Source organism: Nanhaiella sioensis (assembly GCF_046557775.1).
GTDB lineage: Bacteria > Bacillota > Bacilli > Bacillales > SM2101 > Nanhaiella > Nanhaiella sioensis.
This window is the reverse complement of sequence record NZ_JBKAEG010000001.1, coordinates 4,832,888-4,890,558: the sequence shown is the minus strand read 5'-3', so window position 1 is coordinate 4,890,558 and position 57,671 is coordinate 4,832,888. Positions and strand designations below refer to the sequence as shown.

The following is a 57,671-nucleotide window of genomic DNA, read 5'->3' as shown; positions in this document are numbered from 1 at the left end:
ATCGATGATGATGCCAAAAAGGTTATGTTGTCATACGATTGGCCTGGAAATATACGTGAACTTCGCAATGTAATAGAAAGAGGTATGGTTTTTGCAGAGCATGGGAAAATTGAAGCTCATGATTTACCTGATTATTTACTAAATAAAGTAAAGATACATTCTACAAAAATGGAAAATTCCATGAACAAACAAGCATTATTGGATGAAGCAGAAATGAGAGTTATTAAAGAAATGATGGAAAAAGTAGAAGGTAATAAAACAAAAGCTGCAAAAATGCTAGGTATAAGTCGCTCTCTACTATATAAAAAACTTGTAAAATATCAGCTTATGTAAAAAGTGGTTCCTTAATATTGGTTATGTTTGTCTTAATTTAAGACAGTCAATCTAAACAATTGTATTAATAATATACATAAGCATTGTAAATACCTAGCTGTAATAATCAATGTTGTTTGAATTTGCAAATGAGTATTCATGTGTATACGTATAAAGTTACTAAATAACTATATAATTAATAACTATTTGGCACAGAACTTGCTTCTTAAATTACGAAAGAGTATTTGTTTCATGAGAGTGCAGAAGGAGGGAGTTAAAACAACTTAATAAGCTGTGCTATTTTTTAAAAAGTAATCAGAGGAACCCACATGTTATGTAATTAGCTTATTGTGAACTTTGACTAACGCTGTTTTCGCATTGGTGGTTGCATATTGTACTAAGAACTAGATACTATCTTTTCTCATTTATAATGAGGTCAATTAGCATAAAATTATTAATAGCCGTTCTAAATTAGTCTCAATATCAACATAGGTTACGAGTAGAGCCGTAATTAATGAACAATTTCTGTATTGAATGTTATATGTGGAAAGGAATGAATTTTTAGCGCTGTGTCTGACCACTCACATTGAAAGATTGTAATACTAAAAGACTTAAAGTTCGTTTAATAGTTGTTCTCAGAGATATTGTACACGATATTGGTCACTTAAAATAATATAGGGGGGATCAATTTGAATATTGGAAGTTGTCTCGCGATCAATGCAAGAAGGCATCCAGAAAAATGGGCTGTGATATTTGAGGACAGAGAGTATACGTACAAACAGTTAAACCAAGTTGTAAATCAACTTGCGCACGGTCTTCTAAAACTAGGAGTAAAAAAGGGTGAAAAAGTCGCTCTATTACTTAAGAATTCAGATTATTTCGTAATTAGCTATTTTGCTGCTGCGAAAATAGGTGCTGTAGTCGTTCCGCTTAATTTTCGTCTCATGGCACGTGAATTAAATTATATTTTGCACCAATCAGATAGTGTTGTTGTGATATATGATCAAGAGTTTGATGACATTATTTATGAAGCAAAACAAGACGTTCATTCAATAAGGCAAGTAATAGCAGTAACTCGTCCAAACAGACCTGAACATCTTTCAATCAAGGAGGTAGTATCTGAAAACATTTCGGAACCAGAGGTAGAAGTTATAGAAGAGGATGATTTGCATATTTTATATACGTCTGGAACGACAGGCTACCCAAAAGGTGCTTTATTTGATCATAAACGAGTATTAAACCTCGTCATTGCATCAATCGGGACAACTGGTTTAGCTTCATTTGAAAAACTATTACATGTTGCACCTCTTTTTCATAGTGCTCAATTAGGTTTATTTCTCATTCCTGGTATTAGTGTGGGTGCATCACATGTCATTCATAAAGAATTTAATCCTATCGAAGTACTGAAAGCAATTGAAAAATATGAAATTACGCAATATTTTGGAGTACCAACGATGTATAACTTTTTATTGCACGTACCAAATGCAAAGGAATACAATTTGAGTTCTATTAAAAAGTGCTCATACGGTGCAGCACCAATGGCACCAGAACTCGTGAAAAAAAGTATGGAATTATTTCAAACTGATCAATTTTATAATTTATGTGGATTGTCTGAAGGAGGACCGGCTGGAATTTTTCTAACACCGGAAGATCATAAAGAGAATTTGGGTGCTTCAGGGAAGGATCCAACATTGTTAACTGAAGCAAGGGTTGTCAACGAACAAGGTAAGGACGTAGTACCTGGTGAAGTAGGTGAATTTATTCTTCGCGGTGAAACGATTATGAAAGAATATTACCGAAAGGAAAAGGAAACTCAAGATGCATTACGTGAAGGCTGGTTATTTACCGGGGATTTAGCAGTGAAGGATGAACATGGTTTTATTAAACTAGTAGACCGTAAGAAAGATATGATTATATCAGGCGGTGAAAATGTCTATTCAATTGAAGTAGAAAATTGTTTATACCAACATCCTGATGTTATGGAAGCCGCAATTATTGGTATTCCTGATACGACTTGGGGAGAAATTGTAACCGCTGTCGTCGTTTTACACCAACAAAAAGCTGATGAAGAAGAACTAATAAATTTTCTTCGGCAACATCTAGCTGGGTATAAAGTACCGAGAAAGGTACTATTTGTCGATCAACTCCCTCGAAATGCTTCAGGGAAAATAATGAAATATAAACTTCGCGAACAATTTAATAAAGTGAAATAATGTGAAAGAGCGGTGAATTCATATGTCTCTTTTATCTTCGCTAAATATTCTTGATTTTTCTGGGCTGCTACCAGGACCATATGCGACGATGTTTTTAGCAGATTTAGGTGCAAATATTTTAAGAGTTGAATCTCCATCAAGGCCAGATTTGTTACGCATGACACCACCTATCGATGGCGAAGATTCAGTAGCACATCAATACTTGAATCGTTCAAAGCGTGCTATTGCTCTAGACTTAAAGAGAGAAGAATCAATAGATATAGTAAAAAAGTTAATTCATAAATACGACATAGTGTTAGAACAATTTCGACCAGGTGTCATGGATAGATTGGGCCTTGGTTATAATGAGCTAAAACAAATTAACCCCGAGTTAATATATTGCTCATTAACAGGGTACGGGCAAACAGGGCCGTATCGTAATAGAGCAGGACACGATAATAACTATTTGTCCATATCAGGAGTTACTAGCTATTCAGCTAGAAAGGGGTCCGTTCCAACCCCTTATGGGATTCAAATAGCAGACGTAGCAGGAGGATCCCATCATACTGTTATTGCTATATTAGCTGCAGCATATCACCGACAATTAACAGGTCAAGGGCAGTCAATTGATGTAAGCATGACAGATGCAGCATTTGCTTTGAATGGGATTTCTGGTGCTGGGTACCTAGCAAGTGAAGTAGAGCCAGAAGCAGAAGCATTAATGCTAAATGGTGGAACTTTCTACGATTACTACGAGACTAAAGATGGACGTTACTTTTCTGTTGGAAGCCTTGAACCGAACTTTAGAAAGCAACTTTGCGAAGCTGTCGGAGCTGAGGAATTGTTATCTCTTAGTTTAAGCATGAGTAAAGAGGATATGGAATTGTTTAAAGACAAATTAAAGTATATATTTCGATTAAAAACCTACGAAGAGTGGATATCAATATTTAATAAATTCGATGCTTGTATAGAGCCTGTTCTTCATTTTTCTGAAGCCGTTCATCATCCACAAATAAAAGCGCGTAATATGATAGCTGACGTACCGAAGGATGAAGGAGGAAGTCAAAAGCAACTTGCTTGTCCTATTAAGTTTTCTTCATTTCAACCATCATACAGTCATGTAGGTAGCCAGTTAGGTTATCATACTGATGAAGTCTTGGAAGAATTAGGATTGAAGAAAGGTCAAATAAGCTCTTATAAGAAAGATGGAATTATCGGGTGAATTAAACATTAACAGGAATTCATGGGAGGTTATGGTATTATGAGCAAAGCAAGAATAATTGGAGCTGATATGGTGAAGTTCGCTAAACCAGGTAAAAATGATCCGTATGAGGATATGGCTGCAAAAGCGATTAGTGGGGCATTAATGGATGCTGGAATAGGCATTGACGAAGTACAACAAGCTTTTGCAAGTTATGTTTATGGCGAAAGCACTTCTGGTCAAGCTGCAATCTATAAAGTAGGAATGACTGGTATTCCAGTCGTAAATGTAAATAACAATTGTTCAAGTGGATCAACAGCGCTTTTTTTAGCACGTCAAGCTGTTGAGTCAGGGTCAGCTGAGTGTGTTCTTGCATTCGGTTTTGAAGAAATGAAACCTGGTGCATTGCAATCTGTATGGAATGATCGTACATCACCCCTTGATCTGTTTCAAGATAAATTAGATGAATTAACTCCACAAACTAAAGGGTTCCCGTTAACTTTGCGCATTTTTGGTGAGGCTGGAAACGAATACTTACGTAGATACGGTGCTAACCCAGATATTTTTGCTAAGGTCGCTGTAAAGACAAGAAGTCATGCTGTCAATAATCCTTATTCCATTTTTGATACCAAACTAACAGTTGATGAAGTATTAAACTCCCCAGTCGTTTATCCAGAGCATTTAACAAGATTATGTGCTTGTCCACCATCTTGTGGTGCAGCCGCTGTCATTGTTTGTACTGAGAATTTTGCGAGGAAAAAAGGAATTGGTAATGCTGTTGAAATCGTGTCACAAACGATGGCAACAGATACAATTTCAACCTTTCAAGACCCAATCAATCTAGTTGGAGCAGACATGACAAAGCGTGCGGCAAAACAATTATATGAACAAGCTGGAATTGGACCAGAGGAAGTCCATGTAGTTGAATTGCATGATTGTTTTACACCTAATGAAATACTTACTTACGAAGGTCTGGGGCTTTGTCAAGAAGGTGAAGCAGAAAAGTTCATTAACGATGAGGATAACACATATGGTGGGAAATTTGTTATTAATCCTTCTGGAGGACTAATGTCAAAGGGGCATCCACTTGGTGCAACAGGTCTTGCGCAATGTACGGAGCTCGTATGGCAACTAAGGGGTCAAGCAGACAAAAGACAAGTTGAAGGTGCTAATATTGCTTTACAGCATAATCTTGGATTAGGTGGTGCTGTTGTAGTAACGATGTATAAAGCTTCGTAAAAGTATATCTTTGTACATTCCAGTTTAATAAAATGTCACGATCTTATAGTTACCAATATTACTAGTTTACTAGTAAATGATAAAGGAGTGATGAGTTTTGCTAAAAGACATATCTACAAAAGTTGGAATGAAGTTTGAACCATACACATTTTCTGTCGAACAAGGAAAAGTGAAAGAATTTGTTTTAGCAATTGGGGATAATAATCCGATTTATTATTCAACTGAAGAAGCAAGAAAGCAGGGCTATGTTAAAATACCAGTTCCTCCAACATTTTCAACAGTTATTGATATGTGGGGTGGTGCTGACTTTGATTCATTAGTAAACGCACTTGATTTAGACGCTTTGAAAGTGTTACACGGTGAACAATCATATGAATATGTCAGCATGATTTTTGTTGGGGATGTAGTAACAGCAGTAAGTCAAGTTGTTCATGCTACGACAAAGAGAAATATGAATTTTATTACGATAGAAACAACATATTCTAACGCTGATAAAGAAATAGTATTAATTGGAAAATCGGTTATTATTGAGCGGCATTAATACGCTACTTTTACTCTGATCCACTTGAGTGGATTAATGTAAGCTCACCGTTGGTCTAGTATCTAATATGACATAAAAACTAAAATGATTATAGAGGAGAGGATTCAATTTATGAATGATCTTCAAGTGATAGAGAAAGACAATATTTCTCACACGCAAATCGTGAAATATGCTGGAGCATCAGGTGACTTTAATCCGATTCACACAGTTGTACCAATTGCAAAAAGTGTAGGTTTACCAGATGTTATAGCCCACGGTATGCTCGTTATGGGACTGGCTGGTGATGCACTTACACAATGGTTTCCAAGAAAAGATTTACGAAAATTTAAAGTAAGATTTTCCAAAATGACTTTCCCAGGAGAGAAGCTGTCAATTTCCGGAAAGATTGTAGAAGAAAAAAACGAAGATGGAGAAACCATAATGTGCGGAAAAATATTGGTACAAAATGAAAATGAGGAATTGAAGCTTAAAGGTGACTTTGAAGTTTTGAAAAATTAGACACAGTAAAGATATTAAATAAATCTGAGGAAATTTAATCTTGAATAACTGTGTTAGTCTTGTTTGTCCCTTTCTAGCACATTAAAAAAATTGTGGTACTCGGAGTTATCCATCCATATTCTTTTACGTCTTTTTTCCTCTTTTTGAACACGCCCATAGTAGACTTTGCTGCTATTGAGACTAGTTTGAGACAGTGACAGAAAGTTGATGCATTTGACTTTATAAAAAATGAGAAAATGATGTTACGATAATTTTTTAGAACAAAATCAAAGATCAAAGTGAAAACAGCCTAAACGAAAATAGAGACAAGGAAGGGAGATAAGGTAATGAAAATGTTAGAAAATCAAGTTGCAATTATTACAGGATCTGGACGAGGAGTTGGAAGGCAAGTTGCTGAATTGCTGGCTGAACATGGGGCTCGTGTTGTTGTGTCAGATAAAGATCAAGAACCTGCCGAAGAAGTCGTTAGTGCAATTAAAGAAAAAGGTGGAGATGCTATTTCAGTTAATGGAGATGTCACTTCTTCAGAGTTTCCAAAACAGATTATGGATGAAACGATTCAAGCTTATGGCAAGCTGGATATTTTGGTGAACAATGCTGGCTACACATGGGATGGGATGATCCATAAAATGACAGATGAGCAATTTCAAGCCATGGTCGATATTCATTTATTTGCTCCATTTCGACTTATCCGTGAAGCAACACCATATTTAAGAAATGCTCATAAAGATGACGTGGCAAAAGGTGTTGATCATTATCGGAAGATAGTAAATGTCACATCAGTAGCTGGAGTGATGGGCAATGTGGGGCAAGCGAATTATTCATCTGCCAAAGCTGGCTTAATCGGCTTAACGAAAACAGTTGCTCGAGAATGGGCACCTTATCATGTGAATTGTAATGCAGTCGCATTTGGTATGGTTGAAACGAGGCTAACACAACCAAAAGAAAAGGGTGAATCTATTAATGGTGTTGCAATTGGCATTCCAGAAAATATGAGGCAGATGATTCAAATGTCTATTCCTCAACAAAGAGCAGGAACAGCTTTAGAAGCTGCACAAAGTATCTTCTATCTAGCATCGCCATTATCTAATTATGTAAATGGTCAGGTGTTAAATGTGAACGGTGGCTTTTATTCTTAACAATATTCTCAATTATTAAGTTTTCTTAGATAAAATAATATATGTATATAAGGCTAAAAAGCTAGTTATCTCTTAATTGAGTAACTAGCTTTTCTGTATTCAACTAAAGCGTTTTGGCTTCACAGTATACTCTTGAGTCATACACCATTTTTTTACTATTATAAAATTAAGAAAATTAATTATTTTATGAAAAATAGGAGGTTTATGTGAATGAAAGAACAATTGTTAGAAACTGTTGAGAAGCAAGAGGAATTTTTTCCAGTAAGAGATGTAGACTATATTGAGTTTTATGTTGGGAATGCGAAGCAGGCATGTCACTATTTTTGTAGAACATTTGGCTTTAAACCAATAGCTTATTCTGGTTTAGAAACAGGGAATAGAGAAACTATCTCGTACGTTATTCAACAAAATAATATTCGATATATTTTAACAGGTACATTAGAATCGGAAAGTCGAGTATCTTCTTTTGTTAAAAAACATGGCGATGGTGTACGGGATGTAGCATTAGTTGTAGACGATGTAGATAAAGCATACAGTGAAGCAGTAAGCCGTGGAGCCATTGAACTTTTACCGCCAACTATATTATCGGATGAAAACGGATCAGTTAAAAAGGCGGTCATCGGTACATACGGTGACACAATTCATAGTTTAATCGAACGTACAAATTATAACGGAACTTTTTTACCAGGTTTCGAAAAAATTAATATGAATATACCATATGATGATGCTGGTTTAATTGCAGTTGATCATGTTGTAGGAAACGTTGAAGAGATGGAGCAATGGGTTACTTATTACGAAGAAGTAATGGGCTTTAAGCAATTAATTCATTTTGATGATGATGATATAAGCACAGAATACTCCGCGCTAATGTCAAAAGTGATGACCAATGGTGGTAGAATTAAATTCCCGATAAATGAGCCTGCAGAAGGGAAGCGTAAATCTCAAATTCAAGAATATCTAGAGTTTAATAACGGAGCGGGTGTGCAGCATATCGCTTTATTAACGGAAGATATTATAAAAACTGTTTCATCGTTAAAAGAAAATGGAATTGAGTTTCTTGAGACACCAGATTCGTATTATGTAATGTTATCTGAACGTGTTGGGGAAATTGATGAAGAAATTGAGAAGCTGAAACAGTTAAAAATCTTAGTAGATCGTGATGATGAAGGTTATTTATTACAAATCTTCACAAAACCAATAGTCGATCGTCCAACATTATTTATTGAAATTATTCAAAGAAAAGGTGCCAAGGGCTTTGGTGAAGGCAATTTCAAGGCGTTGTTTGAGTCAATTGAACGCGAACAAGAAAGACGCGGGAATTTGTAAGGAATAATTTTCACAATGATGCATTGTTGTTTTTTGTACCAGGAAATTACCGTATATTCAGCTAGTAAACGTGATCACTTTACTTTATAAAAACGGTGAAATCCCATAAGTCTTATCTAACATATGTATTTAATATAGAAAAACATAAAATTTCGAGTCTTATTATACTAATAGTAACTTGAGGAGTTGAGTGCATTTGCAGATCGAGCCAAGCGATATTTCATGGCAGGACGCTTATAAGTTGTTAGTTGGGTCTGTTTTGCCACGTCCAATTGCATTTGTTTCTACAGTTGATGAAGAGGGACGGGCAAATCTTGCCCCCTTCAGTTTTTTTACATGTATTAGTGCTAATCCTATGCTTATATGTTTTGCTCCTATGGTTAGAGGAAGTGACGGTGGGAAAAAGGACACCTTGAGGAATATTGAAAAGACTAAGGAGTTTATCATTAATATTGTAAGCGAGGACATTATTTCACAAGTTAATGAATGTGCAACAGAGTATTCACCTGGGGTTGATGAGTTTACAATAGCGGGACTTGGCAAAGAAGCTGGTCAAAAAATACAAATACCAAGAGTTCAAGAGTGTAAGATACATTTGGAATGTAAACTGCATGAATTACATCATTACGGTTCTCACCCAGGGTCAGGCAGCTTAGTTGTTGGAAAAGTTGTATTAGTTTCTGTTGCAGACAATTTGTACGAGGATGGAAAAATTAATACTAGTAAGTTAAATCCAGTCGGTAGATTAGCAGGGCATGCGTACACTCGTGCAAATAGCGACACATTTATTTTAACAAGAAACAATATAAGTAAAGAGAAATAGTCTTGATTAATAGTGGAAATTCGTTATTAACAGTAATAATAAAAAGCTAATATAACTTAATGACTAAGGAGGGACAAAAGTGAAATATGTCACCTTCAAGACGGAAGCAGGTATTGAGAGAGCCGGATGGTTACATGAAGAAAAAATAGTCGACATGCATGCTGTTAGTGGTGGCAAGCTTCCACATAACTTATTACATTTTATTGAAAACTATGATTCATATATCAATCTACTGAATAATGTACATCTGTGTAATGATGCTATTTACGCACTAGAAGAAGTTAATATTTGTGCTCCACTACCAAAGCCACCAAGTGTTCGAGATTTTTATGCCTTTGAAGATCACGTGAAAACAGCAAGAAGTAGGAGGGGGCTTCAAGTTATTCCTGAATGGTATGAGATGCCAGTTTTTTACTTTTCAAACCATCAAGCGATCACTGGACCTGATGAGCTTATTAAAAAACCAAAGAATTGTAATCGTCTTGATTATGAACTTGAAATTGCATGTGTTATCGGTAAGCAAGGAACGAATATCTCGCGAATAGAAGCGGAAGATTATATTTTCGGGTACACAATAATGAATGATTGGAGTGCTCGGGATATACAAGCGAAAGAAATGAAGGTAGGTTTAGGTCCTGCAAAAGGAAAGGACTTTGCTACATCAATAGGCCCTTATATTGTTACGAAAGATGAACTTGAAAAATATAAAATAGGAGATCTTTATGATTTACAGATGGTGGCTAAGGTTAATGGCAGCACGACATCTGTTGGCAATTTTAATACTATTTATTATTCATTCGCACAAATGATAGAAAGAGCATCGAAGGATGTAACACTATATCCTGGTGATATTATAGGATCAGGCACGGTAGGAACTGGTTGTATTTTAGAGCTTGGACCTGAAAAACAACGATGGTTGGAGCCTGGTGATTTAGTTGAACTAGAGATCACTGGCTTAGGGATCTTAAAAAATACAATTGTAGAGTAAAGGGGGATCTTTGTGTACTACAGGCAAATGGGCTCAATTCCAAAGAAACGCCATATACAATTTAAAAAAGAAGATGGTACATTATATCGTGAACAAGTAATGGGCACAAAAGGGTTTTCTGGAACACAATCAATATTATATCATCACAACATGCCAACGAAAGTTTTAGAAACGAAACATTTTTCAAATCCTGAAATAAAATTTGAAGAAAATTCGTCATTAATGCATCGGCATTTAAGAACTGAAAAATGTACTGCGACAAGTGATGCTTTATTCGGTCGCGAATATTTGTTAGGTAATGAAGACTTGCTTATCGGAGTCGTAAAGCCAAAAATAGCAATGAAGCATTATTACCGTAATGGAGATGGTGATGAACTGTTTTACATTCATTATGGTTCAGGGAAAATTGAAACAATATTCGGTAGTATTTATTATGAAGAAGGAGATTATATAGTTATTCCAATTGGTACCATTTATCGGATTGTACCGAATACAGAAGTGATGCAAACATTTCTCTTCGTTGAAACGAATAGTCAAATTACATCTCCACGTAGATATCGTAACGAATACGGCCAACTTCTTGAACATAGTCCATTTTGTGAACGGGATATACATGGACCAGCTCAATTAGAAACGTATGATCAAACAGGTGCTTTTTCAGTATTAACTAAAGCTAGAGGAAGTATGACTGAGCATATTTTCCAACATCATCCGCTAGATGTTATTGGTTGGGACGGGTATTTATATCCGTGGAAGTTTAGCATACATGATTTTGAACCAATTACGGGTCGTATCCATCAACCGCCACCAGTCCATCAAACGTTTGAAGGACATAACTTTGTCATCTGTTCTTTTGTGCCAAGATTATATGATTATCATCCAGATGCGATTCCTGCACCATACTATCATAGCAATGTTAACAGCGATGAAGTAATATATTATGTTGATGGAAATTTTATGAGTAGAAAAGGGATTGATGAAGGTTCAATTACGCTTCATCCAAGTGGTATTCCTCACGGTCCACACCCTGGGAAAACAGAAGCAAGTATAGGTAAAAAGGAAACAGCGGAGCTCGCAGTTATGATTGATACATTTAAACCACTAAAGGTTGTCAGCAATGCGCTAGAAATAGAAGATCGTGCATATATGTCTAGTTGGAATAAATGATAATTGTGAACTATTCATCCAGCACACTAAAAATAGGGAGAAATTAGCCTGAATTTATGATGTTTGCATAAGTATATTGCTTATGCTTTTTTGCATATAGTCAGTTTGTATTATTGAGATATATGTTAATTAGGCTGAACTAGTGTTTTGCCCTTTCATTTGTAGATGGACTTGTTTATTTACATCAATTCTTTGGTGTAAGTTAGTGAATATTTTTACTAATAACGGAAATGGCATCGGGTGGCTCTATTCGTAAACGTTATTACGATAGTTTACGAATAAAATGGTAAGAAGATGTGACTCTATCCAAGGAGAAAAAATATCGCTATATATACATATTAAGCATCATCCTGTGTTGAAACAATTTAAGTTAGTTGTTCCTCTGACGATTCAAATCTTTGTGTAAAATGTTAACACAAATATTGTGTCATACAATAAGAAAAAATAATATATGTGTACGATGAGTGTACATGCTCTTCTTCAAATTAATAAGGCTTTTTTCGTTAATGCTGTTGGTTAGAACAATCCGGAAAAAGTTAATTTTGAAGAGAAGGGGGATAACTGTTATGAACAATATGCGTTGGATGTCAACGATGTTTAACGTAGGTAAAAGGTCTGGACGACTGGTGAATCGCTTTAGAAAGCGAAGAAGGAACAATTGGGTTGCAATGAGTGCATCGGTAGTAGCATTATCCGTTCCTGCTTTACTCGGAATGGTAAGGATGAGAAATAACAAGACGATGACACAGCTAGGTGATGAGATGAAACGCATGGCTGAAAGAATGACTAATAATGCAAATGTTAAGTCACCATTGCCAAATTTCGAATTTGCAGAGGAGCTTGCACCTAACAACCCTAATAACAAAGTAAACAACAAACAACATCAAAATACTACACAGCCGGCAAAAACGAAATGACTAAAGTATTGACCACCTTGAATAAGGTGGTCAATGATCATCGTCTTCCTGCTATGCCATAGAAAAATAAATTAGTAAGATCTTCGATAAATTGCTCTTCACTTGAATATGAAGTTGACAACTGGAGCATTTCCTCACTCTTTTCACTAAACATGTTCAAATAAAAAATTACTAAAGATGGTGCAATATCATTAGCTATTTCACCGTTTCTTTTCGCCTTTTCAATCATTTCTAAGAAAAGGGGAAACACTTTAGTTGAATAAATTTCTTTTACAAACTTATTCATTTCAGGGTCTTGCAGCAATAATTCATTTAATTTTTTTGCAGAGAATTTTTGTATGGTCCCTCTTTTTTGAAATAGAATGAAACTTATTGTTTCCTTAAATGACTTCGATCCTTCTGAAATTAGTTTTTCGTATTCCTCTAGATGTTGAAAGTAGAACGATTTTAGCGCCTCTCTGATTAGCTCCTCTTTACTGCCAAAATGATTATAAATTGAGACTTGTGATACGTCGGCTTTATTAGCTATATCAGTAATCCGAATAGCTCTTGGCTCCATACTACTCAATAATTCCAAAGTGGCATTCTTAATACTGTCTTTGATTCGTTGTGCTCGTTTTTCAAACCCATTCATTAAACTATCACCTTTTTATCTCACGTAATATTATGAAATATTTCAATTAATATATTTCATTATACCATTGACTTTAACATTTTAAAAATTTAAAATTAATGTAATGAAACATATCATATATTTCATAAAATTTAAGGAGGAGTGCAAAGTGATTCAAGTCAACGGCCTGACTCAACAATTTTCCAATGACAAAGGGATATTTGATGTATCATTTGAAGTCCATAAAGGAGAGGTTTTCGGTTTCTTAGGCCCGAATGGTGCTGGTAAATCTACTACTATACGGCATTTAATGGGGTTTATGAAACCACAACGAGGCTTTTCCTCAATAAATGGCGTAAATTGCTGGGAAGATCAAGGCAAGGCACGTAGCTACGTAGGTTATTTACCTGGAGAAATTTCATTTTTAGAAGGTATGAGTGGGATGGAATTTATTAATATGATGGCGGGAATGCAAGAAATTAAAGACTTTAGAAAGCGTGATGAGTTAATTGAGCGACTACAATTTGATCCTAAAACACCTATTAGAAAAATGTCAAAAGGAATGAAACAAAAGATAGGTATTGTTGTCACATTTATGCATGATCCAGAAATCTTAATTCTAGATGAACCGACATCAGGTTTAGACCCTTTAATGCAAAAAATATTTATTGATATTGTGCTAGAAGAAAAGGCAAAGGGGAAAACGTTTTTAATGTCTTCACATAGCTTTGCAGAAATCGAAAGGACTTGTGATCGAGCAGCAATCATTAAGGATGGTCGAATCATTACAGTAAAAGATATACATCAACTCCAATCTATGCAAAGAAAAATCTTTGAAATTACTTTTGTAAATGAAAATGATATTGAAAGATTAACAGCTTCCGGGCTTACGGTAGAAGTAATAAAAAATGGAGTAGCTCGGGTTGTCATTCAAGGGAATTATAATGATTTAATTAAAGAATTAGGTAATTACGATATTACCAATATGAGTGTAAGCAACCAAAGCCTTGAGGAAATTTTTATGAATTACTATGATTCAAAGGAGGGGATAAAGTGAATGCACCACTATATAAACAAATGATCAAATCGAATGTTAAGGGGTTTTTAAGCTTCGGAGTAGGGTCAGCTCTCTATGTTATTCTAATGACTTCCTTATATCCATTTATTGCTGACAACGCTGAGCAAATAAATGATATGTTAGAAATATATCCAGATGCTCTAAAACAAGCATTTGGACTTGAGTCTTTCGGGACTTATAGCGAATTTATTTCTGTAGAGTATTTTGGTTTGTTTTTTCCTATTATTTTAGGAGTATTTAGTGTGATGACAGCTGTGCAACTAATTGCAAAACTAGTTGACAGAGGCTCAATGGCGTATTTACTTTCAACCAAAGTCACACGTAGTTCAGTCGTAATTACACAAATAGCAGTATTAGTTAGTGGATTAATAATCATTGTTTTTTTAACATTCATCGGTGGTGTTATTGGAGGAGAATGGCTTATTGATGACCAATATGCAATTGGAACCAACGTATTTTTTAAGATCAATATAGTTGGATTATTATTGTTTTTCGCAGTTGGAGGCTACTCTTTCCTTATTTCTGCCCTGCTGAACGATGAGAAACTAGCATTTGGTCTTGCCGGTGGATTGACTTTTCTCTTTTATGGGTTAGATATGGCAGGGAAAATAAGCACTGACTTAGACTGGTTGAGAAATATCACTTTGTTCTCGCTGTATGAACCGAGTCAGATTGCTATTGGTGAAGGAGATGTATTCTCTTCATCTCTTATTCTATTGAGTATTGGCGTAATCATGTTTATTTTAGCAGTATTCGTTTTTAAACGTCGAAATTTACCTTTATAGTCATTGAATGTTATATCTAGGAGGGCCTTTCTAAAATTTTGTTCTTGTTAACAAATTATTTATATATATCATTGATTACAGTAGAATAGATGTCAAATAGATGTCCCCAACTCTAGTTGCGAATGTGTTTATTTCTTAATTCGAAAAAAAGACCAATGCGAAAACAGCAATAAGAAAAAATTAAGCTAGCCTATCCCAAAGGCTAGCTTTAATTAGTATAAGGAAAAAATGATTGTTTGATTTTTATTATATATTATTAATAACGTAGTTAACCTTTGCAACCACTGAGATTTACATGAATTAGTATCATCTGTTTCCTTCAAACCAGCATTTAGTAAACAAAAATTAACATTGTCAATTACTATACTGACTATTCTTATTTTTTTGGAAGGATGGATGATGTGAAGCTTTCCTGTTATGGATTCCAACGTATTCATGCCACCTACTCATTCTTGGAACATTGAAGCAGTTAAATTGCTCCCATTTATACACTTTGCCTTTTACTAGCATTCCTTCTTGCAATACTGCAAATATACTTCTGTCACCCGTCTAAGTAACGAGAATAGTTATTAAAAAGAGGTTCGGGAAAGTCTCAATCATACTTTTATTGTTTATATAACCCAAAACCAAAACAGTAGTTAGTATTAGTGTCATGCTAAAAGTAGTTCATTTGATTATTTTCTATTGTTTGGATGCAAAGGAGTGATTTGTAATGATCATGCCGTCGACTAACATGCCGTGTTGTTGCAGGTCTTTTGGCGTAGGATATACTAATGTATCAGAGATTTGGATCAGTTTTTTTGTTTTATTATAATGAAATATGGTTAAGCCAATAAGTAATATTAATAAAATAGTGAACTTGAGTCAATATCTTGGACACAAAAAGATTAAGTTTTATGCAGAGTCTTTGAATAGTTCTTCTATTGCTTGAGGTGTTTTATAAGCAATGCTCCTATGCTTTCTTTTTCTGTTATACCAAGCTTCGATAAATTCAAAGATGGCGATATTGGCAGTATTATAGTCTAGATATTGAACATGATTTACTTCTTCTTTCTTCAATATAGCATGGAATGATTCAATACAGGCATTATCATAAGGGCATCCTTTTTGACTAAAGGAGTGTGTTATACCATAAGATTTAATACGATCAGTAAATGCTTGGCTTGTATATTGTGAACCTAGGTCAGTATGTAGAATTAACCCTTCGGGTGGTAATTGAGTTACGTAAGCGTTTTCTAGAGCTTTTATTACGACATCTGTTGTCATTTCATCTGAAAAGGAATAGCCGACAATTTTTCGCGAATGTAAATCCATCACCGATGCTAAATAGCACCATCCGTCTTTCACCGTATGCACATAAGTTATATCAGCTACCCACTTTTCATTAATTGATGAAGTTGAAAAATCCCTTTTCAAGATGTTTTCTCGATTTACAACTTTCTCATTTGAACTATATGGACGGAATTTCTTTTTAACAATAGAGTGGATATCAGCTTTTTTCATTAAACGTTGGACACGTTTCAAACTGATATGTATTCCTTCTTCTGTTAGTTGATGGTGAATTTTTGGAGCCCCATAACGTCCTTTACTCTCTTTATGGATGGCTATCATTCGCTCAGTGATTTGTCTATTTTCTTTTTCACGTTTTGTTTCAACCTTATTTAATGATTGATAATATGTACTGCGAGGTATATTCAATACCTCACACATAAGTGACACTGGATGTTCTGTCGTTTTCTCTTGGATGAAGCCAGTTAGCTCGTCTGGATTTACTTTTTCGCGAATATGGCCATAGCCTTCTTTAAGATTTCATTCTCCTCTTGAAGACGAAGCATCTGCTTTTGCATCTTAGAAATATCATCAGCCGTAAGGCTTGAACCATCTTCTGTTTTAATAGGAGAGTACTTCTTATTCCAATTATAAATAGTTACTTCCGATACGCCATATTCATTACTAAGTTCTTTGACAGAGCTACCAGAACGGTAGAGTTCAACGATCATCTTCTTGAAATCTTGAGTATATTTTTTGCCTGTATTTTTGTTTCCCATCCGGACACAACCTTTCTAAGTACATTTTAAGTACTTAACGTTTTTGTGTCCATAAAACTATACTAACTCCATAGTATCTAGTACTAACATCATGCATGCAAAGCACTTTTACCTAACACAAATATAAGTAACAATAATGTATAGTAATTGTAGTTAAATAAGTAAATTCGTCAATATAACCTAGATTCCTCAGTATCTTCCTTATATACTTGCAGATAATTATTTATCAATGAGCACACATCTTGCCAATTTACTATTATTCTTTATACAATACATTAAGTAATATTTTTTTAAAAGTAGGCTGAATGAGCATATACTTTTCAATTTAACGCACAAATAGAATTTCAAAGAATCTCTTCCTCTATAAACTTTACCTTGCTATTTTTCATTCCATTAGCAACAAAGTTATCGAAAAGAGCCATAAAAATTATAGAAGGGTTTGTAACTACAGCATGACAGCTAACATAAATACGATACAATTGCCTAATCAAATAAGTAATATACTGAAAAGTAGAACCAATAATAAGTATCAACAAGAGGACAGTTTTCTAATTGGAAAAGGTGGTTATACGAGCGACAATACAAATATTTTATTTGATGCCATCGTTGCACTATCTTTAGGAAAAAATGTGTTGCTTAAAGGACCAACAGGATCAGGTAAAACGAAACTAGCTGACACGTTATCTAGCTTATTTCAGCAGCCGATGCATAGCGTTAACTGTTCGGTTGATTTAGATGCCGAAGCTTTACTTGGATATAAAACGATTAGTGACGTCAATGATCGACCGACAATCGATTTTATTCCGGGTCCAGTAATAAACGCGATGCAAAAAGGGCACCTCTTATATATAGATGAAATTAACATGGCAAAGCCAGAAACATTACCTATTTTAAATGGTGTCTTAGATTATAGAAAGATGATTACAAATCCATTTACTAGTGAAGTAGTTCAAGCTGAAGAAGGATTTGGAGTCATTGCTGCAATTAATGAAGGCTATGTAGGGACAGTTCCTTTAAATGAGGCATTAAAAAATAGGTTTATTGTTATTGAGGTACCGTATATTCAAGGTAATAGTTTAGAGAATGTTCTTAAAGAGCAATCAATGTTATCAGATGAAAAGCTAATTAAATCGTTTGTCACTCTATCTGCTGATTTAATTACACATGTGAAACAAGGGAACATATCTGAAGAGGCTGCTTCAATACGTGCACTTATTGATACATGTGACTTAGCAGTTCACTTACCTCCTGAAAGGGCTGTTCAACGAGGTATTATTGATAAGCTCGAAGATGAAAGAGAAAAGTCTGCGGTAAAAAATATAGTCGAAACTCTATTTGAATGAGGAACTATTAATGAAGCCGATACAATTTAACGATAAAAAGATTGATTCTTTCTTATTTATGGAGTTATCTGACCTTGCTAAAGCACTCACAAAAAACGAAGAGGTCGAGGTAGAGTTTGGCTTTCGTTCTTATTACGATGTCATTCAACAAAAAGCATATGTTAGTCATTTTTGGGATCTTCGAGAGCGTAAAGAAATGATAGCTGGGTTAAAGAGTGAAGTATATTTACGTTGTATTGGTAATATAAACCATACTAATATGCTGGCATATAAAGCTTTTGTCAGGAAGATAAAATCTGCAAATCTTACAAGTTTTGCAAAGCAATTATTTATGCTTCTTGAGGATATTCGTTTAGAAGGAATTTGTATCCGACAAAGACCAGGTACGAAAAAGGCATTTGTCAAACGAAGAGAAGTTTATAGAAAGTACTTTGAAGATCAACTTAAAGTCAATATAGTAAAAAGCGTATATACAGATGCACTATTTAATGCAATTTATTTACTCATTACATCCGAGTCACCGTTAGAAGAAATTCCAACTATTAATCAGAGCGTGGATTTAATCATTCCGTTTCTTCAAAGAGAGCTTCCAAAAATATATGAAGCAGAAAATACTGAAGATACTAGAAAAATATGTTGGACAATCATAGAAGTTTTGGATGAAGTTTTAATAGCTGATATGTTAAACATTTACTTCTTGTTGCCAGAAACGGTGTTGCTAGAAATTGATAAAGGGCAAACATTCAGTGACTTAAAACGTAAAGATAAATTGAAGAATGACGACATGTTGACAAAAAATCACGATGATGAAGACAAGCATGAAGATGTACTCCCGACCTGGCATCGAGAAACAGAAACGACAACAAAGAGCTTTTTGCAATTTGATCTAGAGCAAGGAACAAAGACGGATCTTATCGGTCAAGGTGTAAGGAAAGGTGAAAGTGGAGACCAAGCGATGGGTATCGTGCAAGGAAGCTCGCAGCAAAGCTCTCAAAGTGATTTTTCGCAAATGGAATTATTGGAAGGGGATCACGAGGAGAAAAACGTTGGAGGGGATTCCCCGTATGGTAAAGAAAATAAGTATGCTGTCGCTCATCAAGTGGATATTCTGAGTCCTTCAGCAAATGATATAGCTTTATATAGAGACTATAAAACTTTAGTAACACCCTACCAAAAAAAGCTAACACAAACAATTAAAAAAACTGTTGAAGCAAAAAAGATTTTGCCAAAAAATGATTTGCATTTTGGCCGCTTGAATCGAAAACTAACTAAGCTATTAACTGATGATCGTCCACGAATGTTTTATAAAAAAACGAATCCTTCTACACAATTGGACGCTGTTTTTTCATTATTAGTTGATTGTTCCGCATCAATGTTTGATAAGATGGATCACACAAAGAGTGGGATAACATTGTTTCATGAAACGTTGAAGACTCTTTTCATTCCACACCAAATTGTAGGTTTTTGGGAAGACACAGCGGACGCTACAGAAACTAATCAGCCGAACTATTTTCAAACAGTCATCGACTTTCAATCTTCTTTAAGAAAAACGAGTGGTTTTGAAATAATGCAGCTTCAAGCGCAAGAAGACAATCGTGACGGCTTTGCCATACGGTATCTTACTAAGCAGCTACTACAAAGAATAGAAAATCAAAAGTTTTTACTTGTTTTTTCAGATGGTGAGCCAGCGGCCTTTGGCTACGATCAAAATGGTATAGTTGACACGCATGAAGCTGTTCTATACGCAAGAAAAAACAATATAGAAGTGATTAACATTTTTCTGGCAAATGGAGAAATTAGTGAAGGTCAAAGGAGTACCTTTGAGAATATATATGGGAAGTTCAGTATAGTTGTAGAAAATCTTGAAGAGTTATCTGATGTACTATTCCCATTATTAAAGAAGCTATTACTAAAAACGATTCATACTGATTGATAATATGGAATCAGGTGAGATTAACTTACCTGGTTCTTTCCACCTAAATCATGTGTAGATTTACGTAGGTTAGTAGTATGTTTAGTCAATGTAAAGTGAATGTGAAAAAATAAAGGGCTTTTCGTAAGTTTTGTTACTATTTAGAATAGTAAGTATATTAGAGGTGTTGACGCTGTTACAAAATTTTTGAAAGTAGAAATCTAGTTACAATAAACAGCAAACAATGCGATAACAGCCAATTAAAAGGAATTGATAAGAATGTATCTCACAATAAAAGAACTTGCGGATTATTTATCCATACCTAAAGCATCTATTGAAGATTTAATACTACATAAAAAAATTCGAGCTGTATTTGATGGTGAGCAGTATTTAGTTAATAAAGATCAGTTTACGACACATATGGAACAATTAGAAAAATATAAGAAACTAATAGATGAGATACTTCAAGAACCTATCCCAGAGGATATAGATGTGAAGGATGAAGATTGATTGACTATGCTGAACTTCTCACGGCTTAGCTAACGCATGGGATGAAGCCTCTAAGTTCGACGATGGAGCTAGCCTTTTGTATCCCTAAATGTGACTTACCGTCGTACCTCTTGTAGATGTCAGGTAAAGGGAGTTTAGTCTGTATGGTAACTATATTACAAGCAGAAGGGAATATTGGCTTTCGCATAGGTTTGTGCGCTCAACTCTATATAATAAGTTGCCGGAGAATGAGTCATAAGGATTTTATTACATATTTTTGCTATCGTTAAACCGAATTCACTTATTCCTTACCATTGAGCTACGCCATTAACATGGTTAATTTAGTAATGCTTTATGTATTGTAAGGTTTCAATTCACCACTTAAGTGGTGTGCTGACCTCAACTAAAATCTTTGAACAACATCAAAGATTTTACATCCTCATTTATGTTAATTACTAAAGAGGAATTGTTTTCTACTCAAAAATAAGATACGATAAATGCAAAAAATAACAGTTAAAATCTATATATTAGTATAAATAAAGGCGTTTTCGCATAAAAGGGCCTAAATAAAAGGAATAACAATTTGTACTTAAACTGTAGCTCTACGGAATGAAGGTGAACTTCATGGGAAGAAAGAAAAGAATAGAAAAAAAAGATCTTTTTGAATCAACTCGTAAATTACTTATTGAAAAAGGGTACGAAGGTTTTCATTTTAAAGCACTTGCTGAACAACTTAGTGTAGGTAGAAGTACCATTTATGAATACTATGCTAATAAAGATGAGCTTATTTTTCATTACATAAAGCACGTTTCAGATAAAATTTATGGTGAATGTAAAAAGATGTTAGAGCATACTGATCCTTTAGTACAGCTTCAAGAATTGCTTACTATTTTTCTTAAGCACGGGGAAACGATTCACGAAATGATCCAAGTATATAAACATATGAAGGCGTCATCAAATCATCATGATGAAAAAATGGATGTACTTGAAAAAGAAAATGAGCGTTTCTTTGAGATATTAGTTGATGTGATAAAATGTGGGCAACGAGGGTTTGTTATCCGCAATGATTTGCAAGCGCATAGCATAGCCAGTGTCTTTTTTAGTTCTATTTTGATCCCAAATACTTTAAATATGGATATTGACCAATGGAGTGAAACATTATTTACTTTATTTTTTGATGGTATTAAGGCCAAATAGTTGACACTTCTGTCGGGAATGTGTGATAATAACTCTGATTAAGGAGTTTTTTTGGACGTATTCGACACATGTGTCGAAAAAAGGGGAGTGATGGACCGAAAAGTTATTTTTACTATATAACTAAGCTATGATTTAAGAGATTAATAATTTTTTAGTCAAACAGTTTGAAAACTTATAACCGATGCAAACCGTGATTATGATAAAACATAACTTCTGACATTACATTATGCATGCTTACTGCTTATGGAAAAAAGAGTGTTAAAAAATATAATATTAAACGAACAGAAAGGAAATGACGATGACTTTTTTAACAAAATTTAGCTTAAAAAATGCCGTTGCCGTTTTTATTATATCTTTTCTTTTATTATTTACAGGTGCATATTCTTTTACTACGTTAAAGCTTGATTTGTTGCCTGATATTGAATTTCCACAAATATCTGTTGAAGTAATATATCCTGGTGCTTCGCCTGAGGATATGGATGAGTTAGTGACAAGTAAACTGGAAGATAAATTTAAAACGATCGAAGGTGTGAAAAGAGTCCAAAGCTCGTCATTTGAAAGTGTAGCCATTTTAAATTTAGAATTTCCATTTAATGCAGAGATGGACGATATTGAAGCACAAGTTAATAACTATATGAAGGAAACTATACTCCCTGAAGAAGCCATTACGAGTGTGAACCGTTTTTCATTTGGTTCATTACCTATTTACAACATTTCACTATTTGCTAAAAACAATAATGACTTGCAGGAATTATTAGAGGCAGAAATTTTACAAGAACTTAATAAAATTCCAGGCATAAATAGTGTTAGCGTTGGCGGTTTGCAAGAAGAACTTGTACAAATTACAGTAAATCGAGTAGAAGCCCAGCGTGCGGGTTTAAGCCTTGCACAAATAAAGGAGCTAATAAACGGAAAATACTTGTCGTTTCCTGCTGGTAATATTAAAGCAGATGATATACAGATCCCCATACGTATTAAAGAGGGCTTACAATCAGTTCAAGAATTAGAGAATCTTATTGTTTCATCGCCATTCGCACAAGACGGTAAACCTCTCTATTTGAAAGATATAGCGACAATAGATTCGGTTATAGAACAATCAGAATTAACAAGGTATAACTTAAATGATTCACTTTCCTTAGCGGTTATTAAAAAACAAGATGCAAATACTGTTGAAGTAGCCGAAGAAGTGTTAACTGTGTTGGATAAATATTCAAATGAACTAGATTATGCGATAGGCTTAGACTCTGCTGAAGGTATTGAGAAATCAGTTGAAACATTAGTACGAGAAGGTTTATTAGGAGCACTGTTTGCATCAGTAGCAGTATTGCTGTTTCTTCGAAATGTAAGAGCAACGATTATAGCAATTATCTCCATACCATTATCACTACTTGTATCTTCAATATTTCTAGCTCAAATGGATATTACGTTAAATGTTATGACGCTTGGAGGAATGGCGGTAGCAGTAGGAAGAGTAGTAGATGATAGTATCGTAGTTATAGAAAATATATTTAGAAGAGTAAGGAAATCAAAGTCGAGTATAACAGACGACATTATTCAAGATTCAACGAAAGAAATATTAAAAGCTATCACATCTTCTACGCTAACGACTGTTGTAGTGTTTTTACCCCTCGGCTTTGTTGGGGGGATAACAGGAGAATTTTTTCTACCGTTTGCTTTAACAATTGTGTTTTCATTATTAACATCGTTGCTTGTAGCTATTACTATTGTACCTATATTAGCAAAATTTTCTTTCAAAAAAATACCCGAAGAAGAAAAAGAGGGTGTCTTACAGAGGTTTTATGGTAAAACAATCTCTTGGTCATTGAATCATAAAGCGCTTGTGTTAGTAGTTTCGCTCCTCTTACTCGTTGGTTCGGGATTCTTAGTTCAATCCTTAGGATTTACATTTATCCCTAATGAAGAAGAAAAGACACTAGTTGCGAGTGTCGAGCTCCCATCCTCTACATCATTAGATAAAGCAAATGATGTATCTTTGCAAATTGAAAAAATGTATATAGATCAATCAGAAATCAATGAGGTTACAGCTGGTGTAGGTAGCCGCGATTTTCGTACCGGATTAAAAAAACAAAATCAGGCTAGTTATTTTCTTACGTTAAATGAAGATGTAAACACTGCTTCATTAGTGAAAAAATTAGAAGGGAAAATGGAACAAATCGTTGATGATAATGCTCCTGGAACAAAGATCGGTATTCAAGAGCTTGAAACAGGAGGACCACCTACGAATAATAACGTCAATATCGATTTGTATTCAAATAATTTAGAAAAACTTCAAGAAGCATCAATATTAGTGGAAGACTATTTGCTAAATCACCCCTCTTTGAAATATGTAACGAACAACTTTGAAGATAAGCAAAAGCAAGTTGTTGTAAATATATATTCAGATAAAGCACAGCAATACGATGTATCAGGTTTTCAAATTCTAGGGACGGTTGTTGATCAAACAAAGCCAGTTTCCCTCGGTAATCTTGCTTTTGACGAGAAAAATCATCGTGTTCAGTTATCATATAACGATGACATCACCTCGCTCGAGCAATTAAAGAATACACAAATTTTTACTGCACAAGGACCTATTGGTATAAAAGAGCTTGCAGAGGTTAAAGAAATTGAAACGTTTACGTCGATTCAAAAATTAGATGGAAAAGTATTTGCACGTATCTCAGCTCAAATAGATTCAGAAAATATTCAACAGATTACACAGGAGGTTATCACGGGAGTTGAAAGAGATGTAGTTCTTCCGGAAGATGTGTCTTTTGAAGGCGGCGGAGGTAGTGATGAGACTGTTGAGACATTCCAACAACTAGGGATGGCCATGATTTTTGCAATTGGACTCGTTTACATCACCATGTTGATCACTTTCGGTAAAGCTCGAATTCCATTTATCATCCTATCTTCACTTATATTTGTACCGATCGGATCATTTGTTGGATTGTCAATTGCACGTGAACCACTATCTGTAAGTGTGATGATTGGATTTTTAATGTTAATTGGTATCGTCACGACAAATGCGATTGTTCTTGTTGACAGAATTGGCCAAAATCGTGAAGAAAAAGGGTTTACTATACGACAGTCAATAGTTGAAGCCGGTAAAACAAGGCTACGCCCGATATTAATGACCGCATTTGCGACGATCGCTGCGCTGTTGCCTTTAGCATTTACGACATCATCTGGGACACTAATTTCTAAGGGCTTGGCAATTACAGTAATTGGGGGACTTACTTCGTCTACGCTGTTAACATTAATCATTATTCCTGTAGTCTATGAACTATTTTTTTTCAGCCAAGTGAAAAAGGAAAGATAAAAAAATATATTTTTAACATGACAAAGGCACATGTATTTTAACATGTGCCTTTTATACTATTTTTGATTAAAATAATCTACTATAGCATGATAAATTTCGAAGCCTTGATAAGAAAATAGAGTGATTGCAGTAGCAGAGAAAAATCCCATCATAATTAATTTAATCCATGTCATCTTCATGCTCCCCCTTGTTATCGAAATATTATTTTAAAGGAGGGCTTTATCCACATAATTTGACTGGAAAAAGACGGCAATCATTGAGGATAGGCGTTTTATTAAGTTAATATAATGAGAATGTAATATTAATATGTTTAATATGATGATACAGACTACTATTAACGGTGGTACCCACATATCCAATTGATTATTATTATCTAATGGCATGAATGATTCTAAGTGGGAGGTCCCAATATTTGATGTCTCTTCAATTGCAATAATATGATTATCATCTTGTATATTTAAACCGAAAAGAAGACTGTTTAGTAATAGAATTAAAATTAGCATATATTTTTTCATTGCTTTCACATCTCTTCGCAAGTGTGTAATGTAATAACTATAAACGATAATCAATTTTTTTAAAAGACTGATTTTGCATTGACGGAAAATAAGGGAGCCCTTTACACAAGCTATGGAAAATAAAAATTGGAAAAATGTAAGATGGAAAAAGAAAATTCAATAGAACGCTAACGAAAAGAGCCTTTAACGAAAAAGTGAACAAAATGAGCAACAAGTAAAATCAAGCTATTAAAAAGTAATAAGTATAATAAAGCAGCGACGACATAACCAAGTCCTTCATTATGTAGAAGCATGGCCAGTTGCAAACCTATAAAGAAGTATAGAAAAGGAATAACTAGCATAATCAAACATAATTTTAAGTTTGAATTATTATTTTTAATATTTTTTACAAAGAAATACCAACTTCCTATAATGATTATTATAGCTGTGGTGTATATAATCAACCCATTTCACTCCTTTATTAATGATTCATCACTCATTTTTAAAATTATCGTTTATTAGACGAAATTATTGCTAAAATGTTACTTTAACTATATATAATTATTCTAATTTTCACTAAGTCATTGGATAGTAGCAAAATATGTAGAAAACTAGATGGTTAATATTCATAATTTAGTTTCAGCATAAGAGGGAAGAAGATTTAAAACATACAAGGGAGTATATCATGATTATTAGTAACCAAGAATTTTGTGAAAAGGGCCTACACTATACGATTAGATCAGCAGTCGTTCAAGATGCACAAGAGTTGTCCGAATTAAGACTACAGATTGATGGAGAAACAGAGAATTTGGATAGGGAAAAAGGTGAGGCATTTATTGATTCCTCAGGATTTGAAGGGATCATAAAAACTGATAGTGAAAAAGAAAGAAATCTATTTTTAGTTGCTGAAACTCGTAATCAGATTGTAGGATTTGCAAGATGTGAAGGTGCTTATTTAAGAAGGTTCGCTCATAAAGTAGAGTTCGGTGTCGGTGTATTAAAAGATTTCTGGGGACATAGTATAGGAAAAAATCTATTAAAAGAATCAATTAAGTGGGCTGATGCAAATAGCATTAAAAAAATGACATTGAATGTCTTAGAATATAACGAGAAAGCAGTTTATCTATATAAAAAGCTCGGTTTTGAAGTTGAGGGTGTATTAAAAAATGATAAAATCCTATCAGATGGTAAGTACTACAATACTATTGTTATGGGAAGGTTTAAAATTTGATTTAACACGATAGTTATCTATCATATGATACTATTGTAAAATTGGGAGGTAGTGCGTGAATGAGTGAGAGAAAAAAGGTCTTGACTGGGTCACCTTGGGAATCAACTGTGGGTTATTCAAGAGGGATTCGTGTGGGTGATCAAATAGAAATAGCAGGAACGACTTCTATGAAAAATGGTCTAGTTATAGGTGAGGGTGATGCTTATCAACAGACTGTTTGTATTTTGGAAATAATAGAAGAGACACTCCAAAATCTTGGTTCAACCATAGATGATGTTGTTAGAACAAGAATGTTTGTAACTGATATATCTAAATGGGAGGAAATAGGAAAAGCTCATGGAGAGATTTTCAAAGATATACAACCTGTTGCTACGATGGTTGAGGTCAACGCACTTATAGATCCAAGGTTATTAGTTGAAATAGAAGCTGAAGCGATCGTACGTAATGAATAATTCAGCGTATTGATTAATAATACGTTGATATTTGCCCAACTGTTGCATTTAACAATGTGTAGTCTTCATTGGTGGTATTTTTAATCAGGTGGAGTAGAGTCTCCACCTGATTTTTCAATATTGAAATTTACTTGATGGAGTCACTTATGTTGTTAATTTAATACGTATATTATTAGGTTCATAGTATCTTTTCTTATTAACACATGAATAGTATTTTAAAAGATCTTACTTAATCTTATAATTAAAATGCTGTTCTATTATTAGAACTTTCCTCGTACTATCAAAGTCCTCTGGTTCCTTTATTATTACAATGACTTACCACCGTAGTAAGTTGTTAAGATATATGTTTTGCAACAACAGTTTAATTCTTTAAAAAGGTAGCATCATAAATCTTTCTCCATAAAAAAAATCAAAATCTCGCTCCTAGTTGAAAAACATACTACGCTTTATATCGTGTAGTTACTATGACGGAATGATAGGAGAACTATATCCAAATTAATAGGATAAGACGTAGGACATATATTTATTGTTATTAATTATCAGAATTTTTCGGATACAGTACAAAATTTTTAGGATGGATTGTATGAAGATGTTTGTAAAAAGTTATTATAATCCATTCAATTGTATTTTTTCTTATGTTCAGCAGTTTAATTAAGTCTATCGATTTGGATTCTATCTATAGTAACAGATATTCCTTGTCTGTTACACGCCTTTTTGCAAAAACTAAAACACTCGTCTATACGTTTTTTCTGTCCTCGCATAAGATGGTTAAGTGATAGAATCTCAGAAATATATTGATAATCTGAATTATCCTAACCTGCTTGCCTAAAGCAATGAAATAATGAAAGGATATGAAAACATGAACACACTTATCGTTCCAACAGATTTTAGTACGATTCAAGAAGCGGTTGACGCAGCAAAGCAAGGTGATATCATCAAGGTACTTGGAGCGGGTGGACCCTACGCTGGCGCGATGATTTCAACGAGCAATCTTTCCCTCAAAGGTGAAGGTAATCCTATAATAGAAGGTTCTGTTAATGGATTTCTACTTAACACTGTTTCGGATGTCTTAATTGAGGGTTTTATTGTCCAAAATAGTGTTCATGGTATAAATTTAATGTCAAGCAACAATAACACTATTATAAAAAATAATGTTCAAGATAATAGTGTTAGTGGTGTAAGCTTATTGGCTAGTGATTTCAATACTATTGGAAAGAATATTATTGATAATAATAATGTAGATGGAATAAATTTAGCGTTCAGTAACAACAACATCATTGAAAAGAATACTGTTCAAAATAATAGTGTTCAGGGTATATGGTTATCTTCTAGTAACAATAACACCCTTGAAAAAAATATCGCTCAAAAAAATAGTATTCATGGCATAACTTTAGCCTCAAGTAATGACAACACGCTTGAAAAAAATATCGCTCAAAGGAATAGTGTTAGTGGTGTAACTATAGCGTCTAGTAACAACAACATGCTTGAAAAAAATATCATTGAAAATAATAATCTTAACGGTATAACTTTAATGACTAGTAACAACAATACACTTGAAAAAAATACCGTTCAGAATAATTTTCTTAATGGCATAAATGTATTGGTTGGTAACAGCAATACACTTGAAAAGAATACCGTTCAAAATAATGGTTCTGACGGAGTAGGGTTAGAACGTTCTGACTACAATATGCTCGAAAAGAACACCGTTCAAAACAATATTTTTGACGGGATAGAATTAGAAGGTTCCGACTACAATACGCTTGAAAAAAATACCGTTCAAAATAATGTTTTTGACGGAATACAATTAGCAGGTTCTAATAACAATGCGCTTGAGAAAAATACGGTTCAGAACAATTTTTTTGATGGTATAGAATTAGAAGGTTCCGACAACAATTCCCTTGAAAAAAATACAGTTCAAAATAATGCTTTTGATGGTATAGAACTAGTAGGGTCTGACAACAATATGCTTGAAAAAAATACCGCTCAAAATAATGGCTTTGATGGGATTGAGGTAGAAGTTTCCCACGACAATACGCTTAAAAATAATACCATTCAAAATAATGAGTTTGATGGGATAGAGTTAGAAGTTTCTCACGATAATTCCCTTGAAAAAAATCTTGTTCAAAATAATGGATCTGATGGTATTGAATTAGAAGTTTCGGACAATAACACGCTTGAATCAAATACGATTTTAAAAAATAAGGTTAACGGAATTGAAGTAGCATCAACTAGTGAACAAAATATTGTGATTAAAAATACTACCCTCGAAAATGAAAATATAGACCTTATCGTTGATCCAAATAAGAACACTGTCGCAAACAATATTTGTAATACGAGCGACCCCGCTGGACAATGTATGGGTGGTTGTTAACCTAGTTCTCAATTAAAATGATATACCTGCTTTTGACAATGAAAGCTTAGTGTAAGAACAGTCTGGTATTCTAGGCAATTCTATTTAGTCAAAGGCCATTTAGAAGTATACAAACAAACATGTTAAAAAAAATTAATAACAATACTATATTGATCTTTAACAAACGCATTTATATAAATAAAAGGATAAATTCAAATAAATGAGAAATTATCCTTTTTATTTTATAAAAAAATCGTTATACAACGACTATTGAGACTATGTAAATTTGCTAAACTATTTAAAGGATATTAAGTAAGTGATCAAATTGTATGACTTTTACAGTTTTTTATAAAATGACTTTTTTATACGTAAACATAACATATTGAGAACGCAGATATTGTTACAACTTTAGTCTACAACATTGTTCTTGTGAAGTATTAGTAAGAATCATTTATTTACCATAAGAATATTATGTAAACAAAAATTTAACTGTTTTATTTAGTTATTACTTTAATACATACATTGAAAATGCTTATGCATTTATGTTGGTAATGTTTTGAGAAAGGAATCTAGTCACCTCATAAACAGCTATTATCCTTTTTTATCAGAAGTTGTGAAGTACGAATATATTAATGGAATGATTCATACAAAATTTTCAAGTTTTAAAGAGGTTTTTCATCCTCCAGATAGAAATAAATATTCGTAAGATTATTATGAAGGAGGATGGTAAAATGAAGATAATACCATATTTATATTTTGCAGGGAATTGTGAACAAGCTTTAAACTATTATAAAGATGTTTTTGAAGGTGAAATTATATCTTTGCAACGTTTTCATGAAGCACCTGATATGCCAGTTACCGAAGAAAACAAAAACAAAGTGTTGCATGCACGTTTCCAGATGGGGGAGCAAACAGTTTATTTTTCAGATGGCCTAGATACCCAATCTATCGAGAAAGGAAACCAAGTGACATTAACGATCGAGTTTTCAAAAGTTGATCAAGTTGAAACTGTATATAGTAAATTAGCAGAACGAGGAGAAATAATTATGCCTCTTCAAGACATGTTTTGGGGAGCAAAGTATGGTAAAGTGGTAGATATGTTTGGTGTTTGTTGGGATTTAAATTGTCAATTATCATAACTTATAAGATGATAGACGTAAGGAATACTGTTGCACGTTAAAGCAGTAAGCATTAGTCTATCACAACGGTTTAATAGAAGGAGAAATAAAAGGAATGCACGTGCAAGGCTTTAATCATGTAACAATAAATATTAGTAACCTCACTAACTCTCTTAAGTTTTATGTTGAAGTTTTAGGAATGGAACTAGTTCACCAAGGGAAGAAAGATGCCTATTTAGAATGGGGAAGTGCGTGGATATGCTTACAGGAACGGGAGCAGTATCCAAACAAACTAGTTGAACAACTGAGTGTAGATCATGTTGCATTTTCAATTTCAGAAGATCATTTTGATGCTGCTGTTAACATATTAAATGATAACGAAGTAATAATTGTGAGAGGTCCAATAAAAAGAGGAACTGGGTGGGCGATTAACTTTCTTGACCCTGATGGAACACAGCTAGAGCTACATACTTCGACATTAGCTGATAGAATGAAAGTTTCATTTTAGTTACATTTCTGCAACAATACATTTAAAATGTCCTTTTTTGTAGTATAGTAGAATATAAAGAAAACTGTCCTTCATTCCTAGATAATAGATTATAAAAATGAAGGCTTTTTTATTTTACGGGCAGAATACTTCTATGAGAAAGGTGTGCGGAAATGAAAAAAATAGGCTTAATGCTTCTTGTATCTGTCTTTTTACTTACTGGTGTCGTACAAGCAGAAGGGCGATTTAATATGTCATATTTGTATGGTGGTTCAAATGATAGTTATCTAGAATCGATAGAGAATACAAATGAACTATTAGATGTCGTCAGCCCTAACTACTTTAACTTAACAGATGATGGTGATCTAGCACTAGAAAACATTGATCCAAACTTTGTTAATCAGATTCATGATCAGAATCTTAAAATTGTTCCTTTTTTAAGTAATCATTGGGACTTTACTCAAGGCGAAAATGCTCTAAAGAATCGAGAACAATTATCTACTGACATTGCTAAAGCAATTGAAACTTATAATCTAGATGGAATTAATATTGATTTAGAAGGTCTAAATGAAACTGTTAGAGATATGATGACAGATTTTGTGAAACTCTTACGTTCAAAGCTTCCATCAGATAAGGAAATTGCAGTAGCAGTAGCATCTAATCCAAATGGGTCAACAGTTGGTTGGGCAGGACAATACGATTATGAAAAACTAGCAAACTATGCAGATTATTTAATGATAATGACCTACGATCAATCATATAGGGGAAGTAACCCGGGTCCTGTTGCAAGCATTTCATTTGTAGAAAAGTCAATCGAATCTGCACTTAATTTCAATGTTCCAGCAAATAAAATCGTGTTGGGTCTACCATTTTACGGACGTATTTGGAAATTAGAAGATTTGGATGATGAAGAAAAACCTAAAAGTGATAAAATCATCGGAGATGGGGTATCACTCACTAAAACGAACAAGTTATTTGAAACATATGATATAACGATAAGTTATTCGGATGAATATGAAACTCCTAAAGCTACCTTTGAAATAAAAGAAGGAGACGCTGAATTTCAATTAGCATCTTGGAAAGACCCCCTTGAGCCAGGCAAATATGAATTATGGTTCGAAAACGAACAATCATATAATGAGAAACTAAAGCTTGTAGATAAGTATAACTTGAAGGGTACCGGGAGCTGGAGTCTTGGCCAAGAAGATCCGTCATTTTGGACTTATTATGGTGAATGGCATCAAGGCAATGAGACAAGCGACAATCCGAAAAAAGAAACCGGATATTTCTCAGATGTACCAGCTGACTTTTGGGCGCTTGCTGATATCATTTTTGTAAAAGAAAAAGGTTGGATAAATGGGAAATCATCATCAATATTCGCACCTAATGACCATCTAACTCGGGCTCAAGCTGCTGCCATCTTAGTAAGAGCATTGGATTTACAGCCAACAAAAGAAGTTAGTCAAACATTCAATGATGTTTCTACTGAGCACTGGGCTTATAATGACATTGCAATTATTGCCCAACATAATATATTTAAAGGCAGTAATGGCAATTTTAACCCAAATGACGACATAACTAGGGAACAATTTGCTACAGTACTGTACCGAATACTTGGTAACGGGGATGTCTCAGAAGTACTACAAAATCCTTTTTCAGACGTAGATTCATCAAGGTGGTCGCATGATGCAATAGCGATTATGAAAGAAAGAGACATTTTTCAAGGTCGTGAAGACGGCTCGTTCGATCCATTAGGCAAAACGACTAGAGCACACACTGCTGCTTTGTTACATCGAATTGCAAATTTAATTGAACAATAATTCTTAAACAACAACTCAAAGCCGCGTTGCTTCTATATGCAGCCGGCTTTTTCATTTTTAACCGAATTAATTATAGCTTAATAGAACTAATTACCATTATAACGAATGCTAAGGCCATCTTTACCTTCAATAAAGGGGATAATAGTCAAATGAATCAACTGCAGTTTCCAAAATTAAAGTGAATAAAAACAACAAAGATTAAGATAAGAGGCTTATTTCCAAAATACCATCATATATATTAACCTATTCACTGCTAAGAATATGCACAATTATAACTAGAGTTTAAGATCTATATAAACAAATAATAATGTAAACATGAAACAAAGTTTGTTTGACCCTTCTATTGGAGGTCGACGAATATATCTCAGAAGCAACTAGTATTAAGAGGGTTAACTAATTGGAGGAAGGCAACATAATGATGAATGAGTCTATAAGTTTTATAGACTAATGTTAAACCTGGATTGTTGTTCAACAAAAACAGGTTATAGTTTGTTGAAACTCTCAAAAAAACTTTATTTATCTTCCTCAAGCCAAATAAAGTATGTTGCAGGATGTTGGTCCTGTTTACTAACTAAATGGTTTTGAATAATTTGGCATTTATTTGCATATAGTGAAAAATAGTGTTTATAGAGCAATTTATCTCTTAAATTCACATCTATTTATTAACTAAAAAAACTATCCCAAAACAATGGTTTTTAGGATTCTTCCACTTTTAATAACTAAAAAGTCCCTACTCATTAAAAGCAAAGACTTTTTGATGTATAGGTTAACCGAACCCAACCAAATATATATATTATTTCTTAATTAATTATTTGCTCGTTAAATAATCATATGCCTCTTCAATCGTTTCAACTGAGATTAATTGGATGCTGTAATTATTTTCTTCAACTATTTTCTTCCCTTTTCTCTCCATCGATTTTGGAATTATACAAAATTCATAACCGGATTTTGCTGCTGCCTCTATTTTAATTTCTAACCCATCTATACTACCTACCTCACCTTTGTTGTTTATAGTTCCTGTTCCTGCGATTTTTCGCCCTTTGATTAAGTCTTTATCTCCAAGTTGGTGTATCAATTCTAGAGTCATTATCATACCGTCAGAACCACCAGTTTCACCATCCTTCATTATTAAAATATCTTCAGGAATTTCACGATTTAAGAATGAGCTCGCAAAGTTCATTCCCTCTTTATATCCATTTACTTTGCTTTCTTTACTTTTGTCAATTGCAGATGAAACAATGGACTTTGTAAGAGGTAATATTATGTTAATATCTGTATTAGTTTCCCTTGTTATATGTTTAATTATTGTCAAATCTTTCTGCTTTACCCCTGGATATGTAAAAATAGTTAATTTACTAAAATGCGAGTCTTTCATTCTATATTCTTGTCTTATTTTACTTTCTAGGCTAGTTGCTTGCCCTTCAGTATAAATATAATAATAAAAGGGTGAAGAAAACGACCAATATAGCACTAGATTACCTAACAAAATCCTCGTTAATATTTTATATTTTTTGTATGTTCTCTCTTCAAAAATGCTTTTAATTCCACTTAAAAGCAAATAGGCGCCAAACAAATATAATATTAAAGGTAATGCTTCAAAAAATTCTATCAAAACAACCATCTCCAAAAACATATGTTCTTAAATGCTATTATATACAATTATAGAATTATACATATGAAAAATCAATGAAACTTAATTAAGAAACAAGAGTGTTGAAGGGATTTAAACTTAATTTAAAGTAATTAAAAATTCAAAAAAATATTATAGGTAAAGAATTAATGTCCTAAATAGCAATCCCCTTTTTTATACTGAAATATGTATTAGAAAATATATTAATGTTCAAACGATTTGAAAAAAAATTACCTTGTGGTAGCAGTGGCGTCGGCTTATGCTGGGGATTCAAGTCATCCATTGAAGGATACAAATGGTGGTTGGGGCAGGGATGTATTTCGGTGGCTGTGATGGTCAAATATTGCTTGGAATGTGAACTAGGTAGATAATACTGGAAGGTTGGAATTAATTTATCCCATGAGTGTACACTAAAAGACTGTAGCTTTAATGCTATGGTCTTTAATATTACAGTCAAAATGCTCCACTGTGTCGAATTTATAACTCATAACAACTTTGTATTAGGAGTCGATATGATGAGGTACAATTTTATCATTTACGAGCCATTACTAACTGCGAGAGAGACGACATAGTAATGACTGTTGAGTTAAATCACAACTTTATGAGATGTTAAAATGATTGTCGATTTAAAACCAGGTTGCAATATAACTCATAATAAATGTATTTCTATGGTTGAACACTGAACGAACAATTAATATCCAGCACTGAATGGAGATTTTTGATAAATACTATTGAAGATTTAAAAGTGTAATGGAAGTTCTATATAAAAAGATGTTAACAAAATTAAAAGATATAAAGAACCTCGATTATATAAAACCAAGAGAAGTCCCTGCATGGTCGCTTCATAATAAATTGGAAAATAAGTGACTATTGATTTTAGTACGAAATGTGTAGCCAGCTTAAGAAATAAACTCACCTCCTTTAGTTCACCTCATTAGATTAACCTTATATATGATTTACGAAAAAATTGACAAAACTGGCTTCACAAATTATAGTTTAATTGTTGAATAGTTAAACAGTTGAACTATAAAGGGATGTGGCAATAGATGAACCAAGAAAAGTTAAAAAAAACGATAGAACGCTTTGAAATTGCATCATTTACCGTGTCGAAAAAGATTGGTGCTGAAATCAAAGAGCAAATTCAAGATGTCATTACGAGTGATCAACATTTAATTCTTCGTTACATTCATAAATTTGGACCTTGTATCTCTACAGAATTATCTGAAATTTTTAATGTTCAAAAAAGTGCTATAACAGCTATAATCAATCGACTAGTTGAAAAGGGGTATATTAAAAGGTCACGGGATGATCATGACCGTCGTGTCATATATTTGTCTACCACTGAGGAAGGAGAGAAGATTTATCAATATACAGAACAGAAAGTGAATAAAATAGTTGGTGCTTATTTAAGTAATTTTGATGATGAAGAAATTCATTCCTTTCTAAATACTTATGAAAAATTAATGTATTTAGTAAATAAATAAACTAGGGGGGAGAAATATGAAGTATGTTTTAAAAGGAAAGTGGATAGTTATACTAGCCTGGGTAGTGCTTGTAACGTCACTTATGCTATTGGCACCCAGCTTCGTTGATCTAGTTCGAGAAAAAGGCGAACTAACTATGCCTGAACAATACTCTTCAGGCTTGGCAAATAAAATTCTCGAAGAGCAAGGTGTATCTGGTGAACAAATCGTCCTCGTATTTTATGACGAAAACACTCTTTCAACGGCTGATATAGCAGAAGCGGAAGATGCAGTAAAAATATTGGATACAAAGAAGGAACAACTCGGCATCACTGAGATGCTCTCCCATTTTCACGAGCAAGAGTTAAAAGATCAATTTGTATCAGAAGATGGTAAATCAATATTAGTAACATTAACGGTTGACAGTATGAATCGTCAGCCTATAGAAATTAAAAATGATTTATATGACGTCATCAACCATATTAAAGTAGATCATTTTTATACAGGCTCCATGATCATAAACGAGGACGTGATTGTAAACTCTGAAGAAGGACTGAAAAAAACAGAGTTCATTACAGTCGGATTTATTTTGTTGGTGCTAATATTTGTTTTTAGATCACTCATTGCGCCATTTATTCCACTCGTCACAGTAGGGCTTACATATTTAGCATCTCAGTCAATCGTCGCATTCTTAATTGATGGTTTTAACTTCCCAGTTTCAACGTTTACGCAAATTTTTCTCGTTGCAATTCTGTTCGGGATCGGAACGGATTACTGTATTTTATTGTTAAGTAGATTTAAAGAGGAAATATCTAAGCATGAAGATGTCTCAGATGCCATAGTTGAAACGTATCGCACTGCTGGTAAAACTGTTATTTTCAGTGGGATAGCTGTAATGATTGGTTTTGCTTCTATTGGATTTTCAACATTTAAGCTATATCAATCTGCTTCAGCGGTTGCAATTGGCATCGCGGTATTGCTTGTTGCATTATTTACTGTTGTTCCATTCTTTATGAGTCTATTAGGTGAAAAACTATTTTGGCCAGTGAAAAAATCAATTGAACATCGCGAAAGCAAACTTTGGGATAAAGCTGGAAAGTTTACCTTCAAACGACCTATTATTGCTTTAGTTACAGTACTGGTCATTGTCACTCCATTTCTCATTTTTTATGAAAACAAACTTTCCTTTAACAACTTAGATGAATTAGGTGACGATTTCAATTCAGTGAAAGCCTTTCAAATTATTTCAGATAGCTTTGGACCTGGAGAATCTTTACCGACGACTATCGTCATTAAAAATGATGAGCCAATGGGCGATTTAGAGTCAATTTCCATTATTGAAAAAATTAGTAGAGAAGTAGCTTCAGTAAATGGAGTAGCTTCAGTTAGAAGTATTACTAGACCAATTGGAGAGCCACTTGAAGAGTTATTCGTTCAAAATCAACTAGCGGAACTAAATGGTGGATTGGCGGAAGGCAATGACGGAATTCAGCTGATTAGTGAAGGTTTACAAGAAGCTAGCACCTTAATGTCACAAAATACACCTAAGTTGAGTGAAGCTACTGACGGTATTAGTGATTTGATTAACGGCACAAATGAACTGAAAAGTGGTGTAGCAGGGCTTGCAGAGGGCTTAAAATCAATTGAACAAGGAATGTGGGATAGTTCATACGGGGCAAGCCAATTAAAGGGTGGGCTTATGGAGTTACAGCATAATGCTCAAATATTAGCAAACTCACAATCTGAACTACTCAATGGATACAATGAGATTGCAAATGGACTAACTAGTTTTTCAGCAGGTTATGAAGAAATTGAAGTTAATCTAGAAAACCTTCAGTTAGCTTTAGCAAATGTGAGCAGCCAATTCTCAGATATAACAGAAAAATATCCTGATCTAGCGGAAGACCCACAATTTATAGCAATCACTAGTACAATTAATGAAGTATATGGTGGTTTAACAGAGCTTGGTACAGGTTTACAACAATTAAATATCGAATTTATAAATGTTGTTGAAAGTGTTGAACTAGCAAATATAGGATTTGATGAAGCGATTAAAGGTCAAGAAGCATTGGCTGATGGGTTTGCAGGCTTCATTGACAATATCGGACAATTAGCTTCGGGTATATCTGGGCTAGCAGCGGGGCAAGAGAGCATAATCGTTTCTCTTCCAGGTGTTAGTAGTGGAATCGAACAAATTGTTGTTGGTCAGCAGGAATTAAGGGACGGTTTTCAGGATCTAGGTGGTCAAATCACTCAGCTGACAGATGGTTTAGACCAAAGTGTTACTGGCTTAAATGAAGTTTATACGGGATTGGAGACGGCAACGGACTACCTAGCTGAATTGTCTGCTGCTCCTGATGAAGCTTTAACAGGTTGGTATTTACCAAATGATGTATTAGAAGATAATGATTTTAGTCGTGTATTTGAAACCTACATGTCGGCTGATCAAAAGACCGTTACTATTGATGTGATTTTTAATGAACACCCATACTCAGAGGCTGCGCTAAGCCAAATTGAATATATTGAGGAAGCAATATATCGGGGTATAAATGGTAGTAAATTAGAAAATGCAACGTTTGGCATAGGTGGAGAAACAGGTATTAATGCAGATTTGAAAAAAATGTCATCAGAAGACTTTTTGCGTACTGTCTTTATTATGATCATTGGCATCTTTATCATGCTAACGATTTTATTAAGATCATTAATTATGCCAATCTATATCATTTTATCATTAATTTTAACATATTTTACTTCGGTAGCCTTTGCAGAAATTTTATTTGTGGATATATTAGGCTATGCAGGAGTAAGTTGGGCTGTACCATTTTTTGCCTTCGTTATGTTAGTTGCTTTAGGTGTAGATTATAGCATTTTCTTAATGGATAGATTTAATGAAAATAAATCTTTATCAGTAAAAGAAGCTATGCAGTATGCAATGAAAAATATGGGGACAGTAATTATTTCAGCTGCACTTATATTAGGAGGAACTTTTGCAGCTATGATACCTTCAGGGGTTCTTTCACTCATACAAATTGCAACGATATTGTTAGTCGGCTTATTATTATACGCATGTGTCGTATTACCATTATTCATTCCAGTGATGGTAAACACGTTTGGGACTGCCAACTGGTGGCCATTTAAAAAGGATAATAGTTTCTAGATGGGGCAGTTATAATGATAATTAACGCATTGCACAATTTATTAAAGGTACTTGTAAATATTCCAGACAGTTTATTTTACATCTCAAACAAATAATGAACATCCTTATTAATAAACAGAAGTATTTTGAAATATTGAGCCTGAGTTCAATTAGAGTTGAACTCAGGTTATGTTTTTTTAGTTCATTAATATATGTAAAATCAGTATCAGCTTGCACAAGCATATCTCTTCATCAATTATTTTGCCTTTTACGGCTATATTCATTTTTAAAAAGTTTTTCTCGTAAACTTTGTTGATCTTATTACTAATAATGGACATTAGGGTGAGTTATATGCAGGCAAACCACATAATTGTATATGTAAAAAAGGTGTTATAACTGTTAGACATATACGTGTTTATATCTTAGAACGAATGCAACCAGAATGTCCTATAAGGATAATTACAAGTCTATATCCTTTTATTCTAGGAAACGTTTGTTTTGTTAGTATTCAAAATAAATAGGTCTTTTGGAAGCTTCACCCAACAAATCTGGTGGTATAATAATTATTAGCATAATATAAAAACAAAGGATTTACGATAGGATGTGCAAAAGTGGAGAAAGTAATAGTCATGAGCCTAGGTAGAGAAACAAATAAATATATTTGTAGACAAGTACGAGAAATAACTGGCCATCGTATTGAAGTAAAAGGGTATTGTATAGGCGATACGGTAGATGAGGATTTCTCAAATTGTATAGTTGTAAATTCGGTAGATTTACAAATAGATAATTTAAGATTGATCAAAATACCACAGCATGTAAAGCATATTTATGCAAAGCGAGTTATCAATCATCAATTTTTAAAAGAATTGATAGATATACCAGCTGGTACTGATGTATTACTAGTGAATGATCATAAGGACTCAAGTTTACACGTTATTAAACAATTAAAAAATTATGGTATCGATCACATCAATTACCATCCTTATTATCCAGGAATCAAACAATATAAACAATTAACACTAGCTATTACACCAGGTGAAACAAAATGGATTCCTGATTGCGTTAACAAAGTGATTGATATTGGAATAAGAAAATTAGACATAACAACAATTATAGAAATACTCCAAGAATTAAATTTACTGTCAGAAAGTAGTGAAGTGTTATCATCTGATTATGTAAGTGAAATAATAAAATTATCAAAAAAATTAACAAAAATTTCTGAAGAATCAGAGCAGATTAAAAATATGTTTCAAACGATAATAGATAATACGAACGATGGGATTATTTACTTAAATTCAAAGGGAGAAATATCTGTAGTAAATGAATTAATGCAATCAATTTTAGGAGAAGAAAAGGATATCATCTTAGGAAAAAGAATTGAGGAGGTATTGCCGAGTCTACATATATGGCAAGTTGAAGAGGTTGATAGAGAAATCATGAAAATAAGCGAAAGAGAGGTTGTAGTAAAAAAAGTTCCTGTCAAAAAGAATGCTTATATAGTTGGGTATTTAATCACTTTTGAAGATGTAATGGAGATCAAAAACATAGAATATGAGCTTAGACGACGTATGAGAAAAACAGATCATAATGCAACATATATATTTGAAGATATTATTGGAAATAGTGATATGATCGTAAAGAATATTAATTTAGCAAAAAGATTGTCATTAAGTAGCTCAACTGTGTTAATACAAGGAGAAAGTGGAACTGGAAAGGAATTTTTTGCCCAATCTATACATAATTTCTCAAAGCGTAAAAAAGGCCCTTTTGTCGCAGTGAATTTTGCAGCATTACCTGTAAATTTGTTAGAAAGTGAATTGTTTGGGTATGAAGAAGGAGCTTTTACTGGTGCTGTTAAAGGTGGAAAGGTTGGACTTTTTGAGCTTGCTCACGGTGGAACGATCTTTCTTGATGAGATTGGAGATACTCCGCTAGAGTTACAATCTAGATTATTAAGAGTGTTACAGGAGAAAGACGTTCGAAGAGTAGGTGGTTCAAAGCGGATTCCAATTGATGTTAGAGTAATCGCAGCAACAAACAAAGACTTAAAAGAAGAAGTAGCAAAGGGAAAGTTCCGACAAGATTTATTTTACCGAATAAATGTATTACCGTTGTACTCTCCAAGTTTAAGAGAGCGTAGAGAAGATATTCCTCTCTTATTAGCGCATTATTTAAAACGTTTTTCGAATGGGAAAAATATTCCACTAGATTGTTTTTTTGACGATGAAACGATTAGCTATTTAGTAGGTTATCATTGGCCAGGGAATGTCAGAGAATTAGTTAATGTTATTGAATATTTAGTAAACATTAAAAATCCATCTATAAGAATACAAGTTACAGACTTACCAGGGTATGTTTTGTCTGAAAGATTTGACGATTTATGTACAGAGAACGATCGTTTTATCGATGAAGACATGTTATGGCTGCTAAATAAAATTAATGAGCGTAATGGTATTGGCAGAAGAGCTCTTACTGATTTAGCGAAAAGTGAAGGAATTGATCTAGGTGAAAGCAAGATTCGTAGATTACTGAAAAAGATGTATAATTTGGAGTTAATTCATAGTTATACGGGGATGAAAGGGACTGTCGTTACAGAAAAAGGTGTAGCAACATTGTCTAGCTTAAAACTATAAAACACGAAAAATAAAACAAAAATGGATAATGGGATTGATAACGGGACGTTTTTTTGTCCCGTTATTATTTTTCGACAATAAAAAAGCTGAAAAATCGGGGTTTTTCAGCTTTTTAAATTGGCATATTTTTTGCAAATAGTATAATTGATTAAATTTATAGAAAAAGAGAAAGTTGTAACCGTAATGAAGGGGGAAATAATTATGATGGCAATAGGCCAAAGGAGCGAAACAGATTTTCTAGGTACGAAGGGTATTCCAGAAGCTGCATATTACGGATTACAGACGTTGAGGGCAATAGAGATGTTTCCGATCACAGGATATCGGGTACATACTTCATTAATAAGAGGAATCGCTATAGTTAAAAAAGCTACAGCTCTAGCTAATGTTAAAATTGGCGTATTAGATAAACAGATAGGACAAGCTATAGTTCAAGCTACAGATGAGATTATTATTGGTAAGTTGCATGATCAATTCATCGTAGACCCAATACAACCTGGTGCTTGTGCTTCACTTAATATGAACGCTAATGAAGTCATTGCTAATCGAGCGCTTGAAATTATCGGAAGAGAAAAAGGTGATTATTCATTTATTAGCCCAAATACCCATGTAAACATGTCTCAATCAACGGGTGATGTGTTTCCTACTTCGTTTCGATTAGCTACACTTGATATGATAGATCAACTAATAACAACGATGAGAAATATGGAGCAAGTTATAATACAAATTGTAAATAAATTTGAACAATTATTTCACTTTAGTGACACACACCTACATGATGTTTTCCCTATACGTTTAGGACTAGAATTTGAAAACTACCGAAACATGATCCAGCACGATATTATAAGAATTACTAACTCAAAAGATCAATTATTTAAGATTCATATCGGGGCAAAATCCATAGGAACAAGGCTAAAAGAAGTAACTATTTTTAGCGATCTAGTTGTTGACAATATATCACAAATTAGTGGATTTCAACTGAAAAAGACCGAACAGATCCTTGATGCGAATGACCATACAGTTGTATATTCTGATGTGATTGAAGCTTTAAAAAATAACATGATAAATATATCTAAAATATGTAACGACCTAAGGTTAATGTCGGTTGGATCAAACGCTGGCCTATATAGAAAATCTTTGTCTGCTACATCTGAAATGTCAGGACAAATCAACCCAGTTATAAGCGAAATCATCAATCATATTACTAACCATGTTGTTGGCAATGATCTGAATATTGGAATGTCAACTGAAACAGGAAAATATGGTTTACATGTGATGGAGCCTGTATTAGTTTTTAATTTGATTCAATCAATCAATATGATGAGGAATGGATTTAATGTTTTTACAAATTATTGTTTAAAAAGAGTTGAAGCTGATGAAATGAAAATAATGAAGAATATCGAAAGGAATGTTCCAAGCCTAACTGCACTAACACCATATTTAGGTCATGAAAAAACATCACAAATTGCTAGGCAGGCTATTTTAACTGGCAAATGTGTGAGAGCTGTTTGTTTAAAGTTAGATGTATTAACAGAAGAACAATTGGATCATATTCTTGATCCTATGAAACTGAAAAATCCAGGAGTTGTTTAAATTTAATGGGTAAGGGGGAGCTGTAAAAGAGTTACAACCAATTAACCTACAGGTGAGACTTTCAATTAGCAGGTCCGATTTAGAATACTAAATCAAAAAATGATTCTTAAGACGGACACATTATTATTCGCTGAATGATAATACCGTTATTTTCAATTGTATAATATTGCTTTGTGATACAATGGTATTAACAATCAGATGTGCTGTGTGTCATATGATTCATAGTTTATTCATAACTTCTAAATTATATATACAAAAATCATCTTTAGAAGACTATGACAATTATAAGTGAATTTTTCTTACGGTTTTTAGATTAATACAATAGTATCCAGTGGACCTAAGAAAATTAAGGGTTGATGTTTGTAGGAGGGGAAACGTGGTACATAACATTGAAAAGATATGTCAGGAAATTATAGCATTAGATTTTACAAAATATTGGCCCAATTTTAAAAAGGTTGCTTTTGCATTATATGATGAAAAAAATGTGTATCTCTGCAATCACCCAAAGTTAATGCCTCAAAACTCAGCATTTTGTCAATTAGAGCGAAGCGATCAATTTGTTGCAGACGCATTATTAATATATGAGGAATGCCCTACTGCTATAGTCAATTTAGAACTACATCATGACTATGTAAGTATATTTTCTTTATTAGTTCACGAATTATTTCATGGATATCAATTTCTAAAAGATGAGAAGAGATTTCCAAATGAGTTTGTAGGAATAACTTATCCAATATGTAATGAAAATGTGGAGTTGCGAAGTCAAGAGAGGAAATATTTGTATCATGCAGTAATGGCAGACACCTTGAGGGAACAGAAACAAAATATTAATATGTTTTTACGTTTCAGGAAAAAACGAGAAGACTTAATAGATGAGTATCTTGTGTATGAAGCACTTATTGAATCAGTAGAAGGTCCAGCACGGTACGTGGAATTAAAGGCATATATGGATAAAAGCCCTCTATCAAATGATGATGTATTAAAGAAATTTGGTGAACAGCTTTTAGATAATAAAGACTCTATGATGAATATTAGAAGGAGCTGCTATAGTTCGGGATTGTTTATATGCTTGCTATTAGATCAAATCACAATGTCGTGGAAGGAAAACTTTTTTGAAACGAATAAATCTTTATATGAGTACCTTTTGCAATATGTCGAACATAAAGAGATAGCTGCTCATGTTGAAGAAGTAACAATTAGTCAAGAAACGAGAAAAATTACTAATGCTGTATCGGAACAAAAGAAAAGCGAGTTCAATGCAATAATTCATAAGGAAGGTTACCATCTTTACATAGAAGGTAATATTATGATTAGTAATATGGATCCAATGAATATTATCCATATCGACAATATGATATTAGATAAAAATTTTTTACGGATAATCATTAACAATAATGACTATGTTATTAAACAACCAGTTCTTCGTTATTTTGAAGGTGATATAAGCAATATTACTAAAATACATTTTGTGCTATCCTCGAAACCGATTACTAATAAGAACTCAATAACGATAGAAGGTGTCGGAGAGATAAAAGGTGAGTTTGTTGAAGAAAAAGGTGTAGGTTACTTACAAGTATGTAATTAGTAAATTTAAAATTAGTAAAAAAACTCACTTGACACTATTATTTGTCAAATGAGTTTTTAGTTTGGGTGTTAATAATTTTAGCTATTATTGTATAAACCTATCTAATTAAGAAAAAGAGGGGGACATGATTAATAGCTTTATTTTTTTGTTTGACCATTACCATAAATTCGATATTTAGTTGATGTTAATGCTTCTAGTCCCATAGGTCCTCGAACGTGCAATTTTTGTGTGCTAATCCCAATCTCTGCTCCAAAACCAAATTCAAAACCGTCTGTAAATCTAGTAGATGCATTATGATAAACAGCTGCAGCATCTACAGCATGTAAGAACAACTCAGCATGTTGACTATTTTCTGTTACTATACATTCAGAATGATGTGTTCCATATGTTTTGATATGGATTAATGCTTCTTCAATATGCTCAACAATTTTTATATTTAGTGTGTAATCATTGTATTCTGTGTTGTAATCATCTTCTGTTGCGTCATTAATCCATGGGACGATTTGTTTTGCTTTTGCACAACCTTTTAAATGAACTTTTTCTTCACGATATAAGTTTGCAAGCGAAGGAAAATGAGTTTCTGCAAATTGTTTATGAAGTAAAAGTGTTTCCATAGCGTTACATACTGATGGACGTTGAACTTTTGCGTTTAAGGCAATGTTTGTTGCCATAGTAGGATTGGCTTCTTTATCAATATACGTATGACAAATCCCCGCACCTGTTTCAATAACTGGTACAGTGGCATTTTGTATTACGTTTTGAATAAGAGAAGCACCTCCTCTAGGAATTACGACATCTACTAAGCCATTTAATATTAACATTTCATTAACAGAAGATCGGTCTGGATTTGATATTAGTTGGATAACATCCTTCGGTATATCCGTTTTATCAAGTACATCATGCATGATTTCTACGATACGTATGTTAGAAGATAGGGCCGATGTCCCGCCTCGTAATATGACTGCATTTCCACTTTTTAAACATAGACCAGCTGCATCTACTGTAACATTAGGACGTGCCTCATAAATCATGCCAATTAAACCTATTGGGACTGTGACTTTATTTATACATAGACCATTAGTTGGTTGAAATTCATCTATTGTTTTTCCTATAGGGTCTTTAAGATCCACGATTTGTCTTAAGCCGTCTGCTATCGCTGTAATTCGATCAGTGCTTAATGCTAACCTATCTTGTAGAGACTTACTTAAACCGTTTTGTTTACCGTTCATTAGATCTATTTTATTTGCTTCAATAATAGACTTCTCATTGTGGACAAGTGCATCTGCTATCGCAGTTAATGCCTTGTTTTTCTGTTCAGTTGTGATGCTAGCCAGTTGATGAGAAGCTTCTTTTGCAAGATAAGCTTTCTTTTTCACTTCACTCATAATTTAGACCACCTCGTCATTTATTTGTTTTTGTTTATATTGGGAAAGAAGAACAAACAAAGTAAGGGTATAGGGTCTGCGCTAGTAGGGGTTTTACAGCGTAACCCATTCATCCCGATGAATGACCTCTATACGTTGTACGTCTATTCTATTCTTTACTTCTTCTGTTGAAAGTCCGACTACCGCTTTCAACTGCCAAGATGCATAGTTTACAACCCCACGTCCGATGACATGTTCATTTTCATTTATTACTTCTACAACATGCCCGGGATCGAAATCACCTTCGACTGTAGTCACTCCAACTGGCAGAAGACTTTTACCACAAGAAGATAGCGCATGTTCTGCTCCATTATCAACAGTAATAGTGCCATGTGACATGGAGTGAAAGCCAACCCATTGTTTTTTCATTGGAAGATTATTCAAGTGTGTATGAAAATATGTTCCCTTGCCATTACCGTTTACAGCTTTCATCATATCTAAATATTCACGGGCTCTTCCGACAAACACCAATACTCCTCCGCGCATTGCGATTCTTGCAGCTTCAATTTTTGAACGCATACCTCCTGTACCAACTGATGAACCAGCGTCACCTGCATTATTAAACATATCTTCAGTAATTTCTTCAACAACATCAATTTTCTTTGCATTTCCATCCTTACGTGGATCTGCGGTATATAAACCATCGGTGTCTGTAAATATGAGTAACTGATTTGCTTTTACTAAGTTGGCAACAAGAGCAGATAAAGTATCATTATCACCAAAATTTAATTCCTCTACAGAAACTGTATCGTTTTCGTTGATTATTGGAATGGTTTTTTGCCGTAAAAGCTCCTCAATTGCCATTGATGCATTATGCATTTGTTTACGATTTGTAAAGTTCGCACGTGTTAGTAATATTTGTGCTGTGGTACAGTTGTGTTTAGAAAATACATCATTGTATGCTTGCATTAACAATGCTTGGCCTACAGCAGCAGCAGCTTGTTTTTCGAATAATTGTTTTGGTCGATTCTTATATCCGATTTGTTTAAACCCAGCAGCAACTCCACCGGAAGTAACTAATATTATTTTATAACCAGACTTATAAAGCTCGAACATTTCATTAGCAAAATACGCTATTTTTTGCTTGCTTAGTTCTCCATCAGCTGTTGTAAGAGAGCTACTACCAATCTTAACTACAATTCTTTGTTGCATTCCGTTCACACCCTTATGAGTATATACATATTAATTAAGCTTAATGGTATAGATATTCAATATATTCATTGATAAGTCTTATACTTCGCAATTAATTTTAATTATTATACAGCATATATGCATATAAATAAAAGTAATATTTAATATTTTCAGAGATTTTATTATTGTCTATTTTCTACATGGTTTTGTTAGTTTTTTTACATAGTAACTAGATAAATATAACTAATGGAGGGGTTTAACGAAGTGAGGGTGTGGCATAGAAGACATGAGTGCAGTCCTAAAACAGCTTGAAATCAAATATGTAATTTGGTAAAGGTGCTTTGTGATGTAAATAGACGCTGTTATTACATTGATTATTATTATGTGGCAATAAGCGCATATAAAACTTTATTATCAATTGATGACTTCTACATAAGGGTGAATTTTGTTGTGTAAAATGGAGTAAATATAACAATACAATTTACAAACAGAGGATAAATGATGTGAGTTACAATGAATGCGTAGCCAGTGTACATATTGAAAAGGGCTGTACTTGTACGGATTGTTCCTTTTCGTATAAAAACATAAGCACGTATACATCTAGCGTTCGTGGCATCTTTTTGGGTTGGACAGAATCCCATCTTACTGGTTATTGTTAAATAGCAACAATGTGTACGAAAAGAGCGTAAATTTGTTGTAAGTGGTGTTGATCATATTTAATCAGGTGGAGGATGCTAACCACCTGATTATGACATAAAAGAATCATTTGTTAATACGCTTTTTAATAAAATTCAGTTTAGACACTGACATTAGTAAAAAATAAATAAAAGCAACGGCAAATACATATGCAATTTGATTTTGCATGCTAGCGAAAAATAAAGCTCCCATGAGACTAGCGAAGGCTAATAAGGCATTTATATTACCAGAGCTTAATTGAGATTTTTTAGTTTCTTCAGCTTTCATGATGACCACCTACCTCTAAATTTTATGTTATTTTAATATTTGTTTTCGTATTGTTGATCGATGGGAATTCAATGAGTAGGAGTTTCAACCTGATCTCACATTAGATAACATAAACTCGTACTTCTGTTAATGATTATACACAAAAAAACGGTTAATAATATAATTTCACAATAATTTCAAAATATCATCTTTCATAAAAGAGAGATATTGAAGTTAGTCAATATGTAGCTATAGTGAGGAAACTTTGAAAAATGGTTAAACCAGCATAGTTGCTAAAGGTATCTTTAATATAATGTTTTTAATAAAATGATTTTGAATTATTTTTTTAAATGTATTTGCATTTTTTGCTTCTTATTGGTACTATTAATTAGAATTATTTTTGTTCGTATGTAAGGATAGAACGAGTGTTAAACTTTTCATCTGAATATCATTAAGAGCAAGAATAGTAATACAATGTGGGAAACATCCACACAGGAGGAAGTATAATGGTACAAGGTAAAGTTAAATGGTTTAACTCAGAAAAAGGTTTTGGATTTATCGAAGTTGAAGGTGGAGACGATGTATTCGTACATTACTCAGCTATTTCAGGTGACGGATTCAAAACTTTAGAAGAAGGTCAAGAAGTATCATTTGAAATTGAAGAAGGTAGCCGTGGACCACAAGCTACAAACGTTCAAAAATTCTAATTCATACTTTTGAAAAGAGACTCATCTTGAGTCTCTTTTTTTATCAATTCACTTTTTTTATACTTTCTTATTATTAATAACAGCAAGGTGTTGGAAGATACGACCTGATCGAAGGTCCCACGAACGAAAGTTGCATATATGATTTTAATTCATTCATAATATAATTCGAAAGTTAAACCCGTTGATTCGCTGTTATATAAATAGTAATGAGTTGCGTTTTAGATAATTGCTTCATTATAAAAAGGGTGACTGAGAAGAGGCTTGTTCGAAATTTCTATATGTAAATACTAAAGCGTATGTCACAATAGAAATGTTTCCCAGCTTTATTCATAAGTCACCCTCAAATAAAAACAGGTAAGTAAAAAGGTTTAATTGATTATAACATAGTTTTTTCATAATCAAAAATATAATTTGTTTTTTTATTTATTAGAGGCAAATGAATCATTTCAATATTCCAAACCAAAATGAAATGAATAAACAGAAAGGATGAATTGAATGGAGAAGATTTATTTTGATTTTTGGTACTTAAAATCTGAAGAGGTAGAACTAGATGGTTCCGATACAGCTCGAATTAGTTACGAAATTGCAATTAGTGTATTTGCTGATCCCGATTACAATCATTTATTAGATGATATTAGAATTACTGGTTTAGATAAAGATCAAATGTTAATGTTTAAGATTAACAAACCGGAAGAATTATTCTCTAAATTAGAAGAAGAGGGGTTACAGAGTGTTGTTGCAGATATCAAGGCTACCGGTTCATACACAGTTATGGGTAGTATTGAGATAAACATTAATGAGTAAATAGTTTAAACTCATTATTTTTACGCATGCAAAGAGTGGTGAAAACACCACTCTTATTGGAATCCAATATGTTGAGGAGTGTATAGGTTGTCGATTACAGGAATTCGCAACCAATTATCTTTATGATAGTGAAATTTTGGCATCCTACTATTTGCTGTGTAACGTTAGTTTAGCTTTTTTCTCTTTCTATAGAAGCTCTTTATTTTTTAATAAAATCCTGTACATACACAACCTACAATAATTAACAGAACAAAAATGACTATGACAAAAGCAAACATTGAGCCAAATCCAGCACCATAACCATCCACCATAACTTTTCCTCCTTTCCGGAATATACTATAACCTATGTTAGAATGGGTGATTTGCGTGTACGAATGTCCATAATTAAATCGTCTATTTTCTGAAGCTCTTGTCGTAAATAAGGTAATTATTATTACTTAATTAAAGTCTCTAGGTGGAATGTTGTACAAATTTTAAATGAAGGGGTTACACTGACTGCTGTTAATGTTTACTAAGAAAATTGATAATGAAAACAACAACAGCCTAGGTGAAAATGCAATTCATTTAGGAATTATCATATAAATATAAGTTAATCAGTTAAGTTTTTTTAAATTATGGAATAGTTGTACCTAAAATATATACTGATTCTGTATATGAGCCGTTAAAAAAGTATGTTGTTATCGAGGATTTCCTTATGTTTATTCTCCGACTTTCCTATATACATATCTTGAAACAACTATGAAAAATACAAGTAATCATAGCTATGATATCACTACAACAATAGTTCTAGCGATAGTAGTTTTTTAAATGTATTGAGAGGAGTTTGCTATATGACTGTTAAACGCTGCGAATGGGTAAATGATGACCCTTTATATATACATTACCATGATAAGGAGTGGGGTGTACCTGTTTATGATGGCCGTCTTTTGTTTGAGTACATTTTGTTGGAAGGAGCACAAGCGGGATTAAGTTGGTACACGATTTTAAAAAAGAGAGAGAACTATCGCAAAGCATTTGACGGGTTTGATCCTGAATTAATAGCTAAATATGATGAAGAAAAGATTCAAAGCTTATTAAATAATAAAGGGATAGTTCGGAATAAGTTAAAAATACGGGCTGCTGTAACAAATGCACAAAGCTATTTAAGGGTGGTTGAAGAGATCGGCTCTTTCTCTAATTATATTTGGTCATTCGTTGATGGAAAGCCTATCCAAAATCACTTTCAATCTATTGAGGAAGTACCGGTTTCAACTCCAATTAGCGATGCGCTTAGCAAGGATTTAAAAAAGCGAGGTTTTAAATTTGTTGGAACAACAATTTGTTATGCTTTTATGCAAGCTGTTGGTATGGTAAATGATCACGTAGTAGATTGCGTATGCAATCAATCGTCATAATTTCAAAGCTAACATCCATTAAGTAATGTGAACAAATTACAAATTTTCGTTCATTGGTATGTAAGTGATTTCCAAGGCAAGATTGCATTACTTTAAAGAATATCAAATAGAGAGCATGAAATAAAAGCAGTGGATTAAATGCTTTTATTTCATGCTCTATTTGTTATATTGCAAGATAATGAATTAACAAACGGCTCTAGCGACAGTAAAAAGTACGATAACTAATAGAATAAACAACACAACAATTACAGCGAATGAACTATTACTAGATGGACCGTAACCATGACTACAAGATGGACCGTAACCATAACTTCGTGACACACCGTAACACATGATAGTTTCAACCTCCTTTCAAGTTGTATATATAAATACTTAAAATTGCACCCGCCTAGCACACAACATTACAATTACATAAGACGATAATTAATAGGATAAATAATACGATAACCAAAATTGGAATGAAGGTAGTAGTATGACTCATTTTTTAAAACCTCCTATCAAGTGAATAATATGGTTTAAGGCTGTTTTCGCATTGATTGTTGCTTTTTCGTTATTAGATCTAAACACGTAACCCCTTGCGTTCGTGACATCTTTTCTATTTATATGAGCTTTCATAAAACAGATCATACTGTCCAAGTTTTAGTAATCATAGCAAAAACGTATAAGAAAAGAATCTTTCTTTAATATAAAAAAAGTAAGAATAAGGTAATAGAGATAGATGAAAGATAAGGTTGGTGGTAGTAATAATATATGAACTCGTAATTGCTTTGCTTGTACGAATTGATTGGTAATAGAATACATTTTTATAGCAGTTTTGCGGTTATATTGATATGAACACTTATATATAGGGCTTTGTAACGCCCTGAAATGTAAAAGAAATTATGTTATCATAGTTTAGTGAGTCTATTAGTTTAGATACAACATATGTGGAGGCAACTATGATAAAGAAACTAGTGAAATTGTGTATAATAGTTACATTTATGTGCTCCATTCAAATAAATAATTATATTGCTTATGCATCAGATGAATTGACCTTCAACATTAATAGTGAAGCGGCATTTTTACTTGATGGAAGCACTGGGGATGTATTATATAGTAAAAATGGTGATCAATTAATGTATCCAGCAAGTCTAACCAAAATATTAACGGCTATTATTGCTATAGAAGAAGGAAATTTAAAGGATCAAGTTACAGTAAGTGAAAATGCTAGGAATGTTGATGGTACACGAGTTTATCTAGAGGAAGGTGAACAAGTTACCTTACTTAAATTAATTCAAGGATTATTAATTAATTCGGGTAATGATGCTGGTGTAGCTATTGCTGAATACTTTGATGGCAGCGAAGAAAAATTCGCTGAACGAATGAACAAATTTAGTGAAGAAAAAATAAATGTTCAACATTCACAGTTCCAGAACCCACACGGTTTATTTGATCCTGAACACTATACAACAGCCTCAGATATGGCTGAAATTACTAAATACGCGATGCAAAATGATACTTTTCGTGAAATATTTGGTACAGTGGAATTAGAGTGGAAGGGCACGGGATGGGAAACGACTTTATATACACATAACGAACTATTAAGATGGTATGACGGCGTTACTGGTGGCAAAACAGGGTATGTTGATGAATCAGGTCATACATTAATTACCTCTGCAACTAAAGGAAACTTAAACTTAATAGCAGTTGTTTTAAAAGCATCTTCTAAAAATTTGGCCTATGATGATACGACTGCACTTTTTGATTATGGCTTTGAGAATTTTATAAAGAATGTGATTTCAAAAAACAAACAATTTCTTGACGAGCAAAATAATGAATATATCCTTTCTGAAGATGTGACCTATACTAAAAAAAGTAACGAAGATGTTTCATTATCGACCGATGAGCAAGGAGTTCTAAGCATTTTAGGAGAACAAAATAGAATAATAAATACGTATCAGTTGGAAAGCGTTGATATGAATGAGAAAAAGAAAGATGGAGAACAAACAGAGACTGCTGAAAACGAGGAAGGTAGTTTGTTGATAACTTCATCTATGTTTGTGATTCCATTGTTTGTTTTTTTTATCATGTTTTCGGTTTATAGAAAAAGGAAAAAGAATGTTTCTTATTATAAAGAGGTAAACTAGTTATTATATTCCTTATATAGGGATGCTGAAGGTTACAATGCCGAAGAAGGTATTGTAACTTTTTTAATATTATTTGGAGGCAGGGACATTGTGATGTTTCAATTAGAAAATGTTACTTATAAGAACATATTACAACTAAAATTATTGCAAATTCGAGCTGGCAGTGTAACAAGTATTATAGGGAAAAGTGGATCAGGAAAATCTACTTTATTAAAGTTGTTAAACAATATGATATCAAGTGATAGTGGCGTAATTTATTATAATGATAAATCTATAGAAGAGATAGAGCCAGTTGAATTAAGACGTCAAGTAGTAACTTTTACACAATATCCTGCCATTTTTGAAGGAACTGTTAAAGACAATTTGCTTTTAGGACTTAAGTTATCAGAGAAGAATTATACAACAGTGAATGATGAAGTCTTATCAAGAACGTTAGCAATGTTTAACTTACAAACTAAGTTGGGTGTAGATGCGAATAAATTGTCAGGGGGAGAACAGCAGCGTCTTGCCTTTGCACGAATAACGCTTATGAAAGCGCCTGTGTACCTATTAGATGAGCCCACATCTTCTCTTGATGAAGAAACAGAGGATTTGGTTATGGATCGGTTTATTTCTCGTGCAAAAGCAGAGAAAACAACTGTTGTCATGGTAACACATTCTATGAAAGTCGCGGAGAAATACTCAGATTATATAATAAACATGGAAGATGTTAATGCTTATAAATGATACATTTAATTAGTATATGACAAAAAAGTAATTTTCTTATCTTCTCAAAACATATAGCAAATACCAACAGTGATATAGGATGTGAAAGCCATGAATACGATTGAAGATATTTCACTAATTCAACTATTAAGCGCATATATATTTATTATTATTTTATTATTTATCGTAAAACGGAAGGGCATAAGTAGAGAACGAGAAATCTTAATTGCTTCTATACGCATGACTTTCCAATTAATATTAGTTGGTTACATACTTACTTATGTATTTAAACACTCTAATCCTTGGTTAACTATTATTATAATATTACTTATGGAATTATTTGCTGTTTATAATATTTTCAAAAGGTCAAAGGAGACTATTTCATCAGAGCTAAAATGGTATATAACGATCTCGTTATTTATCGGAACAATAGCAACGATATTGTATTTCGACTTTGTCGTTATCAATTTTATGCCTTGGTATGATCCTAGATATTTTATTCCTATTTCAGGCATGATCATTGGCAATGCAATGACTGGTATTAACTTGGGAGTGAATACGTTAATAGAAGGAATGAAAAGTAAACGACATTTGGTCGAATCTGCCCTTATGCTCGGGGCAACACCAAAAGAAGCTTCTAAAGCCATAGTTAATCAAGCATTTGATGCAGCTATCCTACCAACGATAAATAGTATGGTTGGTATGGGAATTGTTTTTTTACCAGGAATGATGACAGGAGTTATCCTATCAGGAGCTGATCCTTTAGTTTCAATAAAATACCAAATTGCTATCGTTTTAGGCATTACTGGAAGTGTATCATTATCAGTTTTCTTATTTATCCAGTTCGGCTACAAAACATTCTTTACTAATCGAGCCCAATTAAAATAATATTAACGAGACGGTCCCCCATCATAGTAGTACGTTCATGTGATGGGGGACTTATGATGTATTTGTGTTTATAATCATATACGAAGTTTTGTTTTTAATTTCACAGTACTTGATTTTTAAGAATTGTAATCTCGTCTTCAAGATAAAATTGTGAATCTTACATAAAAATGAGAATAACAATATATACACGAGACAATCTTGGTGTTTGCCAATGTGATGAGTGAGGAAATTACTGAATTAAAATCAACTGTAATATTGGAGAAAATCCTAAAAGGAAAAAGTATAGGTTTGATTTTTATTGAGCTTGTAAAAAATCAAAAATTAAGGCTATATAATATTTTTCATCGCATATAATCGTAGAGTCCAATATTGCGTTTCTTTACGAAACACATAGATACTGTTTTAGTAGAAGGCATGAAGCTTGGACAAACAGGTCCAGAAGTATGTCCTAAGAAGGTCTTATAAAGCCATATATGCAAAGGTGTAAAATGAGTTTTGAATCTTATATTTAAAAAGTGATAAAGCAGCAACAAAACTTACAATTGATTGGTGATTTAATTCCAGTCCAAGTCGCTGTTGATGTAAATATTTAGGATGTGTGAGCTATGTTTAGCAAGACAGTTCATATATATAAGCTAATTCTTGTAATATTCAAGCCTATTGTGCAAATGTAGATAAGTGGCTCATTATTTAACGAAAATACTTATTTGTGGAAATAAAAACAGCAACTTTCAATTCAATTGAAGGCCCAACAATAGTGAAATATTTATTATACGCAAATTGGTTTAAGAATAAATGCAATGTTGTAATAATGAGCTATTGTTGTGCGTATATTGTTAAATCAATATTCCCATAACGTTGAAATAGAGCAATTATTATAAAAAAATGGAGGGAGAGGAAGGGATGATTGTCGATATCCATAACCACATTTTATATGGATTAGACGATGGGGCTACAACATTAAAGGATACAATTGATATGGCAAAGAAAGCTATTCAATTTGGAATAAGCCATGTTGTTGCTACGCCTCATCACGATTTAAAAAAATACTATAATCCTCCAATAAAAATATATGAAAAAATAGACGAAGTTAATAGACTATTAAAATCTGAAAATATGCCGTTAACGGTATGCCCTGGTATGGAAATTGGCTTATATGAAGATATCATTAAAGATCTAGAGAGTAATAAGCTCATCTATTTGAATGATTCACATAAATACTTGTTAATTGAATTACCAAATGAATATATACCTCGTTACACTGAAGAAATATTTGAAAAATTAAAATTTATGGGATACGTACCGATCATTGCTCATGTTGAAAGGAATGCTGAAATTCGAAGACACCCAACTAAACTATTGCATTTAATTAACCAAGGTGCATTAGCGCAAGTTACAGCTGCTAGTGTAATTGGCTTATTGGGACATAGATTACAGAAAGTAACATTATCATTAATTAAGCAAAACCTTGTTCATTTCATAGCATCAGATGCACACAATACAAATACTCGATCTTTTGATTTAGTATGTGCATACACTTTTCTTGACAAAAAGTTATCAATACATTATTCGAACTATTTCAAGGAAAATGCTCTTCATATTATTAAAGGAACACCCATTATAACGGCTGTCAAATTACAAAAAAGGAAGAAATTATTATTTAATTTAATACGGTAAAATCAGCTTCTCATAACGTACACTAATAAGATTGTTGTTTAAAGACTCTTTTTGAATTCATTGTGAATTCGAACAAAGATATCTATGTGAAAATTGAGTTTTTACACTCATCAAATTATTGGTTAAGAAAGGATGTTTTCGTCTGGATTTTTATTATTAGAATGAAAAAGGCTATTTAAAGGAGAGCAATTAAAGCTATTTATATGAAAGGGGGTAGGATTTTGAAAGTATTAGTCACCGGGGGAGCAGGATTTATTGGTTCACATATTGTAGAAAGACTTGTGCGAGAGAATTATGAAGTTACTGTAGTAGATAATATGTCAAATGGGGCAAGGGAGAATATTCTTGGACATGTATGTCTTCATCAAGTTGATATTACAAGCTCTGATCTGGAAGATGTATTTTCAAAAGAGAAACCGACATTCGTTATTCATCAAGCGGCACAAGCATCTGTCCCTTATTCTATGGAAAATCCGTTGGACGACAGCAAAATGAACATACAAGGTACAATTAATTTACTGCAATGCTGTATCAAATTTAATGTAAAAAAAATCATTTTTGCCTCAACAGCTGCGGTATATGGTAAACCTCATGCAATTCCTGTGGATGAAAGTCACGTGATCAGTCCAAAATCGTTTTATGGTGTGTCGAAGTTATCTGCAGAAATGTACATTCAGTTATACGAAAGTATGTATGGCCTCAAATATTGTATTTTAAGATATGCTAATGTCTATGGGCCAAGGCAAGGAATGAAAGG

The 57,671-nt window shown here is 33.4% G+C and carries 47 protein-coding genes (2 of these 47 running past the window's edge); 38 read left to right on the top strand and 9 right to left on the bottom strand.

Going from position 1 to position 57,671, the window contains the following annotated elements; translation table 11 throughout:
- The 12 genes from V1503_RS23025 to V1503_RS22970 form a co-directional block, all read left to right on the top strand.
- Positions 1-333: the 3' portion of a sigma 54-interacting transcriptional regulator gene (locus V1503_RS23025; RefSeq protein ID WP_410629301.1), read on the top strand. The gene continues 1,737 nt to the left of window position 1, outside the view; the window shows 333 of its 2,070 coding nt (coding positions 1,738-2,070); its start codon lies off the left edge, out of view; the stop codon is at positions 331-333.
- Positions 334-1,001: 668 nt separating this feature from the next.
- Complete coding sequence (locus V1503_RS23020) at positions 1,002-2,525, top strand: acyl-CoA synthetase (RefSeq protein WP_410629300.1); 1,524 nt, start codon at positions 1,002-1,004, stop codon at positions 2,523-2,525.
- A 22-nt stretch (positions 2,526-2,547) separates the two neighbouring features.
- The gene (locus V1503_RS23015) at positions 2,548-3,726 is read left to right on the top strand and encodes a CaiB/BaiF CoA transferase family protein (RefSeq protein ID WP_410629299.1); all 1,179 of its coding nucleotides are present in this window, start codon (positions 2,548-2,550) and stop codon (positions 3,724-3,726) included.
- 39 nt (positions 3,727-3,765) lie between these two features.
- Positions 3,766-4,944 carry a lipid-transfer protein gene (locus tag V1503_RS23010; protein ID WP_410629298.1) on the top strand — a complete coding sequence of 393 codons (1,179 nt, stop codon included), beginning with the start codon at positions 3,766-3,768 and terminating at the stop codon, positions 4,942-4,944.
- A gap of 97 nt (positions 4,945-5,041) precedes the next feature.
- Positions 5,042-5,485 carry an FAS1-like dehydratase domain-containing protein gene (locus tag V1503_RS23005; protein ID WP_410629297.1) on the top strand — a complete coding sequence of 148 codons (444 nt, stop codon included), beginning with the start codon at positions 5,042-5,044 and terminating at the stop codon, positions 5,483-5,485.
- Between the two features lie 111 nt (positions 5,486-5,596).
- A complete protein-coding gene (locus tag V1503_RS23000) occupies positions 5,597-5,983 on the top strand; it encodes a MaoC/PaaZ C-terminal domain-containing protein (protein WP_410629296.1) in 387 nt (128 codons plus the stop codon).
- Positions 5,984-6,309: 326 nt separating this feature from the next.
- Positions 6,310-7,122, top strand: a complete 813-nt coding sequence (locus V1503_RS22995; protein ID WP_410629295.1) for an SDR family NAD(P)-dependent oxidoreductase — start codon at positions 6,310-6,312, stop codon at positions 7,120-7,122.
- Between the two features lie 210 nt (positions 7,123-7,332).
- Positions 7,333-8,448, top strand: a complete 1,116-nt coding sequence (hppD, locus tag V1503_RS22990) for a 4-hydroxyphenylpyruvate dioxygenase (protein WP_410629294.1) — start codon at positions 7,333-7,335, stop codon at positions 8,446-8,448.
- Between the two features lie 196 nt (positions 8,449-8,644).
- Positions 8,645-9,271: a flavin reductase family protein gene (locus V1503_RS22985; protein WP_410629293.1), complete on the top strand. Its 627-nt coding sequence runs from the start codon at positions 8,645-8,647 to the stop codon at positions 9,269-9,271.
- A 79-nt stretch (positions 9,272-9,350) separates the two neighbouring features.
- A complete protein-coding gene (locus V1503_RS22980) occupies positions 9,351-10,259 on the top strand; it encodes a fumarylacetoacetate hydrolase family protein (protein WP_410629292.1) in 909 nt (302 codons plus the stop codon).
- A gap of 12 nt (positions 10,260-10,271) precedes the next feature.
- Entirely contained in the window at positions 10,272-11,426 is a 1,155-nt protein-coding gene (locus V1503_RS22975) for a homogentisate 1,2-dioxygenase (protein WP_410629291.1), read from the top strand.
- A gap of 566 nt (positions 11,427-11,992) precedes the next feature.
- Positions 11,993-12,343, top strand: coding sequence for a hypothetical protein (locus V1503_RS22970; RefSeq protein WP_214481835.1), 351 nt, complete (start codon positions 11,993-11,995; stop codon positions 12,341-12,343).
- A gap of 37 nt (positions 12,344-12,380) precedes the next feature.
- Here V1503_RS22970 and V1503_RS22965 read toward each other — a convergent pair whose 3' ends face one another.
- Positions 12,381-12,977, bottom strand: coding sequence for a TetR/AcrR family transcriptional regulator (locus V1503_RS22965; RefSeq protein WP_410629290.1), 597 nt, complete (start codon positions 12,975-12,977; stop codon positions 12,381-12,383).
- A gap of 148 nt (positions 12,978-13,125) precedes the next feature.
- Between V1503_RS22965 and V1503_RS22960 the strand changes: the two genes are divergently transcribed.
- On the top strand, positions 13,126-14,013 hold the full coding sequence (locus tag V1503_RS22960; RefSeq protein ID WP_410629289.1) for an ABC transporter ATP-binding protein: 888 nt from the start codon (positions 13,126-13,128) through the stop codon (positions 14,011-14,013).
- Positions 14,010-14,819, top strand: a complete 810-nt coding sequence (locus V1503_RS22955; RefSeq protein ID WP_214481832.1) for an ABC transporter permease subunit — start codon at positions 14,010-14,012, stop codon at positions 14,817-14,819. The genes V1503_RS22960 and V1503_RS22955 overlap by 4 nt, the downstream gene beginning before the upstream one ends.
- Before the next feature lie 894 nt (positions 14,820-15,713).
- On the opposite strand, the gene V1503_RS22950 is transcribed toward V1503_RS22955, so the two are convergent.
- Positions 15,714-16,867, bottom strand: a protein-coding gene (locus V1503_RS22950; protein ID WP_410629288.1) for an IS3 family transposase whose coding sequence is annotated in 2 segments (ribosomal slippage) — positions 15,714-16,615 and positions 16,615-16,867 — 1,155 coding nt in all. Because the reading frame shifts where the segments join, the coding sequence is not laid out codon by codon here.
- 452 nt (positions 16,868-17,319) lie between these two features.
- On the opposite strand from V1503_RS22950, the gene V1503_RS22945 reads away from it, so the two are divergent.
- The 5 genes from V1503_RS22945 to V1503_RS22925 all read left to right on the top strand — a co-directional run bounded on the left by V1503_RS22945 (position 17,320) and on the right by V1503_RS22925 (position 25,127).
- Entirely contained in the window at positions 17,320-18,210 is an 891-nt protein-coding gene (locus V1503_RS22945; RefSeq protein WP_320257187.1) for an ATP-binding protein, read from the top strand.
- A 10-nt stretch (positions 18,211-18,220) separates the two neighbouring features.
- Positions 18,221-20,143, top strand: a complete 1,923-nt coding sequence (locus V1503_RS22940; protein ID WP_410629287.1) for a vWA domain-containing protein — start codon at positions 18,221-18,223, stop codon at positions 20,141-20,143.
- Between the two features lie 258 nt (positions 20,144-20,401).
- Positions 20,402-20,632 (top strand): excisionase family DNA-binding protein, encoded by a 231-nt coding sequence (locus V1503_RS22935; RefSeq protein ID WP_320257185.1) that lies wholly within the window; start codon positions 20,402-20,404, stop codon positions 20,630-20,632.
- Positions 20,633-21,235: 603 nt separating this feature from the next.
- Positions 21,236-21,808, top strand: a complete 573-nt coding sequence (locus V1503_RS22930) for a TetR/AcrR family transcriptional regulator (RefSeq protein WP_214481826.1) — start codon at positions 21,236-21,238, stop codon at positions 21,806-21,808.
- A 298-nt stretch (positions 21,809-22,106) separates the two neighbouring features.
- Positions 22,107-25,127, top strand: coding sequence for an efflux RND transporter permease subunit (locus V1503_RS22925; RefSeq protein WP_410629286.1), 3,021 nt, complete (start codon positions 22,107-22,109; stop codon positions 25,125-25,127).
- A 206-nt stretch (positions 25,128-25,333) separates the two neighbouring features.
- Here the strand turns inward: V1503_RS22925 and V1503_RS22920 are convergent, their stop codons facing one another.
- A complete protein-coding gene (locus tag V1503_RS22920) occupies positions 25,334-25,642 on the bottom strand; it encodes a hypothetical protein (RefSeq protein ID WP_410629285.1) in 309 nt (102 codons plus the stop codon).
- A gap of 664 nt (positions 25,643-26,306) precedes the next feature.
- Here V1503_RS22920 and V1503_RS22915 point away from each other — a divergent pair.
- The 6 genes from V1503_RS22915 to V1503_RS22890 all read left to right on the top strand — a co-directional run bounded on the left by V1503_RS22915 (position 26,307) and on the right by V1503_RS22890 (position 33,079).
- Positions 26,307-26,852, top strand: a complete 546-nt coding sequence (locus V1503_RS22915; RefSeq protein ID WP_410629284.1) for a GNAT family N-acetyltransferase — start codon at positions 26,307-26,309, stop codon at positions 26,850-26,852.
- Between the two features lie 59 nt (positions 26,853-26,911).
- A complete protein-coding gene (locus V1503_RS22910; RefSeq protein WP_410629283.1) occupies positions 26,912-27,304 on the top strand; it encodes a RidA family protein in 393 nt (130 codons plus the stop codon).
- An 859-nt stretch (positions 27,305-28,163) separates the two neighbouring features.
- The gene (locus V1503_RS22905) at positions 28,164-29,675 is read left to right on the top strand and encodes a right-handed parallel beta-helix repeat-containing protein (RefSeq protein ID WP_410629282.1); all 1,512 of its coding nucleotides are present in this window, start codon (positions 28,164-28,166) and stop codon (positions 29,673-29,675) included.
- 710 nt (positions 29,676-30,385) lie between these two features.
- Positions 30,386-30,793, top strand: coding sequence for a VOC family protein (locus V1503_RS22900; RefSeq protein WP_214481819.1), 408 nt, complete (start codon positions 30,386-30,388; stop codon positions 30,791-30,793).
- Positions 30,794-30,887: 94 nt separating this feature from the next.
- Positions 30,888-31,280 (top strand): VOC family protein, encoded by a 393-nt coding sequence (locus V1503_RS22895; protein ID WP_410629281.1) that lies wholly within the window; start codon positions 30,888-30,890, stop codon positions 31,278-31,280.
- A gap of 152 nt (positions 31,281-31,432) precedes the next feature.
- A complete protein-coding gene (locus tag V1503_RS22890; RefSeq protein WP_214481817.1) occupies positions 31,433-33,079 on the top strand; it encodes a glycosyl hydrolase family 18 protein in 1,647 nt (548 codons plus the stop codon).
- A gap of 808 nt (positions 33,080-33,887) precedes the next feature.
- Here V1503_RS22890 and V1503_RS22885 read toward each other — a convergent pair.
- Positions 33,888-34,691 (bottom strand): S16 family serine protease, encoded by an 804-nt coding sequence (locus V1503_RS22885; RefSeq protein WP_410629280.1) that lies wholly within the window; start codon positions 34,689-34,691, stop codon positions 33,888-33,890.
- Positions 34,692-35,755: 1,064 nt separating this feature from the next.
- Between V1503_RS22885 and V1503_RS22880 the strand changes: the two genes are divergently transcribed.
- The 5 genes from V1503_RS22880 to V1503_RS22860 all read left to right on the top strand — a co-directional run bounded on the left by V1503_RS22880 (position 35,756) and on the right by V1503_RS22860 (position 45,116).
- Positions 35,756-36,193: a MarR family winged helix-turn-helix transcriptional regulator gene (locus tag V1503_RS22880; RefSeq protein WP_214481815.1), complete on the top strand. Its 438-nt coding sequence runs from the start codon at positions 35,756-35,758 to the stop codon at positions 36,191-36,193.
- Between the two features lie 16 nt (positions 36,194-36,209).
- Positions 36,210-39,329 carry an MMPL family transporter gene (locus V1503_RS22875; RefSeq protein WP_410629279.1) on the top strand — a complete coding sequence of 1,040 codons (3,120 nt, stop codon included), beginning with the start codon at positions 36,210-36,212 and terminating at the stop codon, positions 39,327-39,329.
- A gap of 590 nt (positions 39,330-39,919) precedes the next feature.
- Entirely contained in the window at positions 39,920-41,941 is a 2,022-nt protein-coding gene (locus V1503_RS22870) for a sigma-54 interaction domain-containing protein (protein ID WP_410629278.1), read from the top strand.
- A gap of 201 nt (positions 41,942-42,142) precedes the next feature.
- Complete coding sequence (locus V1503_RS22865; RefSeq protein ID WP_410629277.1) at positions 42,143-43,531, top strand: lyase family protein; 1,389 nt, start codon at positions 42,143-42,145, stop codon at positions 43,529-43,531.
- A gap of 376 nt (positions 43,532-43,907) precedes the next feature.
- Positions 43,908-45,116 carry a hypothetical protein gene (locus V1503_RS22860; RefSeq protein WP_410629276.1) on the top strand — a complete coding sequence of 403 codons (1,209 nt, stop codon included), beginning with the start codon at positions 43,908-43,910 and terminating at the stop codon, positions 45,114-45,116.
- Positions 45,117-45,253: 137 nt separating this feature from the next.
- Here the strand turns inward: V1503_RS22860 and V1503_RS22855 are convergent, their stop codons facing one another.
- From V1503_RS22855 to V1503_RS22845, 3 genes are all read right to left on the bottom strand, one after another.
- The gene (locus tag V1503_RS22855; protein WP_320257171.1) at positions 45,254-46,501 is read right to left on the bottom strand and encodes a glutamate-5-semialdehyde dehydrogenase; all 1,248 of its coding nucleotides are present in this window, start codon (positions 46,499-46,501) and stop codon (positions 45,254-45,256) included.
- A 93-nt stretch (positions 46,502-46,594) separates the two neighbouring features.
- Entirely contained in the window at positions 46,595-47,692 is a 1,098-nt protein-coding gene (proB, locus tag V1503_RS22850) for a glutamate 5-kinase (RefSeq protein WP_410629275.1), read from the bottom strand.
- 741 nt (positions 47,693-48,433) lie between these two features.
- The gene (locus V1503_RS22845) at positions 48,434-48,634 is read right to left on the bottom strand and encodes a hypothetical protein (RefSeq protein WP_214481807.1); all 201 of its coding nucleotides are present in this window, start codon (positions 48,632-48,634) and stop codon (positions 48,434-48,436) included.
- 485 nt (positions 48,635-49,119) lie between these two features.
- On the opposite strand from V1503_RS22845, the gene cspD reads away from it, so the two are divergent.
- Both cspD and V1503_RS22835 read left to right on the top strand, forming a co-directional pair.
- Positions 49,120-49,320 carry a cold-shock protein CspD gene (gene cspD / locus V1503_RS22840; protein ID WP_214481806.1) on the top strand — a complete coding sequence of 67 codons (201 nt, stop codon included), beginning with the start codon at positions 49,120-49,122 and terminating at the stop codon, positions 49,318-49,320.
- 495 nt (positions 49,321-49,815) lie between these two features.
- Positions 49,816-50,124 (top strand): hypothetical protein, encoded by a 309-nt coding sequence (locus tag V1503_RS22835; protein WP_410629274.1) that lies wholly within the window; start codon positions 49,816-49,818, stop codon positions 50,122-50,124.
- 206 nt (positions 50,125-50,330) lie between these two features.
- Here V1503_RS22835 and yjcZ read toward each other — a convergent pair whose 3' ends face one another.
- Positions 50,331-50,435, bottom strand: coding sequence for a sporulation protein YjcZ (yjcZ, locus tag V1503_RS22830; RefSeq protein WP_320210245.1), 105 nt, complete (start codon positions 50,433-50,435; stop codon positions 50,331-50,333).
- A 519-nt stretch (positions 50,436-50,954) separates the two neighbouring features.
- On the opposite strand from yjcZ, the gene V1503_RS22825 reads away from it, so the two are divergent.
- Positions 50,955-51,518, top strand: coding sequence for a DNA-3-methyladenine glycosylase I (locus tag V1503_RS22825; protein WP_410629273.1), 564 nt, complete (start codon positions 50,955-50,957; stop codon positions 51,516-51,518).
- Between the two features lie 183 nt (positions 51,519-51,701).
- Here the strand turns inward: V1503_RS22825 and V1503_RS22820 are convergent, their stop codons facing one another.
- A complete protein-coding gene (locus V1503_RS22820) occupies positions 51,702-51,851 on the bottom strand; it encodes a YjcZ family sporulation protein (RefSeq protein ID WP_214481802.1) in 150 nt (49 codons plus the stop codon).
- Positions 51,852-52,456: 605 nt separating this feature from the next.
- On the opposite strand from V1503_RS22820, the gene V1503_RS22815 reads away from it, so the two are divergent.
- The 5 genes from V1503_RS22815 to V1503_RS22795 all read left to right on the top strand — a co-directional run.
- Positions 52,457-53,644, top strand: coding sequence for a D-alanyl-D-alanine carboxypeptidase family protein (locus V1503_RS22815; RefSeq protein ID WP_410629272.1), 1,188 nt, complete (start codon positions 52,457-52,459; stop codon positions 53,642-53,644).
- A 93-nt stretch (positions 53,645-53,737) separates the two neighbouring features.
- A complete protein-coding gene (locus V1503_RS22810) occupies positions 53,738-54,370 on the top strand; it encodes an ABC transporter ATP-binding protein (protein ID WP_410629501.1) in 633 nt (210 codons plus the stop codon).
- 90 nt (positions 54,371-54,460) lie between these two features.
- Entirely contained in the window at positions 54,461-55,237 is a 777-nt protein-coding gene (locus V1503_RS22805) for an ABC transporter permease (protein ID WP_214481801.1), read from the top strand.
- A gap of 903 nt (positions 55,238-56,140) precedes the next feature.
- Positions 56,141-56,914: a tyrosine-protein phosphatase gene (locus tag V1503_RS22800; RefSeq protein ID WP_320257167.1), complete on the top strand. Its 774-nt coding sequence runs from the start codon at positions 56,141-56,143 to the stop codon at positions 56,912-56,914.
- A 221-nt stretch (positions 56,915-57,135) separates the two neighbouring features.
- On the top strand, positions 57,136-57,671 hold the 5' portion of the coding sequence (locus V1503_RS22795) for an NAD-dependent epimerase/dehydratase family protein (protein WP_410629271.1). It continues 388 nt past the right edge of the window; 536 of the gene's 924 nt are visible here — the first part of the coding sequence; it begins with the start codon at positions 57,136-57,138; its stop codon lies beyond the right edge, outside the window.

Coding starts and splice junctions, on each gene's coding strand:
- V1503_RS23015 (WP_410629299.1), top strand. CDS start 2,548: ATGTCTCTTTTATCTTCGCTAAATATTCTTGATTTTTCTGGGCTGCTA.
- V1503_RS23010 (WP_410629298.1), top strand. CDS start 3,766: ATGAGCAAAGCAAGAATAATTGGAGCTGATATGGTGAAGTTCGCTAAA.
- V1503_RS23000 (WP_410629296.1), top strand. CDS start 5,597: ATGAATGATCTTCAAGTGATAGAGAAAGACAATATTTCTCACACGCAA.
- V1503_RS22995 (WP_410629295.1), top strand. CDS start 6,310: ATGAAAATGTTAGAAAATCAAGTTGCAATTATTACAGGATCTGGACGA.
- hppD (WP_410629294.1), top strand. CDS start 7,333: ATGAAAGAACAATTGTTAGAAACTGTTGAGAAGCAAGAGGAATTTTTT.
- V1503_RS22970 (WP_214481835.1), top strand. CDS start 11,993: ATGAACAATATGCGTTGGATGTCAACGATGTTTAACGTAGGTAAAAGG.
- V1503_RS22965 (WP_410629290.1), bottom strand. CDS start 12,977: ATGAATGGGTTTGAAAAACGAGCACAACGAATCAAAGACAGTATTAAG.
- V1503_RS22945 (WP_320257187.1), top strand. CDS start 17,320: ATGACAGCTAACATAAATACGATACAATTGCCTAATCAAATAAGTAAT.
- V1503_RS22940 (WP_410629287.1), top strand. CDS start 18,221: ATGAAGCCGATACAATTTAACGATAAAAAGATTGATTCTTTCTTATTT.
- V1503_RS22935 (WP_320257185.1), top strand. CDS start 20,402: ATGTATCTCACAATAAAAGAACTTGCGGATTATTTATCCATACCTAAA.
- V1503_RS22930 (WP_214481826.1), top strand. CDS start 21,236: ATGGGAAGAAAGAAAAGAATAGAAAAAAAAGATCTTTTTGAATCAACT.
- V1503_RS22925 (WP_410629286.1), top strand. CDS start 22,107: ATGACTTTTTTAACAAAATTTAGCTTAAAAAATGCCGTTGCCGTTTTT.
- V1503_RS22920 (WP_410629285.1), bottom strand. CDS start 25,642: ATGAAAAAATATATGCTAATTTTAATTCTATTACTAAACAGTCTTCTT.
- V1503_RS22915 (WP_410629284.1), top strand. CDS start 26,307: ATGATTATTAGTAACCAAGAATTTTGTGAAAAGGGCCTACACTATACG.
- V1503_RS22910 (WP_410629283.1), top strand. CDS start 26,912: ATGAGTGAGAGAAAAAAGGTCTTGACTGGGTCACCTTGGGAATCAACT.
- V1503_RS22905 (WP_410629282.1), top strand. CDS start 28,164: ATGAACACACTTATCGTTCCAACAGATTTTAGTACGATTCAAGAAGCG.
- V1503_RS22900 (WP_214481819.1), top strand. CDS start 30,386: ATGAAGATAATACCATATTTATATTTTGCAGGGAATTGTGAACAAGCT.
- V1503_RS22895 (WP_410629281.1), top strand. CDS start 30,888: ATGCACGTGCAAGGCTTTAATCATGTAACAATAAATATTAGTAACCTC.
- V1503_RS22890 (WP_214481817.1), top strand. CDS start 31,433: ATGAAAAAAATAGGCTTAATGCTTCTTGTATCTGTCTTTTTACTTACT.
- V1503_RS22880 (WP_214481815.1), top strand. CDS start 35,756: ATGAACCAAGAAAAGTTAAAAAAAACGATAGAACGCTTTGAAATTGCA.
- V1503_RS22875 (WP_410629279.1), top strand. CDS start 36,210: ATGAAGTATGTTTTAAAAGGAAAGTGGATAGTTATACTAGCCTGGGTA.
- V1503_RS22865 (WP_410629277.1), top strand. CDS start 42,143: ATGATGGCAATAGGCCAAAGGAGCGAAACAGATTTTCTAGGTACGAAG.
- V1503_RS22855 (WP_320257171.1), bottom strand. CDS start 46,501: ATGAGTGAAGTGAAAAAGAAAGCTTATCTTGCAAAAGAAGCTTCTCAT.
- proB (WP_410629275.1), bottom strand. CDS start 47,692: ATGCAACAAAGAATTGTAGTTAAGATTGGTAGTAGCTCTCTTACAACA.
- V1503_RS22845 (WP_214481807.1), bottom strand. CDS start 48,634: ATGAAAGCTGAAGAAACTAAAAAATCTCAATTAAGCTCTGGTAATATA.
- cspD (WP_214481806.1), top strand. CDS start 49,120: ATGGTACAAGGTAAAGTTAAATGGTTTAACTCAGAAAAAGGTTTTGGA.
- V1503_RS22835 (WP_410629274.1), top strand. CDS start 49,816: ATGGAGAAGATTTATTTTGATTTTTGGTACTTAAAATCTGAAGAGGTA.
- yjcZ (WP_320210245.1), bottom strand. CDS start 50,435: ATGGTGGATGGTTATGGTGCTGGATTTGGCTCAATGTTTGCTTTTGTC.
- V1503_RS22825 (WP_410629273.1), top strand. CDS start 50,955: ATGACTGTTAAACGCTGCGAATGGGTAAATGATGACCCTTTATATATA.
- V1503_RS22820 (WP_214481802.1), bottom strand. CDS start 51,851: ATGTGTTACGGTGTGTCACGAAGTTATGGTTACGGTCCATCTTGTAGT.
- V1503_RS22815 (WP_410629272.1), top strand. CDS start 52,457: ATGATAAAGAAACTAGTGAAATTGTGTATAATAGTTACATTTATGTGC.
- V1503_RS22810 (WP_410629501.1), top strand. CDS start 53,738: ATGTTTCAATTAGAAAATGTTACTTATAAGAACATATTACAACTAAAA.
- V1503_RS22805 (WP_214481801.1), top strand. CDS start 54,461: ATGAATACGATTGAAGATATTTCACTAATTCAACTATTAAGCGCATAT.
- V1503_RS22800 (WP_320257167.1), top strand. CDS start 56,141: ATGATTGTCGATATCCATAACCACATTTTATATGGATTAGACGATGGG.